The sequence below is a fragment of the Arthrobacter sp. TmtSoilC48 genome (assembly GCF_059739425.1).
Genome location: NZ_AP046049.1, coordinates 677,536 through 734,114, shown reverse-complemented (window position 1 = coordinate 734,114; position 56,579 = coordinate 677,536). Strand labels below are relative to the sequence as shown.

At 62.8% G+C, this 56,579-nt stretch carries 55 protein-coding genes and 1 riboswitch (2 of these 56 only partly in view); of the genes, 23 read left to right on the top strand and 32 right to left on the bottom strand.

Translation table 11 applies throughout. From position 1 onward, the window contains the following. Positions 1–275 carry the 3' portion of a hypothetical protein gene (locus AC6I97_RS03515; protein WP_309928243.1) on the top strand. 226 nt of this gene lie to the left of the window's left edge, so only the last 275 of its 501 coding nucleotides appear in the window; the start codon falls outside the window, past its left edge; its stop codon occupies positions 273–275. A gap of 318 nt (positions 276–593) precedes the next feature. Further along, positions 594–3,164 (top strand): HNH endonuclease signature motif containing protein, encoded by a 2,571-nt coding sequence (locus tag AC6I97_RS03510; protein ID WP_497944076.1) that lies wholly within the window; start codon positions 594–596, stop codon positions 3,162–3,164. Between the two features lie 184 nt (positions 3,165–3,348). Here AC6I97_RS03510 and AC6I97_RS03505 read toward each other — a convergent pair whose 3' ends face one another. After that, complete coding sequence (locus tag AC6I97_RS03505) at positions 3,349–4,536, bottom strand: 4-hydroxybenzoate 3-monooxygenase (RefSeq protein WP_497944075.1); 1,188 nt, start codon at positions 4,534–4,536, stop codon at positions 3,349–3,351. A 110-nt stretch (positions 4,537–4,646) separates the two neighbouring features. After that, the gene (locus AC6I97_RS03500) at positions 4,647–5,387 is read right to left on the bottom strand and encodes an IclR family transcriptional regulator (RefSeq protein ID WP_497944074.1); all 741 of its coding nucleotides are present in this window, start codon (positions 5,385–5,387) and stop codon (positions 4,647–4,649) included. Positions 5,388–5,551: 164 nt separating this feature from the next. Here AC6I97_RS03500 and AC6I97_RS03495 point away from each other — a divergent pair, with 164 nt between their 5' ends. Then, complete coding sequence (locus tag AC6I97_RS03495; RefSeq protein ID WP_497944073.1) at positions 5,552–6,820, top strand: MFS transporter; 1,269 nt, start codon at positions 5,552–5,554, stop codon at positions 6,818–6,820. Between the two features lie 13 nt (positions 6,821–6,833). On the opposite strand, the gene AC6I97_RS03490 is transcribed toward AC6I97_RS03495, so the two are convergent. The 3 genes from AC6I97_RS03490 to AC6I97_RS03480 all read right to left on the bottom strand — a co-directional run bounded on the left by AC6I97_RS03490 (position 6,834) and on the right by AC6I97_RS03480 (position 8,702). Beyond that, complete coding sequence (locus tag AC6I97_RS03490; RefSeq protein ID WP_497944072.1) at positions 6,834–7,256, bottom strand: Hpt domain-containing protein; 423 nt, start codon at positions 7,254–7,256, stop codon at positions 6,834–6,836. Continuing rightward, the gene (locus AC6I97_RS03485; protein WP_497944071.1) at positions 7,249–7,914 is read right to left on the bottom strand and encodes a signal peptidase I; all 666 of its coding nucleotides are present in this window, start codon (positions 7,912–7,914) and stop codon (positions 7,249–7,251) included. Before AC6I97_RS03485 ends, AC6I97_RS03490 begins: the two co-directional genes overlap by 8 nt. A gap of 182 nt (positions 7,915–8,096) precedes the next feature. Then, a complete protein-coding gene (locus tag AC6I97_RS03480; protein ID WP_497944070.1) occupies positions 8,097–8,702 on the bottom strand; it encodes a TasA family protein in 606 nt (201 codons plus the stop codon). A gap of 250 nt (positions 8,703–8,952) precedes the next feature. On the opposite strand from AC6I97_RS03480, the gene AC6I97_RS03475 reads away from it, so the two are divergent. Together AC6I97_RS03475 and AC6I97_RS03470 are read left to right on the top strand one after the other, a co-directional pair. Next, positions 8,953–11,358, top strand: a complete 2,406-nt coding sequence (locus tag AC6I97_RS03475; RefSeq protein ID WP_497944069.1) for a molybdopterin oxidoreductase family protein — start codon at positions 8,953–8,955, stop codon at positions 11,356–11,358. Continuing rightward, positions 11,355–11,816 (top strand): hypothetical protein, encoded by a 462-nt coding sequence (locus AC6I97_RS03470; protein WP_497944068.1) that lies wholly within the window; start codon positions 11,355–11,357, stop codon positions 11,814–11,816. The genes AC6I97_RS03475 and AC6I97_RS03470 overlap by 4 nt, the downstream gene beginning before the upstream one ends. Positions 11,817–11,845: 29 nt before the next feature. Here AC6I97_RS03470 and AC6I97_RS03465 read toward each other — a convergent pair whose 3' ends face one another. Further along, the gene (locus tag AC6I97_RS03465) at positions 11,846–13,078 is read right to left on the bottom strand and encodes a hypothetical protein (protein WP_497944067.1); all 1,233 of its coding nucleotides are present in this window, start codon (positions 13,076–13,078) and stop codon (positions 11,846–11,848) included. Positions 13,079–13,241: 163 nt separating this feature from the next. On the opposite strand from AC6I97_RS03465, the gene AC6I97_RS03460 reads away from it, so the two are divergent. Together AC6I97_RS03460 and AC6I97_RS03455 are read left to right on the top strand one after the other, a co-directional pair. Then, positions 13,242–13,925 carry a helix-turn-helix domain-containing protein gene (locus tag AC6I97_RS03460; RefSeq protein ID WP_497944066.1) on the top strand — a complete coding sequence of 228 codons (684 nt, stop codon included), beginning with the start codon at positions 13,242–13,244 and terminating at the stop codon, positions 13,923–13,925. Then, a complete protein-coding gene (locus AC6I97_RS03455; RefSeq protein ID WP_497944065.1) occupies positions 13,915–14,709 on the top strand; it encodes a hypothetical protein in 795 nt (264 codons plus the stop codon). Before AC6I97_RS03460 ends, AC6I97_RS03455 begins: the two co-directional genes overlap by 11 nt. Positions 14,710–14,767: 58 nt before the next feature. Here AC6I97_RS03455 and AC6I97_RS03450 read toward each other — a convergent pair whose 3' ends face one another. The 16 genes from AC6I97_RS03450 to AC6I97_RS03375 all read right to left on the bottom strand — a co-directional run bounded on the left by AC6I97_RS03450 (position 14,768) and on the right by AC6I97_RS03375 (position 33,436). After that, complete coding sequence (locus AC6I97_RS03450) at positions 14,768–15,028, bottom strand: GlsB/YeaQ/YmgE family stress response membrane protein (RefSeq protein ID WP_477516894.1); 261 nt, start codon at positions 15,026–15,028, stop codon at positions 14,768–14,770. A gap of 140 nt (positions 15,029–15,168) precedes the next feature. Next, a complete protein-coding gene (locus tag AC6I97_RS03445; RefSeq protein ID WP_224093024.1) occupies positions 15,169–15,570 on the bottom strand; it encodes a hypothetical protein in 402 nt (133 codons plus the stop codon). Between the two features lie 62 nt (positions 15,571–15,632). Beyond that, the gene (locus AC6I97_RS03440) at positions 15,633–16,703 is read right to left on the bottom strand and encodes an FUSC family protein (RefSeq protein ID WP_497946912.1); all 1,071 of its coding nucleotides are present in this window, start codon (positions 16,701–16,703) and stop codon (positions 15,633–15,635) included. Between the two features lie 160 nt (positions 16,704–16,863). Beyond that, on the bottom strand, positions 16,864–18,141 hold the full coding sequence (locus tag AC6I97_RS03435; RefSeq protein ID WP_497944064.1) for a hypothetical protein: 1,278 nt from the start codon (positions 18,139–18,141) through the stop codon (positions 16,864–16,866). Beyond that, positions 18,138–18,644: a hypothetical protein gene (locus AC6I97_RS03430; RefSeq protein ID WP_497944063.1), complete on the bottom strand. Its 507-nt coding sequence runs from the start codon at positions 18,642–18,644 to the stop codon at positions 18,138–18,140. The genes AC6I97_RS03435 and AC6I97_RS03430 overlap by 4 nt, the downstream gene beginning before the upstream one ends. A gap of 1 nt (position 18,645) precedes the next feature. After that, positions 18,646–19,512 carry a hypothetical protein gene (locus tag AC6I97_RS03425; protein ID WP_497944062.1) on the bottom strand — a complete coding sequence of 289 codons (867 nt, stop codon included), beginning with the start codon at positions 19,510–19,512 and terminating at the stop codon, positions 18,646–18,648. A gap of 89 nt (positions 19,513–19,601) precedes the next feature. Continuing rightward, a complete protein-coding gene (locus tag AC6I97_RS03420) occupies positions 19,602–20,054 on the bottom strand; it encodes a hypothetical protein (protein WP_497944061.1) in 453 nt (150 codons plus the stop codon). 496 nt (positions 20,055–20,550) lie between these two features. Beyond that, the gene (locus AC6I97_RS03415; protein ID WP_497944060.1) at positions 20,551–21,930 is read right to left on the bottom strand and encodes a serine/threonine-protein kinase; all 1,380 of its coding nucleotides are present in this window, start codon (positions 21,928–21,930) and stop codon (positions 20,551–20,553) included. Positions 21,931–22,113: 183 nt separating this feature from the next. After that, complete coding sequence (locus tag AC6I97_RS03410) at positions 22,114–22,899, bottom strand: methylenetetrahydrofolate reductase (protein ID WP_497944059.1); 786 nt, start codon at positions 22,897–22,899, stop codon at positions 22,114–22,116. Positions 22,900–22,920: 21 nt separating this feature from the next. After that, positions 22,921–23,928, bottom strand: coding sequence for a lipoyl synthase (gene lipA, locus AC6I97_RS03405; protein ID WP_223936751.1), 1,008 nt, complete (start codon positions 23,926–23,928; stop codon positions 22,921–22,923). Between the two features lie 57 nt (positions 23,929–23,985). Then, complete coding sequence (locus AC6I97_RS03400) at positions 23,986–25,404, bottom strand: L-serine ammonia-lyase (protein ID WP_497944058.1); 1,419 nt, start codon at positions 25,402–25,404, stop codon at positions 23,986–23,988. A gap of 459 nt (positions 25,405–25,863) precedes the next feature. Continuing rightward, on the bottom strand, positions 25,864–27,183 hold the full coding sequence (gene glyA, locus AC6I97_RS03395; protein ID WP_497944057.1) for a serine hydroxymethyltransferase: 1,320 nt from the start codon (positions 27,181–27,183) through the stop codon (positions 25,864–25,866). Beyond that, positions 27,180–27,563, bottom strand: a complete 384-nt coding sequence (gene gcvH, locus AC6I97_RS03390; protein WP_224165781.1) for a glycine cleavage system protein GcvH — start codon at positions 27,561–27,563, stop codon at positions 27,180–27,182. Before gcvH ends, glyA begins: the two co-directional genes overlap by 4 nt. A 20-nt stretch (positions 27,564–27,583) precedes the next feature. After that, positions 27,584–28,720 carry a glycine cleavage system aminomethyltransferase GcvT gene (gcvT, locus tag AC6I97_RS03385; protein WP_497944056.1) on the bottom strand — a complete coding sequence of 379 codons (1,137 nt, stop codon included), beginning with the start codon at positions 28,718–28,720 and terminating at the stop codon, positions 27,584–27,586. 12 nt (positions 28,721–28,732) lie between these two features. Then, complete coding sequence (gene gcvP, locus AC6I97_RS03380; RefSeq protein WP_497944055.1) at positions 28,733–31,600, bottom strand: aminomethyl-transferring glycine dehydrogenase; 2,868 nt, start codon at positions 31,598–31,600, stop codon at positions 28,733–28,735. 148 nt (positions 31,601–31,748) lie between these two features. Further along, a riboswitch (glycine riboswitch) is annotated at positions 31,749–31,847 on the bottom strand. Between the two features lie 74 nt (positions 31,848–31,921). Further along, entirely contained in the window at positions 31,922–33,436 is a 1,515-nt protein-coding gene (locus AC6I97_RS03375; protein WP_497944054.1) for a PucR family transcriptional regulator, read from the bottom strand. Between the two features lie 178 nt (positions 33,437–33,614). On the opposite strand from AC6I97_RS03375, the gene speB reads away from it, so the two are divergent. The 11 genes from speB to AC6I97_RS03320 all read left to right on the top strand — a co-directional run bounded on the left by speB (position 33,615) and on the right by AC6I97_RS03320 (position 46,180). Then, positions 33,615–34,613: an agmatinase gene (speB, locus tag AC6I97_RS03370; RefSeq protein WP_224092994.1), complete on the top strand. Its 999-nt coding sequence runs from the start codon at positions 33,615–33,617 to the stop codon at positions 34,611–34,613. After that, on the top strand, positions 34,610–36,043 hold the full coding sequence (locus AC6I97_RS03365) for a purine-cytosine permease family protein (protein WP_224165785.1): 1,434 nt from the start codon (positions 34,610–34,612) through the stop codon (positions 36,041–36,043). Before speB ends, AC6I97_RS03365 begins: the two co-directional genes overlap by 4 nt. Positions 36,044–36,064: 21 nt before the next feature. After that, the gene (locus AC6I97_RS03360; protein WP_497944053.1) at positions 36,065–37,594 is read left to right on the top strand and encodes an aminobutyraldehyde dehydrogenase; all 1,530 of its coding nucleotides are present in this window, start codon (positions 36,065–36,067) and stop codon (positions 37,592–37,594) included. A gap of 28 nt (positions 37,595–37,622) precedes the next feature. Further along, a complete protein-coding gene (locus AC6I97_RS03355; protein ID WP_497944052.1) occupies positions 37,623–38,900 on the top strand; it encodes a D-arabinono-1,4-lactone oxidase in 1,278 nt (425 codons plus the stop codon). 180 nt (positions 38,901–39,080) lie between these two features. Then, the gene (mscL, locus tag AC6I97_RS03350) at positions 39,081–39,533 is read left to right on the top strand and encodes a large conductance mechanosensitive channel protein MscL (RefSeq protein WP_400287386.1); all 453 of its coding nucleotides are present in this window, start codon (positions 39,081–39,083) and stop codon (positions 39,531–39,533) included. A gap of 207 nt (positions 39,534–39,740) precedes the next feature. Further along, entirely contained in the window at positions 39,741–40,640 is a 900-nt protein-coding gene (locus AC6I97_RS03345; RefSeq protein WP_497944051.1) for an amino acid-binding protein, read from the top strand. 387 nt (positions 40,641–41,027) lie between these two features. Further along, a complete protein-coding gene (locus AC6I97_RS03340; RefSeq protein ID WP_224165788.1) occupies positions 41,028–42,377 on the top strand; it encodes an MFS transporter in 1,350 nt (449 codons plus the stop codon). A gap of 103 nt (positions 42,378–42,480) precedes the next feature. Next, positions 42,481–43,164 carry a GntR family transcriptional regulator gene (locus AC6I97_RS03335; RefSeq protein ID WP_224092982.1) on the top strand — a complete coding sequence of 228 codons (684 nt, stop codon included), beginning with the start codon at positions 42,481–42,483 and terminating at the stop codon, positions 43,162–43,164. Beyond that, positions 43,161–43,976, top strand: coding sequence for an aspartate/glutamate racemase family protein (locus AC6I97_RS03330; protein WP_224165790.1), 816 nt, complete (start codon positions 43,161–43,163; stop codon positions 43,974–43,976). The genes AC6I97_RS03335 and AC6I97_RS03330 overlap by 4 nt, the downstream gene beginning before the upstream one ends. Before the next feature lie 27 nt (positions 43,977–44,003). Beyond that, positions 44,004–45,443, top strand: a complete 1,440-nt coding sequence (locus AC6I97_RS03325) for an amidohydrolase family protein (protein WP_497944050.1) — start codon at positions 44,004–44,006, stop codon at positions 45,441–45,443. 8 nt (positions 45,444–45,451) lie between these two features. Beyond that, on the top strand, positions 45,452–46,180 hold the full coding sequence (locus AC6I97_RS03320; RefSeq protein ID WP_497944049.1) for a maleate cis-trans isomerase family protein: 729 nt from the start codon (positions 45,452–45,454) through the stop codon (positions 46,178–46,180). A gap of 20 nt (positions 46,181–46,200) precedes the next feature. On the opposite strand, the gene AC6I97_RS03315 is transcribed toward AC6I97_RS03320, so the two are convergent. The 5 genes from AC6I97_RS03315 to AC6I97_RS03295 form a co-directional block, all read right to left on the bottom strand. Continuing rightward, positions 46,201–46,548 carry a hypothetical protein gene (locus AC6I97_RS03315; RefSeq protein ID WP_224092974.1) on the bottom strand — a complete coding sequence of 116 codons (348 nt, stop codon included), beginning with the start codon at positions 46,546–46,548 and terminating at the stop codon, positions 46,201–46,203. 119 nt (positions 46,549–46,667) lie between these two features. Continuing rightward, on the bottom strand, positions 46,668–46,910 hold the full coding sequence (locus AC6I97_RS03310; RefSeq protein WP_224165793.1) for a hypothetical protein: 243 nt from the start codon (positions 46,908–46,910) through the stop codon (positions 46,668–46,670). A 138-nt stretch (positions 46,911–47,048) separates the two neighbouring features. Then, positions 47,049–48,422, bottom strand: coding sequence for an NAD(P)(+) transhydrogenase (Re/Si-specific) subunit beta (locus tag AC6I97_RS03305; protein ID WP_224092968.1), 1,374 nt, complete (start codon positions 48,420–48,422; stop codon positions 47,049–47,051). Further along, a complete protein-coding gene (locus AC6I97_RS03300) occupies positions 48,419–48,754 on the bottom strand; it encodes an NAD(P) transhydrogenase subunit alpha part 2 (protein ID WP_497944048.1) in 336 nt (111 codons plus the stop codon). Before AC6I97_RS03300 ends, AC6I97_RS03305 begins: the two co-directional genes overlap by 4 nt. After that, positions 48,754–49,962 carry a Re/Si-specific NAD(P)(+) transhydrogenase subunit alpha gene (locus AC6I97_RS03295; protein WP_497944047.1) on the bottom strand — a complete coding sequence of 403 codons (1,209 nt, stop codon included), beginning with the start codon at positions 49,960–49,962 and terminating at the stop codon, positions 48,754–48,756. The genes AC6I97_RS03300 and AC6I97_RS03295 overlap by 1 nt, the downstream gene beginning before the upstream one ends. Positions 49,963–50,147: 185 nt before the next feature. Here AC6I97_RS03295 and AC6I97_RS03290 point away from each other — a divergent pair, with 185 nt between their 5' ends. The 3 genes from AC6I97_RS03290 to AC6I97_RS03280 all read left to right on the top strand — a co-directional run bounded on the left by AC6I97_RS03290 (position 50,148) and on the right by AC6I97_RS03280 (position 51,864). Beyond that, positions 50,148–50,759 (top strand): NADPH-dependent FMN reductase, encoded by a 612-nt coding sequence (locus tag AC6I97_RS03290; RefSeq protein ID WP_216927281.1) that lies wholly within the window; start codon positions 50,148–50,150, stop codon positions 50,757–50,759. A 68-nt stretch (positions 50,760–50,827) separates the two neighbouring features. Beyond that, positions 50,828–51,229 (top strand): hypothetical protein, encoded by a 402-nt coding sequence (locus tag AC6I97_RS03285; protein ID WP_497944046.1) that lies wholly within the window; start codon positions 50,828–50,830, stop codon positions 51,227–51,229. A gap of 110 nt (positions 51,230–51,339) precedes the next feature. Beyond that, positions 51,340–51,864 (top strand): SRPBCC domain-containing protein, encoded by a 525-nt coding sequence (locus tag AC6I97_RS03280; RefSeq protein ID WP_497944045.1) that lies wholly within the window; start codon positions 51,340–51,342, stop codon positions 51,862–51,864. A 17-nt stretch (positions 51,865–51,881) separates the two neighbouring features. Here AC6I97_RS03280 and AC6I97_RS03275 read toward each other — a convergent pair whose 3' ends face one another. Further along, the gene (locus tag AC6I97_RS03275; protein WP_224092958.1) at positions 51,882–52,094 is read right to left on the bottom strand and encodes a DUF4177 domain-containing protein; all 213 of its coding nucleotides are present in this window, start codon (positions 52,092–52,094) and stop codon (positions 51,882–51,884) included. Between the two features lie 71 nt (positions 52,095–52,165). Continuing rightward, on the bottom strand, positions 52,166–52,873 hold the full coding sequence (locus AC6I97_RS03270) for an HAD family hydrolase (RefSeq protein ID WP_309928284.1): 708 nt from the start codon (positions 52,871–52,873) through the stop codon (positions 52,166–52,168). A 104-nt stretch (positions 52,874–52,977) separates the two neighbouring features. On the opposite strand from AC6I97_RS03270, the gene AC6I97_RS03265 reads away from it, so the two are divergent. Further along, complete coding sequence (locus tag AC6I97_RS03265) at positions 52,978–53,619, top strand: NADPH-dependent F420 reductase (RefSeq protein ID WP_224165799.1); 642 nt, start codon at positions 52,978–52,980, stop codon at positions 53,617–53,619. A gap of 259 nt (positions 53,620–53,878) precedes the next feature. Beyond that, entirely contained in the window at positions 53,879–54,661 is a 783-nt protein-coding gene (locus AC6I97_RS03260) for a VOC family protein (protein ID WP_309928286.1), read from the top strand. Between the two features lie 33 nt (positions 54,662–54,694). On the opposite strand, the gene AC6I97_RS03255 is transcribed toward AC6I97_RS03260, so the two are convergent. From AC6I97_RS03255 to AC6I97_RS03245, 3 genes are all read right to left on the bottom strand, one after another. Continuing rightward, the gene (locus AC6I97_RS03255; RefSeq protein WP_497944044.1) at positions 54,695–55,630 is read right to left on the bottom strand and encodes a PaaX family transcriptional regulator; all 936 of its coding nucleotides are present in this window, start codon (positions 55,628–55,630) and stop codon (positions 54,695–54,697) included. Between the two features lie 80 nt (positions 55,631–55,710). Next, the gene (locus AC6I97_RS03250) at positions 55,711–56,217 is read right to left on the bottom strand and encodes an acyl-CoA thioesterase (protein WP_497944043.1); all 507 of its coding nucleotides are present in this window, start codon (positions 56,215–56,217) and stop codon (positions 55,711–55,713) included. A gap of 7 nt (positions 56,218–56,224) precedes the next feature. Then, positions 56,225–56,579: the 3' end of an MFS transporter gene (locus AC6I97_RS03245; RefSeq protein WP_497944042.1), read on the bottom strand. 1,025 nt of this gene lie beyond the right edge of the window; only the last 355 of its 1,380 coding nucleotides appear in the window; its start codon lies off the right edge, out of view; the stop codon is at positions 56,225–56,227.

Sequence of the window (56,579 nt, the reverse complement as noted above, 5' to 3'; positions counted from 1 at the left end):
GTGGCTTGGCAAAACGGATCAACGACACCCTCACGGAGCTGACAGGCAGCCCCGACGACAAGATCTCCACAAAGCAGCTACGGAAATTGATCAAGAGCGGTGAGCAACTTCCACTGCTGATCAATGGGGTTCCCGGTTTGCGGCTGCACGTGAAAAGGGTTGCAAGTGCCAAGGAAGATGGCTCCGAGAAACTCCTCGCGGTCATCACCGTTGCCCCGGTGAGCAGTGGAACTGCAAGCTTTGACCGGCTGCTTGAGGCGGCGTTGTACGGATGACGGTTGGGCTGGCCTTCGCCGGCTCTTGGGGACTGAAACGAGGCTAGTAGGACAACGGTGTTTTGACGCTGTAGTGGTCTGGATTTGGGGTCCCCAATTCGGCTTCAGAAGAAGACCGGTTCAGTGCTGAACGGCACATGTCCGAGCGGGTCAGTCTGTTCTCCTGGCAATCCACGCCCCGGCGCACCAATCTGTGGGCCCTAAATCCCTGATTCTGAACACATGGTTGATGCCTGGAAACGGTTGGGAAGCTTGTGGCACCCAAGGGCAGCGGCACTGCTTCCTAAAAATGTCAGACCCTGGTGAGAGGGTTTATTCATGGGAAGCATTGGGGAAATCATGGCGCGACGGGCAGCGATGCCTGGCGTCGTGGTGCGCCCCCGGGGCCTTCCCCGAGGAAGCCACACCGGTCCTGCCAGCGGCCATGCCGGCTGTGAAAGCCCGACGGTGGCGGCTGCGGCAGGCAGCGATTCGGAGAAGCTCAGGGCCATGGCGCTGCTTCGCGGCATTGAACCGAAATCCTTCACTGCACTTAGTGAAATGGACCGTGAAGTCGAGCGTGTTCACGGCCTGGAACCACTGCCCTTCGCTGGCCTTGGGGTCGATCCTGAAGTTGAAGTCGATCCAGGAATTAGGGTCGATTCTGAAGTCAGCTCTGTTTCCCGGGGACTGGGCGGTTCCCTGGGACTTGGGAGTCCGCTAAGACATCAGGGCGCGCCGGGGCTTGGGGATGCGCTGGCTGAGAGCGTTGGGGCCTTGGAAAGTCTGCGTTCCGTGACCGTGGCCGGTGCCCCGGGGTTCGGGTTTGCCGAAGCCGCGGGGTTCGCCGGGCGGGTGGAGGAGATCGCCCGCACCGTGGAGTACCTGCAGGTCATCGCGGCGCACGCCGTGGAACGGACCCGCACCCAAGCCCAGCAGGCACGGCCCTCCTCCGCGGCGGGCACGGGATGGCAGACAGGCTGGACCAACCCCGCACGCACAAACCCCGCCACCGCCACAGCCACAGCCACAGCCACCGGTGCAGGATCCGATACTGCCGCTGGATCCGCCGCTGTTGCTGGCTTCAATACTGCTGCTGGAACCGCCACCGCTGCTGGCTTCAATACTGCTGCTGGATCCGCCACCGCTGCTGGCTTCAATACTGCTGCTGGATCCGCCACCGCTGCTGGCTTCAATACTGCTGCTGGATCCGCCACCGCTGCTGGCTTCAATACTGCTGCTGGATCCGCCACCGCTGCTGGCTTCAATACTGCTGCTGGATCCGCCACCGCTGCTGGCTTCAATACTGCTGCTGGATCCGCCACCGCTGCTGGCTTCAATACTGCTGCTGGATCCGCTGTTGCTGCTGGCTTCAATACTGCTGCTGGATCCGCTGCTGCGGTGGCGGACGCTGCTGCGGTGGCCGATGATGGCTACCGCAACGCCGCGGAATTCCTGCGGGCCCGTTTGCGGATCGGCATCAGCGAAGCCCGGCGCCGGCTCGCCCTGGCCTCCCAGGTCCTCCCCGGGACCGGAATCGCCGGGCAACACATCCCGGCCCGCCGCGAAATCCTGGCCCAAGCCCTCGAATCCACGCAAATACCCACCCGGTCTGCGAGCATCATCAGCGCCGCCCTGGACAAAGTACGGCTCCTCACCGACGAGGAGACCATCACCCGGATGGAACACGCCCTCACCCGCACCGCCGCCGGGTCCGACCCCGACTTCGTCCTGAAAATGACCAAACGCTGGAACGACCTGATCGACCAGGACGGCCCGGAACCCAGCGAAGAAATCCTCCGCCAGCTCCAAGGCACCTTCATCCGCAAACCCCGCCACGGACTGCACCACCTGGAAATCTTCGCCACCACCGAACAATACGAAACACTCACCACCGCCATGAACACCGCCACCAACCCCCGACTCACCACCGCAACCAACGCAGCCAACGGACACAGCGGAACCACCACAGCCACCGGCGAAGGCAACGTCACCGGGGAAACCAACGAGAGCGTCGACGGGAACGTCGAGGGTCAGGCACCCGGAATCGTCCACGGAACCGTTCATGGCAGTGACCGCGGGAGCGAACCAGCCGGGCCGGACCTGGACCGGCGTTCCCGGGCCCAGAAACTCCTCGACGGCCTCGTCGGAGCCTGCGGTGTGGCACTGACCACCGGGAAACTGCCAGCCAACGGCGGACTCCGCCCCCAGGTCATGGTCACCATCAACCACCACGACCTCTTCCAACAACTCACCCGCACCGCCCCAAGCGCAACCACGCCACACGGCACAGCCCCAACACCCCACGGCGCAGCCGCCACCCAGACCACACGACCTGGGTCTGGAACGGAAGACCCCCGTCCCGGCGCAGCCACACCGCCCGGCAGAACCGCCACACCACACGGCACAGCCGCCACACCGCCCGGCGAAACTGCCTCCCAGACCACACGGCCTGGGCCTGGACCCGAACACCTCCGGCTCAGCTCCGGCTCCGCCACCTTCGCCGGCCCCATCCACCCCAACACCATCCGCAAAATCGCCTGCGACGCCGACATCCTCCCCGTCCTGCTCGGAACCGACTCCCGCATCCTGGACATCGGCCGCACCACCCGGATCTTCCCACCCCATATCCGCAAAGCCATCACCGCCCGGGACCAAGGCTGCGCGTTCCCCGACTGCACCATGCCCGCCCCCTGGTGCGAAGCCCACCACATCACCTACTGGTCACACGGCGGCGCCACCTCCACCGAGAACGCGACCCTGCTCTGCAGCCACCACCACCACCTCATCCACAAAGAAGACTGGCGCATCGACATCACAACAGGGGTTCCGTGGTTCATCCCGCCACCACACATCGACCCCCACCAAACACCACGACGCAACCACCACCACACACCCCTCAGAACATGAGAGCGCGCCGCGTCCAATTGCGCTCTGCTGCCTTGCCACAAGGGTGACCGCCTCGCCACAAGGGTGACTGTCTCGCCACAGGGTGACCGCCCGCCGTCGAGCGCTCCTAAACTACGCCTCGACCCTAAGCTGAGCCTGCGACATAAGCCGGGCCCGCGACCCTAAACCCAGTCGCGACGAAGCCTTACCGCGACGTCGGCCAGCCCGTGTACGACTCAGCCAGGTACGCCTTGGCGTGCTCGGACGAGACCACGGAGTGCAGCTCGCCCAGCTGGCGGGCGCGGTCAAAGTCGTCGGCGCCGGGAACGGTATGCAGCATGGAGGTCATCCAGTATGAGAAATGCTGTGCCTTCCAAACTCGGTCCAGGGCGCGGTCGCTGTAGGAATTCAGCAGTGTGATGGAACCGTTGGAATAGAAGGAGTCGAAGCCTTCGAACAAGACCTTCACGTCGTGTATCGCGAGGTTTAGGCCCTTGGCGCCGGTGGGCGGGACGGTGTGTGCTGCATCGCCGGCAAGGAAAAGATTGCCGTGGCGCATAGGAGTGTGGACGAAGCTCCGGAACGGTAGGACCATCTTTTCCAGGACAGGGCCTTCGTTGAGCTCAAAGCCATTACCGTTTACGCGTTTGCGGAACTCGGACCAGATGCGTTCGTCGTCCCAGTCGGCGACGTTTTCCTTGGGATCGCACTGGAAGTACATGCGCTGCACTGTCTCGGTCCTCTGGCTGATCAAGGCGAAACCATGCTCGGAGTTGGCATAGATGAGCTCGTCGGAGCTGCGTGGAGCTTGGGCCAGGATGCCGAACCACGCGAACGGGTATTCATGGAAGAACCACTTTCGGTTTGCTTCGGGGATCTGGAAGCGGCAGTGGCTGCGGGACCCGTCAGCGCCAACGAGGAAGTCGGCCTGGATCTCGAACTCCTGACCGTCGGAATCGGTGAACCAGACTTTCGGTTTGCCCTCGAGATCGTGGACAGTGGTGTCCGTGACGCTGTATCGAACGTCGCCGTCGTCCGCCTCGCGTCGCGCAGCGAGGTCGGCGAAAACGTCTGTTTGTGGGTACAGCCACACGGATTCACCCACCAGCTCCTTGAAGTTGATGCGGTGGCTTTCGCCGTTGAACCGCAACTCGATGCCATCGTGCCGGTCACCTTCGCGCAGCACCCGGTCTGAGACGCCGGAGTCCACGAGCAGGTTGACGGTGCCGTGTTCCAGGATGCCTGCGCGAACTGTTTGGTGGATTTGTTCCCGGCTGCGGACCTCCACCACTACGGATTCGATGCCTTGCTTGGCCAGCAAGTGGGAGAGCATGAGCCCTGCGGGTCCTGCACCCATAATGGCGACTTGAGTGGTGACGGTTGTACGTGCCATGGTGTTCCTCGCTTCGTTGCGGTCCCGCCGGGACGGGATGAGTCTGGAATCAGTGTGGCGGGTACTGCGTGACGGGTGTTACATGAATTCCGTTGAACGGAAGGTCTACATTAGTCCCTGAGCTGCCGCCCTATTCCTCTAGCAGCGGTTTGCAACGCCGGAACAAGCGCCTGCAGGCGCATCTCAGCCAAGGGCACCACCACGCCAAGGGCCGCGACCGCTCGCCTCTTGCCGTTCATCACGGGCACGGCGATGCCCCACGTGTCCGGATCAACGACTCCCGCCAGCTGCGCATAGCCCAGTTGCGCGGCCTCAGCCAACAGGTGGCGCACGACGTCGGAAGTCACCTTTCCTTCCGGGTCGTGGAACTGTTCGAGGTACTGGGCCCGCAATTCCCGGGACTGGTGTGCCATCAGCGCCAGGCCGGCGGAGGAAATGTGGACCGGCATGCGTCCGGCGACGCGTGCTCGGTTGGCGACCGATCCTCGGCGCGAAAGCCGCTCCACAAACAGCGCCTCCCAGCCCTCAAGGACTGCCAGGTTCACGTTCTGGTTCAAGACTTGCTGAATATCCTCCATGAAGGGCATGGCCGCTTGACGGAGTGCGAGGGTGGGCGAATTTCTGTTGACGAGTTCCCACAATCGGAGGCCCAGCCCAACGTTCCCGCCAGCACCCAGTTCCAGCAGGCCATGCTCGGAGAGTTGCCGGACCAGCCGGTGGGCGGACGACAACGGGAGGCCGGACCTGTCGGCGAGTTCGGTCAGTTGCAGGGAGGTGGCACCTTCAGGAAAGGCTTCAATGACCCGGACTACGCGATCCACCACGGAGTCACCTGATGCTGAGTTGGCCACGATGCGCTCCTTTGCTGCCGCTCCCCTACCCGACCCCGCGGGGGCCCCTTCCATTCAATGGTAGAACGTGCTTCAGATTACTCCCGCCGGTGATACAACTCTCATAACCGACCGGCCGTTCTGCTGGCCACATCCCATTCCCAAAGAGAACTCCCGAGGACACTATGCCAACGATGCCATCTGCCCGCCGCTCACAATGGCCAGTCTGGCTGTGTTGGTTAGCCATGGTCTTGGACGGCTTCGACCTGGTGGTCCTGGGGTCTGTCATCCCCACGCTCATCAAGACCGGCGACATAGGCTTCGATGCCGTTGGAGCCACCTTCGCTGCAACTATTTCCCTGGTAGGCGTGGGGCTCGGCGCACTCTTTATCGCCCCGCTATCCGATAAGTTCGGCCGGCGGAAGCTCTTGATCGCCTGCGTGGCCGGCTTCTCGCTCTTCACGATCGGAGTCGCGTTCGCTCCCAACGTGGCGGTCTTCTCCATACTGCGCCTGCTGGCAGGCCTCGGGCTGGGCGCCTGCCTCCCCGCCGCCCTTGCGTACATGAACGATTACGCACCTGCGGGCTCAGCCGGAAAGTCGACCACGCGGACTATGACCGGCTACCACGTAGGCGCTGTGGCCACCGCGTTCCTGGCCATCCTTGTTGTCCCTGACTGGCGCCTCATGTTTGTCATTGGCGGCGTTGCCGGGCTGGCACTCCTGCCATTCCTGTGGGCGAAATTGCCAGAGTCACTTCCTGAAGCAGCACCCGCGAAGGTGGACGAATCAACAAAGGCGGCTACCGGCGTCGCGCATTCCACGAACGGCAAGCAAAAGACCGGGTTCCGCGACCTGCTGCAGAAGCCCTATCCGCTGGTGGCCGTGGGCATTGGCATCGCGTCGTTCATGGGATTGTTGCTGGTTTACGGCTTGAACACGTGGTTGCCGCAGTTGATGGCAGCCGCCGGATACACCGTGAGCACGGGCCTGACGCTGCTGCTGGTCCTCAACCTCGGCGCCGTGGCCGGCCTGGTTTTGGCCGGAATTCTTGCCGACCGGCACGGAACCAAGAAGATAGTGCTGCTGTGGTTCGGGCTTTCCGCAGTGTTCCTGGCCATCCTCAGCGTGAAGATCCAAAGTGAGTTCCTGCTCAACGCCGCGGTGTTTGTCACTGGCGTCTTCGTCTTCAGCTCGCAGGTTCTGGTTTACGCATGGGTCAGTCAGCTGTTTCCGGCGCGGCTCCGGGGAACGGCACTCGGGTTCGCTGCCGGCGTCGGACGCCTTGGTGCGATCGTTGGTCCTGCCGTGACTGGAACCCTGGTGGCCGCAAACATTGCCTACCCGGCCGGCTTCTACGTATTCGCCGCAGCGGGACTTTTGGCGGTCGCAGCGCTGTTCCTGGTGCCCCATCAAATCAAAAGTCCTGCGCCCGTGCCAGCGGGAGAACGGTAACCGCGGCACGACGCTAGGTGCTCCGCTGCCCGTCCAACTTTCCGGACTGTGGGTGAAGCGACTCGCGGGCCTTGCCCAAAAGTTGCGGTCCGGCCGCGTAGCAGCGATCGGTGTATTGCCGGAGCGCCGGGAGTGCCTGGACGGCGTAGTCGAAGTGTTCCTCACGGATCATCGACTCGATGGCCTTGCACTGGTCCTCTGTCTCAAGCGCACCCACCATTGCCGAGGAGATCTTGAGGCTCAGCACGGCGTCCATGCTGGCATCGGCGTCGTGTTGGCAGAGGCCGTTTGAGATTCTCAATAGTCTGCCCGGCAACATCGAAAGGTAAGTGGAGAGGAAGCGCAAGGCCGGGGTGGGGTCTCCCATCTCATCGGCCAAGGCCTGCAACCTGCACGGTTCCAGAGCCGGAACCTGACCGTCTGCTTCGTCAGTCATGGTTGGCCGCTTGTGGCTGCGCGGCGCCTTCCGGCGTCGATTTGTTGGGGTCCCTGCTCCAGATGGAGGCGAGCATCCTGATGACCAGGATGCCGGGCGCACCGTACATCAGGATGTTCAGGACGAGTGGTTCGCGGAGGGCGCGGATGGCGTTCCCGACGTAAGGGATGGTCGCGATCTGCTTATCCACGGTTTTGCCCTGCAGGGTGGCGATCCACGGATCGATGCCATTATTCGCGTCGCCCTTGGTCTGGACAGCCACACCACCATCGGCCGTAGTAGTGATCTCAGTGATGCGGTGCGTCTCCACCCGCTGGTCTTCCACGGGTATGTGGTAGGTGATGATGTCGCCCACCTTGACGTCGGTGATTGGCGTTGGAACGGTGACGACGACGTCACCCGGGTTGATCAGCGGTGCCATCGATCCTGTCAGCATCGTGGAGGTTTGGTAGCCCAGGATGCGTGGCCCGATTGCCAGAAAGAGGAAAACCAAGGCCGCCATAGCCAGAATCGCGAAACCGAGGAATTTCATCGTTTTAGCAGCGATACGTCGGAACGCAGCGGCTTTCGCGGGGGTCTCGACGGCGGTCGCCGTCAGTGCCGCGGCTGAACGCCGGCCCTTGAGTGCTGTTCCGCTGATGCTGGTCAGTGCGCTCATGGTCCTGGCGTTCCTTCCGGTGTTGGTTATCTTCTGATTGAAAGTCTGGGCTATCCGGCTCAGGCTTCCTGCGGGAAATCCTCAAGTCTGGCTCAGGAAATACCGGCGGACCTGATCGGGCAGGGGGGCGCCCGACCAGGCCCGGCGGGGCTCTGTGGTGAAACTGGGTGGTTCTGCTGGTGTTACTTGGTGGTTTCGGTGCGTTGGGTGCCGGTGAAGGCGAAGGCGATGGTGCTGGTGGCGCCTTGGAAGGTGTCGTTCGCGGTGGTGGGGAACGCGGTGGTGACTTTGAGGTAGTCGGTTTTGGCCGGGGCCAGGGCGGTGAGGTTGTTCAGGACCTTGTTCGCGGTGATCACCGGGGCGGCGGCCATGACGGTGGTTTTGGTGCCGGTGCAGGTGTACGGAGCTGCGGCGCCGGTCCAGGCGACCGAGCAGTTCTCGATGGTCAGCTGCAGGCCGTTGGTGACGTCGGTGGTGAGCAGTGAGGCGGTGGCGCCGGCGGAGGTGGTGAGGGTGACGTTGTTCAAGTCCGAGTTGCCGGTGTTGGCCAGGGTGACGAGCTTTTCGACTTTGTCTCCGGGCAGCAGGCCCGCGACGGGGACGTTGAGGGTGTTGTTCGCTCCGGTGCCCAGGGCGATGGTGACGGTGCCGGCGGTGACTTGCTGGCTGGCCGAGGTGGAGGACGTGAACGCGCCGTAGGTTCCCATGCCGGCGACGGCGGCTGCGGTGCCGAGCAGTGCGACGGAAGCGAGGACCTTACCGGAGGTGGTCTTGAAGCTGATGGCCATGGGAATCAGTGTCCTTTCGGGAGGCCACCGCTGCCGGCCGGCCGTTTCCTGTGCCGGCCCTGATTGGCTGACAAGAACCACTGTGCCGGGCCCGGATCAAGAACCACTCCTGCAATCCATCAACACTTGCTCAGGAAAAGATCAAGGGTCTTTGTTCCGTTTCCCACCCCTTGGCAGGCACTCTGGACTGATAATAAGCAACCTGATAATCCTGTAACGAAGGGTCAACGCTGAACACAGAGGTGGGATCATGGTGGATCGCATTACTGATATATGGGGCACAAGGACTCCGTTTGAGCGAGAAGCTGCGTGGCCTTCCCGCGTGGATTACGCCCTCCAGGAAGGCCTCACTGAGGGCGATGTTGACCATTGGGTCCAATCCGCTTGCGTGCTGTGCAGCAACGGCTGCGGCTGCGATATTGCCGTCAAGGACGGGGTCATGGTGGGCATTCGTGGCCGTGCGGAAGACCGCATCAACAAGGGACGCCTTGGGCCGAAAGGACTCTTCGCAAGCTGGCAAGGCGTCTCGAACATGGACCGCCTCACGCATCCATTGATCCGCGAAGGCGGCGAATTGGTCCCAACTGATTGGGACACGGCCATGAAGCGGATCGTGGCACGCAGCAAGCAACTCTTGAAGGAGAAGGGTCCCCTCAGCCATGGCTTCTACACCAGCGGCCAACTGTTCCTTGAGGAGTACTACGCCCTGGGCGTGATTGGGAAGGCTGGTATCGGGACACCCCACATGGATGGAAACACCCGCCTGTGCACCGCGACAGCGGCGTCCGCGCTCAAGGAAACCTTCGGAGCAGACGGACAACCAGGCGCCTACGAGGACATCGACAATTGCGATGCAATTTTCCTTTATGGGCACAACATGCCCGAAACCCAGACCGTCCTCTGGGCTCGCATCCTGGACCGCCTTTCAGGACCCACACCGCCCAAACTGGTGTGCGTCGACCCCAGAAATACGGAGGCCGCGCGCTTTGCCGACGTGCACCTTGCGGTGCGGCCCGGCACCAATCTTGCGCTCATGCACGCTCTGGTCCGGGAGGTCCTGCACAACGGCTGGGAGGACCCCACCTACATCCAGGAACACACACTCGGCTACGACGAGCTGAAATCCACTGTGGAGGAATGGACGCCCGAGGCTGCTGCCGAGGTGTGCGGCGTCAGCGCCCACGACATCAGGAAGGCCGCCCGCATCTTCGGCACGTCGGATCGGGTACTGTCCACCGTTTTACAGGGGTTCTACCAATCGTCACAGGCCACAGCTTCCTCCTGCCAGGTCAATAACCTCCATCTGCTGCGCGGCATGCTCGGCCGCCCCGGAGCCGGCCTACTACAGATGAACGGGCAGCCGACGGCGCAAAACAACCGCGAATGCGGGGCCGACGGCGACCTCCCGGGCTTCCGTAATTGGCACAACCCGAAACACGTTGAAGAACTGGCCTCCCTGTGGAACGTGGATCCCGCGATCATCCCCCACTGGGCACCGCCAACCCATGCCATGCAAATCTTCCGCTACGCCGAGCAAGGATCCATCAATTTCCTCTGGGTCTCGGCTACGAACCCTGCGGTCTCCCTGCCGGAGCTGCCCCGGATACGGGCAATCCTGGCCAAGCCGGAACTGTTCCTGGTGGTGCAGGATCTGTACCTCACCGAAACCGCCGGCATGGCCGACGTCGTCCTCCCCGCCGCCGCGTGGGGCGAAAAGACAGGAACATTCACCAACGCTTCGCGCGTCGTCCATATCTCTGACAAAGCCGTAGACCCGCCCGGGGACGCCCGCAGCGATCTGGATATTTTCCTGGACTACTCCAACCGAATGGGCTTCACCACCTTGGACGGCACGCCCTTGTTGACGTGGGAGGGTCCGGAGGACGCCTTCGAAGCTTGGAAAGAATGCTCGCGCGGGCGTCCTTGCGACTACACCGGACTGAGTTACTCGAAACTCCGTGGTGGCAGCGGGATCCCTTGGCCCTGCAATGCGCAAAACCCGGATGGCACCACACGCCTCTATACGGACGGGGTTCTTCCCAGCGATCCTGACTACTGCGAGAACTACGGTCACGACCTCTTGACGGGGGCCGAAGTGGAGCCGGAACCGTACCGCGCCAAAATGCCCAAGGGCCGCGCCTGGCTCAAAACAACCAAGTACCATCCACCGCACGAAGAACCGGACGACGACTACCCGCTCCGGTACACAACCGGTCGGACGGCGTATCACTTCCACACACGGACCAAGACGGGACGTGCCAGGACGCTGAACGCGGCGGCGCCACGGATGTGGGTGGAGCTCTCGGTCGAAGACGCTTCAGCGCTGGGGATCAAGGAGGGCGACATCGTCCGCGTATCGTCGCGGCGAGGTCTGATTGAGGCGCCGGCTCGAGTCAGTGGCGTCCGGCCGGGCACAGTTTTCGCACCTTTCCACTATGGATACTGGGACTCGACCGCACCCTCCAGCCCGGATGATTCTCCCAAGGATTCGCAGAAGACTGCAGCCAACGAGCTCACCATTACCGAGTGGGATCCGGTGTCAAAGCAACCGCTTTTCAAGAATGCCGCGGTGAAAGTAGAGAAAATCCGTGACGGTGATGGACCGGCTCCGGCGCCCAACACCACCGCTTCAAGGCAGGCAGGACAACAACAATGAACCTCAACATCTACCTGGGTTTACTGCATCAGGGTGAAGCGACCCTGGCTACGTCTTTCCGGCAAGTCTCTGATGGCCACGGCTCGGAGCCTGACATACATTTCCTCTGCCAGACTTTGGCCAGGCAATGCGACAAGCACGGGGAACTCCTCCTCCCCCTCGTGCAGCGATACGGCAAGGACACATCCGACCACGAGCCCGAGCGGCTCCACGCCGACGGCTTGTCAGAAACCCGGAGCGGCCCTGTCGGCCTCCTTCGCGACCTGCAGGACCTGTATCTGCTGGCGAGCTTGGTTGACGTCACGTGGACTGTGGTGAATCAAGCCGGATCCGCACTTCGCGACGCCGAGCTGCTCGCCGTCGTCGATCAATGCCACAAAGAGACGGAAGTCCAGCTCAGTTGGCTGCAAACCCGGATGAAGCAGGCAGCGCCGCAGGCGCTGCTGGTCGCAGACTAAGTCAGTAGAGGACTCACCAGCAGGCTAAGTTAGTGGGGCAGCAGCCCCAGGATCGGGAGGGTGACCGCCGTCGAAATGGCCATGGCCGCGGTGTTGCCGATGACCGGATGGAGGCCCTCCGGCAGCTGGGCCGAAATCGCCCTGGCAATAGGAGGGGCCAGCACCGCTCCAAGCAATGCGCCGCCGATGATGCTCCACCACGAGCCGTCGTAGGCGAGCACGGCGGCAGGCGCCACTGAGACGAGCGACGCGTAGGTGGCCGACCACCCACCGTTGCGGTACCAACTCCGCCAAAGAACCACGCCGATGGCCGAGGTGAGGGCCTGCGCAAACAGGATGTGCGGAACCAGGTTGGAACCGTACCCGGGCAGCACAGGATTCAGCACGAATGCCACCCCGACGCCAAAGATCATGCCTGCACTGGCGAGCGCGTTGGCGAAGAAATGGGTCTCGGTGAAGTCGGCGAGGACCCGGCGCGCCGCCCACACTGCGTCCGTAAGAACACGGTTAACGCCCGACGGCGGCTGGATGGGTTGCGTCTGCGGAGCCGGTTTCCGTAGGACAAGCCAAGGCAATTTCCGGGCAGTGAGGAAAGCCAGCACTGATCCCAAGGACATCGCAAGGACGTTCGCCACCACGGGCGGCAGTTCGAGCGGCGCGGTGAGCGTTGGGATCAGCAACAACGCCAACGGCGTGACGGTGAATGCCCCGAGTACAGCTCCGGTCGTGCAGGTCCGCCAACCGGGTCCATACATCAGGACCATTGCCGGGGCCACGCAAACGAAAGGCACGAACGTGGGCTGCCATCCGTCGTCGAGCAACCGGCCGAAAACTACGTTGGACAACAGCAGGCTAAGCGACGCCGAGGCCAGCACCCAGGGCCACAGTCCGGTGTCATATGCCAGCTGACCCGGCCAGGTCTTGCCCCGCCGGCCAGCCCACCAGGCCAACAAAGCCCCGGCAAGCAACCCGCATGCCGCCAGCTCTGATTTGTAGAACAGGGGCTCAGTCATGTCGCCAAGGAACCACCTGACCGCTGCAAAAGGGGAGTTGGAGACCGATGCAGCCCAGCCCTCGAACGCAGGGCCGAGCCGTGTCGATTGCTGCGCGAGCGTGTGGAGGACAAGTGCGAGCACTCCCGCGAGGACGACCGAAGCCAACGCGCCCAATCCTGTCCCGAGGGCGCCAAGTTCAGTTGCAGTCTTCTTCGGGGCAGGATCCGGCCGACGGCGGGGCGCGCCATCGACAGCTGAGGTGAGCATCGTTGATAACCCTTAGCGTGCGATGTGGTGTAACTCGAAAGCAGCGTATCCGAGCTTTCCAGAGCGGCCCCATTCGTGTTGTTGCGGGGGATTTGTGACCGGGAGTATTCCGATAGAAGAGCTTCCCGTTGACACTAACGTTTCTTCGAGAGAACGTTAGTGTATGAGCCACGTAACTACTGCCCAGGCCGCGGCGCGATTGGGCATTACGCAGGTAGCTGTCCGTAAGTTGATCGGCACTGGTCAACTGATCAGCTCAGGTGTCGTTGGCCGGGCCATCCTGCTGGACGCCGCCTCTGTGGAGCGATTGGCCCGCGAAGGCACACGCCATGGCCGGCCGTGGACTGAGGCGAATGCCTGGACCGCGCTCCTCCTGCTTTCCGGGGAAAACGAGGTGGAGTGGGTTGACTCCACCCAACTGTCTCGGCTGCGACTCAAACTGAGCCGTATGGAACCTGCCGAATTGCCCATTCTGGCGCGCAGGCGCGCGGGCGTGCATCGATATAGAGCCACGGCCGATGTGGTCCAACGGCTAAGGGACCATGTCCTTCCCACTGGTGCCGCGGCCATCGCGGACCAGAACGTTGGCCAACGCTTTGGTCTCACTGGTGGCGGGGGAATTGTGGATGGTTACGTCATGTCCGGCGATGCAGGTGCACTTAAGGAAGCGTACGGACTAATCGATGATCGGGAGGGCAACGTAGTGCTGCGGGAAGTCACCACCAGCCAGGCGTTTACAGGGGGAGTCCCGCTGGCGGCCATTGCCTTGGACCTGTTGGAGTCCTCGGTCACCCGTGAGCGCAGCGCTGGACTCCGTGTTCTGGAGGAGCTGTTTAGTGGACGATGACCATCGCGCGACGGAACGAGTGCAGTGGGAGGCTTCGCCGCCCGCGGGTGGCTGGGGCCGGCCATGGCCCCAATGCGCTGAACTGGCCCGCGCCTTGCCTTCTGATCAGTGGACGCTGGTTGGGGGACTTATGGTCCAACTGCACTCCGCCGTAGCGGGTCTAACCGTTTCGCGGCCGACCACTGACGTCGACATCATCCTTCACATGGAAACCGGCGCGGCAACCATGCCCGGCGTCGCGTCAGTGCTCCGTTCACTCGGCTACTCGCCCAGGCAATCCATCAATGGCGATAGCCCCGCACATCGTTTCCTTCGCGGTAATGAGCAGATCGACCTCATGGTTGCCGACCATCTTGTACCCGGATTGGTTCCCCGTATAGGAGGCCGCAAAGTCTTTCAGGTGACGGGTGGGACCCAAGCCCTCCGGCGAACAGTAGACTGCCGGGTCTTCGTGGACCATCGGGGTCCGGTGTCCATAAGCATCCCGAACGCACTGGGCGCGCTGGTCCTCAAAGGCGCTGCGTATCAGGAGGATTCGCGGGAAAGGGGCCGCCACCTCGATGACGCAGCAACACTCCTGGCAACAATTAACGGGCCCTTGGAACTTGTGGCCGACATGGGAGGCAGTGATCGCTCGCGGATTCTTGGGCTCAACCGGGTCCTCGGCGATCCAGACCATGAATCCTGGAAGGTCCTTGACCCTGGCGATAGGGCACGGGCAATCAGCAACCTTGCGGTGCTCTGCGCCAATCCCGACCGCCTCCCTGTTAGGCGCCTTGGGTAGATAGCGCCGACGACGGAGGCCCCAACGCATTCGCGTCAGGGCCTCCGGGAGCGGTGAATCAAGCCTTCCGGCGGGTCACCAGTCCCCAGATGACCAGTACGATCAGCGCACCTCCGATTGCGAGCAACCACGTGTAGATCGACCAGAATTCGTTGATGCCAACCTTGAAGATGGCGCTACCGATCCAGCCACCCAGCACGGCACCCACGATTCCCAGCAGGAGCGTAGCGATCCAGCCGCCTCCCTGCCTGCCCGGCATGATGGCCTTGGCGATGGCTCCTGCGATCAAACCCAAAACAATCCAACCAATGATTCCCATTTGTTTCCCTTTTCTCGTACGTAAGCCTCGGTCAAGCACCAATACTTGGTGCCGCGGTCGGCCTGATTGCTAGCTGCCCGCTTGTGCGGCGACGTATCCCGACAACAGCTGGGCGGGCAGACGTTTTTATGGCTCCCCTGTTACTGAAGGAAGGATTCAATCTCCCCAACCGGCAGTCCGGCTACTTCAGCAAGAGCCCGGGGCTCGACACCGGCGTCGACGGCCTTCTTGAAGGCCAGGGCGAGTGTGTTCTGGGAAATCGCCAACTCATGTTGAAGGCTTTGGCGGCGAAGTGCTGCGACCCACACACCGCTGACCGGGTCCAAGGCGTCGATGTCCATTCTGAAACCGCAACCGCAAGCCCACTCCGGCCATATTGGCTCCACTGTGATCCACTGCATGGAGTCATGGCCCGGTCCTGCGGAGATAGCCATGTGCGAACCGCAGTGGACGGGCCCCATCGGCAGCACCCCTTCCGCAGCATGGTCCACGGTATTCCCAGCGACTGGTGTGGAGCTTGGTTCACGCAGTGCGACTGTCATCGTCTTCTCCCACACATCCCTAGTAACTATCTTGGCTATCTAGTTATATGTGTACTTACGATTTAAGTCCAACCAGCCGGCACGGTTGCACGCACCCGCCGCCAAAGGGCGGGCGCCACCACCACGGCAACGCCGACGGCGGCACCGATCACCGTTTCGATGATGCGGTCCCGCAACAGGAGGCCGGGATCAACCGGGGCTGCCAGCAACGTAGCTATCAGGGCAAGCGGAGTTACGAAGATCTGCGCCACAAGGTACTGCCGGGCGATAAACATCTCAGCACCGAACTGGCAAGCTGCTATCACCAGGACCATGGCCCAGGGCGCGGGATTGAGCCACAGGATGCCGGCAAGCAGCACCAATCCGATCACCGTTCCGGCGATTCTTTGGATGCCACGGCTCACTCGGTGGCGCGTCGAATGACCCACCAATGGAACCACCGCCGCAACCATGGCCCAATAAGTGTGGCCGAAGCCGAGCCGTTCCCCCACCAGAGTCGCGATGGTCCCCGCAAGGCCTGCGGCAATCAGATATCCGCCGCCTTCCAACCAGATCGCACGACGTTCCAACGTGGTGTGGCGGATGCGGGGCGGCCGTTTCCACGGGGTTCTGTGAGTTTTGAGCACCCGTGACGACATGCCGATCAGCAGGCAGAAGAGCGTGGTACCTACCGCGACCAGCATGGCCTCCCACAAGGGCGGCTGAGCAGGGATGGATGCGATCGCAGCGAAGGCGAAGATGTGAAAGAGGGAGCCGCCTGGCCGCAACCTCCAGGCCGCGACCACCACCGAGCACGCGCCCGCCACGACAGTGGTTGCAGCAGTCAAGAGCCACGAATACGCGGCGCCCTCGATGCCAATGGCTTGCGCTGCACGAGCCATGAGGGTGGCCAACAAAATGATAAGCAGCATGAAACCACCGGCACGCACTTGGCTTCGGAAGCGCACGCTATGCGGTTCATTGCGGCCATAAATGCCGGTAAACGCACCGAACGAGGCAAACACGGCCAGGTCCAACCGCCCCATCAGGGTCAGCGTAATCAGCGGCACAAAGACACCAACAGCGCAGCGGAGAGCCGGGTGATGGTCCTTGTTTCCCGGACCCATCGTGAACATTTCCGCTACAGCCTTCAAGGGGCGGCTCGCCTTTCGTCGCAGGATCAAACGTACGACGGCGGCGCTGGCGTCCGCTTCAAGGCTACGCTCCGGGCGCTGGGCTACTCCGGGTTTGGGCACAGATAGTGCCCCTTATCACGAGGAATAAGGGGCACTATCAGTTGCGCACTACTTGTCGCTAGAAGCGGGAGGGTGCTCCCTGGAAGGGCCCTGTTCCGAGTGGGTTGCCTGCTACGTCCGTCAGGCCAGTGACGGGGGTGTAAGTCGGGAAGATCGTGGTCGACGTAAGCGTCGAGCCTCCGCTGGTCCCTGCTCCAAGGGTGATGGTGAGTGTTCGCGCCGTCGGATTCCAGCTCAGGCTGGAGGCGTTGTTAGTGCCATTACCGCTAAAGCTGAGTGCGGAGGTTGTGTAGTTGCCGCCCAGTGCAACACTGCCGACCCTGAGGGTTGTACACCCAGCCCCGGTTACAGTCAGTATGTTGCTGGAGCTTACGTTGACTATCACGTTATCCGCGTTGTTGCCGGCCTGGGTCTGCACGTTGGTGGTGTCGTTCTCCCAGACGCTGCAGATCGTGTTCGGGTTGATGGGTTCAGAGAACGTTATCGTCACCGAATCGCCCTTCTCCACCTTGCCGAGGGTGCCGCCCGAACGGTTGTTCAGCTGGACCCCCGCCACCGCTGGCGAGCTCACGTCCTTGGTGGATGTAGCCACTCCCGCAGGACCAGTGTTACCTGCGGCGTCCGTTGCCTGTGCTGAGTAGTTAATGGTCCCTGGGCTGAAAGCGCTCAGGTTCAAGGGGGTCGCTGCCCAGTTCCCGGAGCTGTTGACGCTAATGGTCTGGGTCACGGGCAGGGCTCCTGTTCCCGTTACGGTCAAAGTGACCGAGGACAAGGCCTCTGCCGTCCCGCTGACTGGAACAGCGGTCACGTTTCCGCTGTAGACATATGGTGGCGCCGTCACAGACGGGGCGAGGGGTGCGGTGGCATCCACGGCGGCAACTGCGCTCCGTGTGCTTTCAGCGCCCTGCCACTGGGAGAGTTTGGGCGTAACCGTGTAGTACCAGTTCCCCGTGGTGACACCGGTGTCCACGCAGCTCAGCCCGGCTACTGTTCCTGCGCAGGTTCCGGCTGCCGCAACCGCAGTGCCGCCAGTGGCTGAGGCGTAGCGGGCGATGCTGTACCCGGTTACGGACCGGCCAGCCGCCGTCGTGCTTGCTGTCCACGTGACCGTCACACTACTTCCGGAAACGGCGGTAGTGGGCTTTGCGCCCTGGGCGACGGCGTCGGCCTTGGCGCCACCGAAGTTGCTGCTGACGGAACTCCAGAAAGCACTGGCTGCGGGACCGCCCCATGAGACGAGGAGAATGCCGAGAATGATCACGAGGGCGCGGTTCCAAGCGCCCATCGTCACCCGCGTTGAGGACGATGAAGCAGCGGACTGGCGAAGCGGGCTCACTTCCGTACCTCCAGCGTGACGGGAACGTTGAATTGGGCGCCCTGGCAGGCGGAAAGTGAGGCCGCGCTCATGCTGGCCGCACCCTCAAGAGTCAGCAGGATGGATGTATTTGCCTGGATGGTCACCGTTGGCGCCAATGGTGCAGCCGGGGGCGTGAACGTCACGCCGGTGGTGGTGCAGCCGGAATGCGCGGCGTCTGCAGTCACGGCGCCGTTAGCCGCGATTCCATAGACGGTAACCGCATGGCTATTGGGGTTGGTTGCCCGGAGAACCACGTCGGCTGATCCACCTGGAACGAGGCTGGTCTGCAGGGTGTCGCCCGGGATGAGCGCATCCACGGTCACGGTTTGCATTGTCCCGTTGGTCGCCGAACCGCTGCCGATTCCGGTGGTAGCCCAGTAGGCGTAGGCAGTCCCTGCACCGCCCAGGATACAAAGGGCCACGGTGGCGGCAGTGGTGCGGGCGATCCGTCCGCTACGGGGCTTCCGGTTGAGCGTCTTCATGTCAGTTCGCCTGTCCCGTCCCGGAGTACGTGAGTTGGAGGGTCGCACCCTTGCAACCGTCCTGGAGCTGCAAGGTGTCCAGCATCCTCACTTGGGGCCATTTGCTGCTGTCATTCACGCCCAGCGAGGTCAGCGAGCTGGGCCCGGGAGGAGCTGCCAACGGGTAGCTCCCGGAGTATTGGGTGACCTGGTAGTCGGCACTGCTGCAGGGGAGGTTGGCCGCCACCGCTGCCGGCGTGCGCACCACTTGCGCAATCGAAACCGTCAGGTTGGTGATGGCGATGCTCTTGTTCTCGGGGTTGGAAATCTGCAGCTCCACTGCTCGGGACACCCCTGGCGCCAGGAGCCCACTCAATGAGCCGGTGACACCGAAGGTCCGTTTGACTTCCTGGACCTGCAACTGCCCGGGCGCCGCGTTCGACTGGACCGCGTTTTGGACCGTGCCGCTGGCTCCCTTCACAGTGAAGTCGGACTTGCCGACCGGCGTTGTGGGAGACGTGGCGACGGTCAAAGCCACCTGCGCTGTGCTGCCGGATCCCAGAACCACCGACGACGGCGACCATGCGGCTGTCGCGCCAGCCGGAAGACCCGTAACGGTAAACGCTACTGGTCCGGTGAAACCGCCCGTGGAGGTGGCTGACACTGTGAAGGTGGTGGACTGCCCCTGATCCAGGCTGCGGTTCGAGGGCGACAACGCCACCGTAATCCCCTTGGCTACCTTGACCGGGCTGCCTTGCGTAGCGCTCTGCCCACTGCTTGCAGCGACAACCGCCACCGGAACAAGGGCCACCACGAGCGCAAGTATCAGCGTCCGGAGTGGTACGGCAGCTCGAGGGTTAGGCGCGGGGCGCTCTGGCCGGTGGTCCATGGAAGCTCTTTTCGGACGGAAGCGTTCAGTCGGGAGGAATGCGGAAGCCGGGGACCACCACTCGCAAGGTGGTCCCCGGCATTCACGCGCTACTGGCTGGAGACGTTGACCGTGACGGTCGCGGACTTGCAGGCGTCCTGGCTGTCAGAGCTGTCGTTGAACTTCAAGACACCGCTGCCAACGGAAATTCCCGTGGCCCCTGCGGCGACGGTCGAGTTGCTTGTCACGGCGGTGACTTCGAACCATGCCGGGAGGCATTCGGGGACGCTGGTGGTGACATTTGCCGTCAGGGCTCCAACTACCGTGCTGGACGTCGTCGCGTTGTCCGCGGTGTAGGCTACGTTGGTTTGGTTGCCCGGCGCCAGGCCGGCATTGAAGGTGGCGTGCAGTGTGACATGTCCGCCTCCGGCGGAGTTGGCGGCCGAGCCGCTGCCGGAACCGGTGGTGGTCCAGTAGGCGTAGGCAGCTCCGCCACCTACGGCTACCAATGCCACGCCTGCGACGGTGGCGGTGATCCGGCTCTTTTTGGAAAGCTTGCGCATGGTATGACTCCTTGGTTGATCTTTTTCCGGGGAGCCGCATCGCAACCCCCAGCACCCGACCGTTTCCGGCGGATGAAGCGATGCCCCCAATAGTTCAGCCAGCAGTGGCACCGTGGCTACTCTTGGGTGTACGCCTCTTTTCCGCCCGACCAAGGGGTCAGGAATACGCTGAACCGGCAAGCGAGTACTCAGTTTTCGTATTGGGGACTACTTGGTAGCACTTTGCGTCATGCCAGCGCGGGATAGGCTTCTATGCCCATCTGATAGCCCGCTTTAGTACACCAACGCTGGCCTGCGCCGTTCATGAGCACGCCGGCAGCCGTCGGATCAGGAGTACTCAGTTTTTTAATGGCCCGGTACCTGCCCCCGGGAGTCGCTGCGGGCCGGGCATTTCGGAAATTCAGCTGCCACTGAGCCAACATTGTGCCCATCTTGAGCAAAAACTGCGCTGGCGTTCGAAGATGTTCGGGGCTGACTGCATGCATTGCGGGTCGTTTTAGTTGGTGCCCCTGCCCTTGCTTTTTTCGTTTCCCTGGCCTCTTTGGTCGGATTGGCCGCCGCCTTGGGCCCCACGCGCCGGTGATTCGGTTTCCTGCGCATCCTCTGTCGGCCCGCTTTGCTCGCTGGCCGCTGGCGATGGAACGTCTCCCTGCCCGTTGCCTGAGTCGGACGGCGGCAGCTGAACGGTTTGCACCGGCCCAGGAATGAGAACCGTTTCCACCGGCCCAGGGGTGGTAATTGTTACCACTGGCGCGGGCGTTCCAGCCGGGGAAGGAAGGCCCGATTCCTGCATAACCGGCGAAGGCGAGGTAACGTCTGCCGGCAAGGGCTCCTGACCGGATAATGCCACCGCGAGGGGGACTGCTATCGCTGCCGCGAGAAGGACCATCAACAGCGCCCCGAGCCTGCCGCCTCCCCTACTCCTGTGAAGCTTGGGGGAAACTTCGGTTGTTGCCCCGATGGCGGGCGCCCGGGCAGGCAGAGGCGGCAAAAGCGCCGTAGCTGCTGGGTGTGCATACGCCTCCTGCCACGGGCGAGCCAGGAATTCTTCGATCTCCGCGGCAGTCGGCCTATTGTCTGGTTCGAGGTCCGTCATGGACTTCAGCAGTTCGGCTATGGGGTGATGGATCTGCTCAGGGATGACGGGGGCACGGTGAAGGCGCGCTGCAGCCGACTCAATGGGCGTCCCCGGATATTCGGTCCTGCCCGTAAGGCATTCCAAGAGCACCAGGCCGAGGGAGTAGATATCGCTGGCAGGAGTCAAAGGACGGCCCAGAGCCTGTTCCGGGCTGAGGTACTGGGCGGTTCCCACCGTCATTCCGGTGGCAGTCAGGCGGCTGCCTTCCAAGATTCGGGCCACGCCAAAGTCAGCGAGTTTGACGATGCGATCAGGGCCCGGAGTTTCCGAAACCAGGATATTGGCAGGCTTGATGTCCCGGTGAATAACTCCGCTCCCGTGAACTTGCACGAGGGCACCTGCAAGGGCGTGGCCGATGTGCGTTGTTTCCGCGAGGCTGAGCGGACCCTGAGCAAGCACCGAACGCAGATTATTTCCGGAAACCAGCTCCATGACCAGGAAAGCCTGCGGCGGGCCCGAAGTTCCGGCGTCCACACCGGCGTCGTAAATATGCACCAGGCCTGGGTGATCAAATCCTGCAAGCAACCGCATCTCTGCCTGCTGGCGCTCCTCGAAACCCTCGTCGCCTGAGCCTGGGGAAAAGATCTTAAGTGCAACATCGCGCTGCAGGACTTCATCCCGGGCCTTGCAGACAGTGGACATCGCCCCGTGCCCGAGTAGCTCCAGAATCCGGTAGCGGCCGTTGAGAATGTCCCCGCCGCCTGCTGGATCAACGAAAGCTTCTCCGCCTGCCCTCACGGCCCTACACCTCTTGCGTCCAAGCGCGCTGCGCCGATTTACCCCCATTTATCCTGCGCTGCTATGCAGTTGCTAAGTAACCTTCTTACGGCAAACGTACAGCCTCCGGCCCACCTTGCCAACCATGAAGTGTGCTACTACTTTTCGGGGAAAAATCGGGGGAATTCGCACCTAAAACTGCGGTTATCGAACCCCTTCGACGGCGGGTTGTGGCGTTGGAAGTGCGTCCAAGGAATTGAAGCTGTAGAGCTGGATTCCCTCTATCCCTGGTCGGACAGAGAGCTCGTCAATGAGCGCGTCCGGCGTGTACCGTTCCCCGATCAGAAGCCTCCGTGCCAGCGGGCCTTTGCGGCTGAGGAATTTCAAGGAGGACCCCACTCCGATGCTGGTGGCAAGCGAGACCAGCTTTACCTTGGGCACGGCCCCTGCCACACCTGCCCACACTGGAAGGAGTACGCCCTCACGGCGGAGCATAGCCACGTAGTCCTGGATCCTGTCCGCCGAGAAACACATCTGCGTGACTATTTTCGTGGCGAACTCCTGCTTCTCCAGCAAGGCATCAACCAAGCGCAGGCTGGTGATGTCCGGATGCCCTTCCGGGTAGCCGGCCACTCCAACGGCCATTTCGCCGGACGTGATCTGGGCGATGTCGCGCAGCAATTCCCCGCCAGTGGAATACGAACCCGATGGCTGCCCGTCGCCCCCGATGGCGAAGACTTCCGTGATGCCCGACGCCGAGCAGTCACCCAGTATGGCTGACAACTCGGCGCGGCTTTCAAGAGCCTTGGCAGCAAGGTGGGGAACCACGGTATAGCCGAGCTCCCTCAGCTGGACAGCAGCACGGAGTGTGGCACCGACACCATGCTTCGGCAGGCAGGTAATGCTGATTGCGGTGGACGTAGGCAGGGCCTTGCTGACGACGTCCACGATTCCCTCGGACGGGATGATCTCAACACGAACGGGAAGCATGAGGTGTCCTTTTGCTGTGGCTTAGGCGTGGGCGGCGAGGATGGTGGAGGCTTCCTGGCGGGTGGTGCCGGAGGACTCGATGTGGGCCAGGGCGGCGGGGATTTCCCAGCCCTTCTTGCGCATCGCGGTGGCCCACAAACGCCCGGCCCGGTAGGAGGAGCGGACCAGGGGCCCGGACATGACACCGAGGAAGCCGATTTCCTCGGCCTCGTGCTGGAGGTCCACGAACTCCTGCGGTTTGACCCAGCGGTCCACGGGCAGGTGCCGTTCGGACGGGCGCAGGTACTGGGTGATCGTGATCAGGTCACACCCGGCCGCGTGCAAGTCCCGGAGCGCTTCGGAGATTTCCTCGCGGGTTTCGCCCATGCCCAGGATCAGGTTGGACTTGGTCACCATGCCAAGGTCCCTGCCCTGGGTGATGACATCCAGGGAGCGTTCGTACCGGAACGCCGGGCGGATCCGCTTGAAGATCCTGGGCACGGTTTCGACGTTGTGCGCGAACACCTCGGGCTTGGAATCGCAGATTGCCTTGATGTGTTCGGGTTTGCCGGAGAAGTCCGGGATCAGCAGCTCCACCCCGGTGCCCGGGTTCAGTTCGTGGATCTTGCGGACCGTTTCGGCGTACAGCCACACGCCCTCATCGGCGAGGTCGTCACGGGCCACCCCGGTGACGGTGGCATAGCGCAGCTGCATGGCCTGCACGGACCGGGCCACCTTGGTGGGTTCGAACATGTCCACCGGGGAGGGTTTGCCGGTATCGATCTGGCAGAAATCACAGCGGCGCGTGCATTCGGACCCGCCGATCAGGAACGTCGCTTCCTTGTCTTCCCAGCACTCGAAAATGTTCGGGCAACCGGCCTCCTCACACACCGTGTGCAGGCCTTCCTTCTTCACCAGGTTCTTCAGCCCGACGAACTCGGGCCCCATCTGGACCTTGGCCTTGATCCACTCGGGCTTGCGTTCAACCGGGACAGCCGAATTGCGCTGCTCAACGCGCAGCAACTTACGGCCTTCAGGTGCCAGGGTCATGGGTTTACTTCCTTGTTGGTTGTCTCGTTTTGTCCGTTGCCACAACGCAGGTACGTGTCAGCATTCGACGACGTTGACGGCCAGGCCGCCCATCGCGGTTTCCTTGTACTTGGAGGACATGTCCTTGCCGGTCTCGCGCATTGTCACGATCACCTCATCCAGGGACACCCGGTGCGTCCCATCCCCCCACAACGCCATCTTCGCCGCGTTGATCGCCTTCGCCGCCGCGATCGCGTTCCGCTCAATACAGGGAATCTGCACCAACCCCCCGATCGGATCACACGTCAACCCCAGGTTGTGTTCCATCGCGATCTCCGCCGCGTTCTCCACCTGACCCGGCGTACCACCCATCACCTCGGCCAACCCCGCAGCAGCCATCGACGACGCCGACCCGACCTCGCCCTGGCAGCCCACCTCGGCCCCCGAAATGGACGCCTGCTCCTTGTACAACACACCCACCGCCCCCGCAGCCAGCAGGAACTTCACCACCACATCGTCCTTATCCTTTTGGGTGGCCTTGTCCATGCCCGGCGCATAATGCAACGCGTAATACAACACCGCCGGGATAATCCCCGCCGCACCATTCGTCGGCGCCGTGACCACCCGCCCACCGGAAGCGTTCTCCTCAATGACCGCCAACGCGATCAGGTTCACCCACTCCTGCCAATACTTCGGATCGTTACGGTCCTTGTCCTCCTTCAACAACCGCTCCAGCCAGTCCGGAGCACGACGACGGACCCTCAACCCCCCGGGCAACACACCCTCACGCTTCAAGGACGTCTCAACACACGCCTCCATCACATGCCAGATATGCAACAAACCCTCCCGGATCTCCTCCTCAGACCTGCTGGCACGCTCATTGATGAACATGATGTCGCTGATCCCCAACCCCTTCGAGGAACACCGGCCCAGCAACTCAGCAGCCGTCCGGAACGGCAACGGCAACTCCGCCTTCGTCTCCTCCAACTCCGCCCGCGCCGCGTCCTCCTCACCCTCCCGGACAATGAACCCGCCACCAACCGAGAAAAACGTCGCCTCCCGCAACGTGGCGCCCTCAGCATCAACCACAGCAAACTTCATCCCGTTCGTATGCCGCGGCAACACCGTCAACGGATGCAACACCATATCCTCCACCGCATACCGCAACTGCACCCCCGCACCAGCAACGCCAGCACCAGCAAGATTCAGCACACCCGTCTCCGCGATCGCAGCCAACCGCTCCTCCACCTCATCAGGCAGGATCAACTCCGGGTGGTAACCCTCCAAACCCAACAGCGTCGCAGTCATCGTCCCGTGGCCACGGCCAGTCGCAGCCAACGACCCATACAAATCAACCCGCAACCCCGCCACCGAACCCAGCACCCCGGACTCACGCAACTCGCCAGCGAACACCGCAGCAGCACGCATCGGCCCCACAGTATGAGAACTCGACGGGCCAATACCCACAGAGAACAGATCGAAAACACCAACAGCCATGGCTGGATCCCTTTCAGGGAGGAGTCAAACACAACAAAAATGTGGGGGCCGGGCCAAATCCCGAGCCAAGGCGGCCCGGCCCCCTGGAGGTCCCAGTGCGAACCTCCAAACCCGGTTTTGTGTGCGGCATTCGTTCCCAGCAAATGCCACACCCGGGAGATCAAAATCGAGTCCCGCCGATTCGTGGACTCCCTGCCAAACATGCCGTGCGCACGGCACACCCCGCAGCAACCCCCCCCGAAACGGAAGACCAAAGCATCCTCGCGGCCCACCCTCGGAAGCTGCCCGTCCCAAGAAGGCGACCCGCCCCGCCGGCCCCTTCGGGGCCGGCATCCGGAAGCGGGCGTCCAAGGGAGCATCGCATCCGCTCAGCGGGTGCCTATGCGACCGAGCCCGCGGAGGATGTCGGCCCCGACGGGCCCCACGCACCGGCCTCGGTCGACGGCCAACCCGCAAGGCTCAGCCGAGGTTCGCAACTCCCGGGTACAGCGGATGCGCCTTCGCAAGCACATCAACCCGGTGCCGCAACCCGGAAAGGTCCGCATCGGCGTCGGCAATCAACACTTCGGCGATGATGTCCGCAACTTCGCGGAAGGCCGCTTCCCCGAATCCGCGCGTGGCGAGGGCCGGGGTGCCGATGCGCAGGCCGGAGGTGACCATGGGCGGTCGTGGGTCGAAGGGGACGGCGTTGCGGTTGACGGTGATGTCGATCGCCGCGAGCCGGTCCTCGGCTTGCTGGCCGTCGAGTTCGCAGTTGCGCAGGTCGACGAGGACCAGGTGCACGTCGGTCCCGCCAGAGACGACGGAGATACCCTTTTCGGCAACGTCGGGCTGGACCAGGCGTTCGGCCAGGATCCGGGCCCCTGCAAGAACGCGTTCCTGACGCTCACGGAACTCTGCCGAGGCCGCGATCTTGAAAGCAACGGCCTTGCCCGCGATCACGTGCTCCAGCGGTCCACCTTGCTGGCCCGGGAACACGGCCGAGTTGATCTTCTTGGCGATGTCGGCGTCGTTGGAGAGGATGATGCCGCCGCGCGGACCGGCGAGGGTCTTGTGCGTCGTCGACGTCGTGACGTGGGCGTGCGGCACCGGCGACGGGTGCAGGCCAGCGGCAACCAGGCCGGCGAAGTGCGCCATGTCCACCATGAGGTAGGCACCCACGGAGTCGGCAATCCGACGGAACTCAGCGAAATCCAGCTGCCGCGCGTAAGCGGACCAGCCGGCAACGATCAGTGCCGGCTTGTGCTCCTGCGCCAGGCGTTCGACTTCGGCCATGTCCACCGTGTGGGTGTCCTCGCGGACGCCGTAGGGGACCACGTTGTAGAGCTTGCCGGAGAAGTTGATCCTCATGCCGTGCGTGAGGTGGCCGCCGTGGGCAAGGTTGAGGCCCATAATGGTGTCGCCCGGCTTGATCAGCGCGTGCATCACTGAGGCGTTCGCCTGCGCACCGGAGTGTGGCTGGACGTTCGCGAACTCCGCACCGAAGAGGGACTTGATGCGGTCGATCGCGAGCTGCTCGATCACGTCGACGTGCTCGCAACCGCCGTAGTACCGCTTGCCCGGGTAGCCTTCGGCGTACTTGTTGGTCAGCACGGAGCCTTGAGCCTGCATCACGGCAACGGCCGTGTGGTTCTCTGAGGCGATCATTTCCAGGCCGTCGCGCTGGCGGCCCAGTTCGTCGTCGATCTTCGCGGCGATCTCCGGGTCCAGCTCGGACAGCTTGGCGTCCAACGACGCCGATACAACCTGCGCGAACTCAGTCACGGCTGCGGCGCTCACAGTTCGCCACCGTTTGTTGCAGCGTATTCCTCAGCCGACATGAGCGGGCCTTCTTCCGTGGCCGCCACTTTGAACAGCCAACCAGCGCCGTAAGGGTCGGTGTTGATCAGGGCCGGATCGCTGACAACGGCGTCATTGATCTCGGTCACCTCACCTGTCACCGGCGAGTACAGGTCCGAGACCGACTTGGTGGACTCGACCTCACCGCAGGTCTCGCCTGCAGTCACAGTGGAACCGACCTCAGGGAGGTCAACGTACACAATGTCGCCCAGGGCATCCGCAGCGACCGCAGAGATCCCAATCCCCACAGGCCCGGCTCCATCCGAAGCAACCCATTCATGCTCAGCCGAGTACTTCAGCTCGGCAACTACTTTGCTCATTCCAGTTCCTTCTCTCGTGGCTATTTTTGGCGCTTGTAGAACGGCAGCTGAACGATCTCGAACTGCTCAGCTTTTCCGCGGAGGTCCACCTCGACTACCGTGCCCGGTGTGGAATGCTCGACGTCGACATACGCCAGGGCGATCGGGTAACCGAGCGTTGGGCTCGGCTGGCCGGAGGTGACTTCGCCGATGAGTGAGCCGTCCTTGAGGACCGAGTAGTGGGCGCGGGCTGCACGTCGGCCGGTTCCCTTGAGGCCGACCAGTTTCTGTCCGATGGTCGATCCGACGCCGGCTGCCTTGATCGCAGCCAGGGCTTCCTTGCCGATGAAGTCGCTTTCCTTGGCCAGGGAAACCACCGGGCCAAGTCCTGCGGCGTAGGCGTTGACGTAGCGGGAGAGCTCGTTGCCGTAGAGCGGCATGCCGGCTTCGAGGCGAAGGGAGTCGCGTGCTGCAAGGCCCGCGGGGATGAGGCCGTGGCCTTCGCCGACCTCGAGGAGTGCTTCCCAAAGGCCGGCTGCGTCAACGTTCGGGATGTAGATCTCGAAGCCGTCTTCGCCGGTGTAACCGGTGCGGGCAAGCAACAAGTCCTGCCCGTTGATCTCAACCTCAACAGCCGCGTAGTACTTCAGCTCGGTCACGAGGGCGTGCTGCTCTGCCGGAACCAAGGTCAGCAGAATGGCTTCCGCGTTCGGACCCTGGACTGCGATCAGCGACGTCCCAGCCGAGGCGTCCTCAACCACGACGTCGAAGCCGGCGGCCCGCTCCAGCAGAGCTGCCGCAACTACCTTGGCGTTGCCCGCGTTGGGGACCACGAGGTACTGATCCACGCCTTCTTCGGGAGAAGGGCGGCGGTAGGTGATGAGGTCGTCGATGATGCCACCGTCGGCGTTGCAGATCAGCGAGTACTTGGCCTTGCCCACGGCGATCGCGGACAACTTGCCCACGAGCGCGAAGTCCAGGAAGGCCGCGGCGCCCGGACCACTGACCCAGACTTCGCCCATGTGCGAGAGGTCGAAGAGGCCAGCTGCGTTACGGACTGCGTGGTGTTCGGCGAGTTCGGACTCGTACTTGAGCGGCATCTGCCAGCCGCCGAAGTCCGTGAACGAGGCCCCGGCTTTTTTGTGCTGCTCGTAGAGAGCGGTGTAGTTCTCAGTCATTGAGTCAGTCCTTTAGTTCTCGAAGTCTGCGGTGTTGTCCTCGAACGCTTCAAGGGGTGGGCAGGAGCACACCAGGTTGCGGTCGCCAGCAGCGCCGTCAATGCGTCCGACCGGCGGGAAGTACTTGTCCTGCTTCAGGTGGTGGACTGGGAACGCGGCCTGCTCACGCGGGTATGCGCGGTCCCATGCAGAACTCACGACGGCGGCAGCCGTGTGCGGCGCGTTGCGCAGCGGCGAGTTCTCAACAGTGAAATCGCCGGTGGCAACCTGCTCGATTTCGGCACGGATGGTGATCATGGCTTCAATGAAGCGGTCGATCTCGGCAAGGTCCTCGGACTCGGTCGGCTCCACCATCAAAGTGCCCGCAACCGGGAACGCCAAGGTGGGAGCGTGGAAACCGAAGTCGATGAGGCGCTTGGCCACGTCCTCAGCCGTGACGCCGGTGCGGGCAGTCAGTTCGCGGAGATCCAGGATGCACTCGTGGGCAACAAGACCGCCTTCGCCGGTGTAAAGAACCGGGAAGTGCTCATCCAAGCGGGAGGCAACGTAGTTCGCAGCAAGCAGCGCGGACTTGGTGGCTTCGGTGAGCCCCTGGCCACCCATGAGCTTCACGTAAGCCCAGGAAATCGGGAGCACACCGGCGGAGCCGTAGCGGGATGCAGAGATGGCCACGCCACCTTCAGACGAAACATTGTTCGCATCTCCGGGCATGAACGGTGCCAGGTGGGCCTTGGCTGCAACCGGTCCAACACCGGGTCCGCCGCCCCCGTGCGGGATGCAGAAGGTCTTGTGCAGGTTCAGGTGGGAGACATCGCCGCCGAACTTGCCCGGCTGGGCGAGCCCAACGAGTGCGTTGAGGTTTGCGCCGTCAACGTACACCTGGCCTCCGGCAGCATGGATCGAGTCGCAGACCTCCCGGACGTCAGCGTCGTAAACACCGTGCGTGGACGGGTACGTGATCATGATGCAGGACAGGACGTCCTTGTTGGCCTCGATCTTGGCTGCCAGGTCCGCGTGGTCGATCGTGCCGTCAGCGGCCGTGGCCACCACAACAACCTTCATGCCGGCGAGCACAGCCGAAGCAGCATTGGTGCCGTGCGCAGAAGCAGGGATCAGGCACACGTTGCGCTGCTCGTCGCCGCGGGAAAGGTGGTAGCCGCGGATCGCAAGGAGGCCCGCGAGCTCACCCTGGGAACCGGCGTTCGGCTGGATGGAGACCTGATCGTAGCCGGTGATCTCAGTGAGGTCGGCTTCCAGCCCTTCAATGAGCTCGCGCCATCCAGCGGTCTGGTGATCCGGAGCGAACGGGTGGATGGAGGCGAACTCCGGCCAGGAGATTGCTTCCATCTCAGCTGTAGCGTTGAGCTTCATGGTGCAGGAACCCAGCGGGATCATGGTGCGGTCCAGTGCGAGGTCCCGGTCGGACAGCTTGCGGATATAGCGCAACAGCTGTGTCTCGGAACGGTGCGTGTTGAACACGGGGTGCTGCAGGAAATCACTGGTTCGGACCACGTCTGAGGGCAGCTCAAACCCGGAAGCGTCCTTCACCGGACCGGCACCAAAGGCGACGGCTACCGCGGAGAGAACCTCCGGCGTCGTGGTTTCATCGAGGGAAACGCCGACCGTGCCAGCATCGATGCGACGCAGGTTGATACCGCGGGCTTCGGCGGCGGCGATGACTTTGTCAGCCTTGCCGGGTACGCGGACCGTGAGGGTGTCGAAGAAGGATTCAGACACGAGTTCACGGCCAGCCGTCTTGAGGGCAGTGGCCAGCGTGCGGGCGTGGCCGTGCACGGTTTCCGCGATCGCCTTCAGGCCTTCGGGGCCGTGGTAAACCGCGTACATCGAAGCCACGATCGCGAGTAGTGCCTGCGCGGTGCAGATGTTGGACGTCGCCTTTTCGCGGCGGATGTGCTGCTCGCGGGTCTGAAGGGCCAGACGGTAAGCCGGGACTCCGGCGTTGTCCTTGGAGACGCCGACGATGCGGCCCGGGAGCGTGCGCTCCATGCCTTCGCGGACTGCCATGTACGCAGCGTGGGGGCCGCCGAAGAACAGCGGAACACCAAAGCGCTGCGCAGTTCCGACGGCGATATCGGCACCCTGCTCGCCCGGGGGCGTGATGAGGGTGAGCGCCAAAAGGTCGGCAGCGACAGTGACCAGCGCCCCGCGCTCCTTGGCGTCAGCGATGACGCCGGTGTGGTCGAAAACGCGGCCCGAAACGCCGGGCTGCTGCAGGACGATGCCGTTGATCTCGCCGTCGGGAAGCCCTGCGGAGAGGTCGGCAATCTCCACCTCGAAGCCGAGTGCCTCGGCACGGCCCTTCACGATGGCGATGGTCTGCGGGAGGAGGTCGGCGTCCAGGACGGTCTTGCCGTCCTTCGCGGTCTTGGACTTGCTGGCACGACGCATCAGCAGCACAGCCTCGGCCACAGCGGTGGCTTCATCCAGCAGCGAAGCGTTGGCCACGGGAAGTCCGGTGAGGTCCTGGACCATTGTCTGGAAGTTCAGCAGAGCTTCGAGGCGGCCCTGGGAGATTTCCGGCTGGTAGGGCGTGTACGCGGTGTACCAGGCCGGGGATTCCAGGATGTTGCGTCGGATAACCGGCGGCGTGACGGTGTCGTAGTAGCCCTGGCCGATCAGCTGGATGGCGGTCTTGTTCTTGGACGCAAGCTTGCGGAGCTCGGCGAGGACCTGGGTCTCGCTAAGGGCGGCCTGAAGCGTCAGCGGCGTGGCTTGCCGGATGGAATCGGGGACCGCAACATCTACCAGGCCGTCTACGGAGTCGTAGCCGATTGCCTTGAGCATGGTGTCAACGTCGGCCTGACGGCGGGCGCCGATGTGCCGGTCCGCGAAAGCGGTGGGGGTTGATTGAACAGTCAAGAGGAACTCCATGATTCAGGCGCCCTATGTGCGCCACGATGATGTGGGTTCCTCCCCGCTCTGTATTGGACCTGAGAGATTCCGCAGGAATGGTTGCCTGCTTGCACCGTCGGTGAGCCCAGTTACCTGGACTGCTTTCCAGAGTTGCCTCGCCGTGGCGGTACGTGGGCCTGAGAGATTCCTGGGGAGGATTTGCTCCTACGGCGCCTGACTGGATGTACCGGCAGGACTCTCCCGCCACAGATCAAAAGCATTGCGTCACGTCAGTGACACGGTTCACACCATAGCGGGTTATCTGGAAAAAGCGCAAGCAAGGGATACCTACCGGTGCATTGCCTCGTGGATCTGGAGAGCGAACCACAACTGGGCAACAGTGGAGGTTTCACCCATGTCCAGCCCCGTCAATTCGCCGATTTTTCGTATCCGATAGATGATGGTTTGCCGGTGCGCGAACAGGGCAGCGGCGGTCTTTTGCCAGGAACGCTGCGAGTCCAAATAGGTCCTCAGCGTGACAATGAGATCGCCTTCCTGGCTCTGCTCGTAATCGAAAATCGGGCCGAGGAGACGCCGGACCAGGGCAGTTCCTTCCTCGAAACCCGTCAGCCCCAGCCACGATGGTCCCTGCGCGTAACGGGCCAGGCCAAGCTTGTTCGCCCGGGCCGATCCGAGCGCCCACAAGGACTCCTGCAGCGCGCGCTGAATGCCCGCCACACCCGCCGGAGCGCTGATCCCGATCGCGGCATCCGCCCCGGCGCAATGCACCAAAATATCGTCCGGCACATCAGCAGGGACAACGACGTGCAGCCGGTTATTCCGCTTCAGGGAAGCCGACGCAACCCCGTGCCGCCACAGTTCGATGTGCACGTTAGCCAGCCTGTCGCCGTCGTCCGCTGCTTTATCGCCGGCGTCCGCGTAGAGCGAGGCGAGCAGGAAATCCTGGGGCGGAACATCAAAACCGGCCAGCCGGCTCTCCATCTCGGCCGCGCCCAAGCGTCCATCCATGGCCTGCAGCAGGAACTCACCCGCCAGCCGATGGCGGCCTTCCAGCGACAGGACGATGCGCGAAAGCTGCAGTCCCAGCACCGTTGCGGCGTGCAGAAGTACGACGGCGTCCGGGTGCGGTTCGCTGTTGGGCAGCACCACGAGGAGCGCGTTGGCGTGGGTCGGGATGTCCATGGTCAGCACGTGCCGGCCCCGGATCCGGTGCCACTGGAAGTTCTTACCCGCCAAGGACACCTGCCCGGAAAGCGGAGCCCATTCATCGGCAAGGAACCGTGGGACCGGCTGTCCCTCCGGGTGCCAGGGATGCAGGCAGCGGCGGTCCACCACGAACAGCTCCGCATCCAGTTCGGTGGCGAGCCGTTGGACCAGGCTCTGCCAATGGTCCTCCGAGGCGCCGGCCGTTCGGAGGAGGTCGTAAACCCTGGCCGTCTGCCGCAGGCGCCGGGACTCTTCGAGCAGGGAGGACTCGGCAACCGAGCGGGCGATCGCGATGAACGGCAGGGGGTAGGGGATGTTGATCAGCGGCAGCGGCAGCCGGTCGCAGGCCGCCAGGAACTCCTGGGTCAGCGGAGGCGCGTGCATCTTCTCGCCGATGGCCAAGGCGCTTGCCCCGCTGTCCATAAGGGCCTCGGCGAGCGCCACTTGTCCCGCGGCATCGGCGGGTATCGAGAGCCCATTGGTCATCATGAGCTCGCCGCCTGTGACCCATTCCCAGAGCCTGGGCAGATCGGAGGTGTGGGCCCAGGTGATCCGGTTGTCGCGGCCTGCGTCACCGGCCAGAAGGCTGAGCCCGAGTTGGGGTTCAGCCACGAGTTCGGCGACCGTGATTGCCATCGGATGGGGTCCTGACTCTATGATTCCCGGGGCCCGTTCCGGACCTTTTAGACATTCGTCTAAGCGTCTGGGCCATTTGTAGTCAATGTACCGCTATTCGCCGTGACCCGCGTCACCAAGAATGGAATTACTTACTTCCCGCTCAATGGCGAGCACCCCTCACACCAAGGAACCGGCAATGACAATCCACAAGCCCATCGGCCCTGTCGACGCAACCAAAGTCCCCCGGTATGCCGGACTCGGCACCTTCGCCCGCCTCCCCCAAATTGACCGCGTCCCGGACTATGACATTGCGATTGTCGGCGTACCGTTCGACGGCGGAACTTCCTTCCGGCCCGGCGCCCGTTTCGGTCCTGCCGCGGTTCGCGAGGCCTCGCGTCTCCTGCGCCCGGGCTACCACCCGGAGCTCGACGTCGAACCCGTTTACGAAGCCCAGGTTGTGGACGCCGGCGACATCGCCTGCACGCCCTACGACATCACCCGCGCTGTTCGTGAGATCGAGGAGCAGGCGTTGCCCCTTATCAGCGAAGACAAGCGGCTGATCTCGATTGGCGGCGACCACACGATTGCCCTGCCGATGCTCAGGGCCCTGAACAAGGTCCATGGTCCGGTGGCTTTGCTGCATTTCGATGCCCACCTGGATACGTGGGACACGTACTTTGACCAGCCCATTACGCACGGAACCATCTTCCGGCGGGCGTTCGAGGAAGGCCTCCTTGTGGAGGACAAGTCGATGCACGTCGGCATCCGTGGCCCTGTGTATGACCGCAATGACTTCCTCAGGGACCACGAGTTCGGGTTCCAGATCATCCGCTGCTCGGACCTGGATGTCATCGGTGTGCCGGCGGCCATCCAGCAGGTGAAGGACAGGCTCGGCGACACCCCGGTGTACGTCTCCATCGACATCGACGTCCTGGACCCCGCATTCGCTCCCGGTACGGGCACCCCGGAGATGGGTGGACTCCACTCCCGCGAACTCCTGGCCCTGCTCCGTGGCCTCAACGGCATCAACATCGTGGGCGCCGACGTCGTGGAAGTCGCTCCGGCGTACGACCATGCGGACATCACAACCGTCGCTGCGGCCACCCTTGTTTTCGACCTTCTCGGCTTGATGGTGAACCGCAGCAAAGCCACTACAGTCCGTGAACTGGCTTCGACGTCCCGGAGCGCATCATGAACGCGCCCTTGGCCACCCACGAAGTTCCCCGCCTCGAGGACAAAACCATCCAGCCGATCCCGCTGAATGAGCGTCACGGCAAGGCGCGCGATCTCTTCACCATCTGGTTCGGTTCCAACATCATGATCATGACCATCGTGACCGGCGGACTTGCCACCACGGTATTCGGCCTCGGTTTCGTGCCGGCGCTGGTGGGCATCATCATCGGCAACGTCGTGGGCGGCATCTTCATGGCGCTGCACTCGGCCCAAGGCCCCCAGCTGGGTGTGGCGCAAATGATCCAGACCCGCGGCCAGTTCGGCTCCTTCGGCGCCCTGTTGATCGTGGTCATCGTAGTGATCATGTACGTCGGGTTCTTCGCCGCAAACCTCGTCTTCGGCGGAGAAGCAATGGCCGCGGTCAGCCCCGGCATCAGCGTGGATGCCGGCATCATCATCATCGGCGTGGTCAGCGTCATCGCCACGATTTTCGGCTACCGGCTCATCCACGCCTATGCCAGGATCCTCAGCGTTGCAGCGGGCCTGGCTCTGTTGCTCGCCTTCGTGTGGATCCTCGTTGTCCACGGCCTTCCCGCCAGCTTCCTTGCGGAGGGCAATTTCAACTGGGTTGGCTTCATGGGGACCATCTCCGTCTCGGCCCTGTGGCAGCTGGCCTACGCACCCTACGTCTCCGATTACTCCCGCTACATGCCGCAGGGCACGGGGTCGGCACCGGCATTCTGGGCCTCCTACTCGGGCTGCGTCCTGGGAACGTTGTTCCCCATGATCCTGGGCGCCTTGGTGGGCACGCTCGCCATGACGATGAGCGCCGACAACGTCGAAATCGTTGGCAGCCTGGGTGCGTTGCTGCAGCCGTGGACCCTGATCATCGTGGGCATCTTCTGCCTGGGTGTCGCGGCGTCCAACGCCATGAACCTCTACTGCGGCGTCCTGTGCACTCTGACCATCGGCCAAACCTTCAAGCCGTCCTGGTTGCCACGCGCCAAGACCCGCAGCATCGCGGCCCTCATCCTCTTCGTCGTCGCAGTCTCCATCGCCTTGTTCGCCCGCGACAACTTCATCCTCTTCTACACCAACTTCCTCTCCTTCCTGATGTACGTCCTGGTCCCGTGGACTGCCATCAACCTGGTGGACTACTACCTTCTGCGGCACGGCGACTACCGGGTTGAGGACTTCTTCAAGCGCGACGGCGGTGTGTACGGGCGGTTCAATTGGGTCGCCATCGGCTCCTACCTGGCAGGCGCCCTGATCCAGGTTCCCTTCTCGGCAACCGCAATCTACACCGGCCCCCTCGCGGCCGCGTTGGGAGGGGTGGACATCTCCTGGCTCGTCGGCCTCGTAGTGGTTGCTCCCCTCTACTACTTCGCGGCACGCGTGTTCCGGAAAAAGACAGAAGCCGCCCCCTTTCCATCCCCTGCACTCGCAAACTGACCTATCTGAAAGCGAATTGTCATGACCCTCACAGACACTGCCCACCCCGAAACCGTCCAGTTCACCGTTCGACGCACCTCCTCTGACCATGGCAGCAGCCTGCCTGCGCAGCTGCCCTTGCCTCCCGCCGGGCACTTCATCAACGGATCGTTCGTGCCCGGCTCCACCGGTCAGCTGATCGACGTCGTGGATCCCACCACCGAGCAGGTCATCGCCTCAGTGCAGGCGGGCACGGCGGACGATGTCGACGCCGCTGTAGAGGCCGCCGTCGTCGCCCAAAAGACCTGGGGGGCTACTACCCCCAAGGAGCGGGCGGACGTCCTGAACCTGATCGCCAACATCATTGAGGAGAACCGGCAAGCGTTCGAGCTCATCGAGTCCGCCAATACCGGCAAGCCGCAGGCAGTGGCCGAGGACGACGTCACCAGCACCATCGATACGTTCCGTTTCATGGCCGGCGCCTCCCGCACGCTGACTTCCATGGCCGGCGGCGACTACGCCACTGACCACACCTCCGTGATCCTCCGCGAACCCGTGGGCGTCGTAGGCGTCATTACCCCGTGGAACTACCCGCTGCTGATGGCCGCCTGGAAGATCGCACCGATTCTGGCTGCCGGCAACAGCATCGTCCTCAAGCCGTCCGAGCAGACCCCGTTGTCCACGCTGAAGCTGGCGGAACTGCTCGCCGGACGGATCCCGGACGGGATCCTCAACGTGGTCACTGGCCAGGGGCGCACTGTTGGACAGCGGCTTTCGGAGCACCCATCGATCGCTTTGGTCGCCCTGACGGGCAGCGTCGTTAGTGGCCAGGCCGTTGCGGAAACTGCAGCAAAATCCGTGAAGCGCGTCCACTTGGAACTTGGCGGCAAAGCGCCGGTTGTTGTCTTCCCCGACGCCGATCTCCGCGCCGCCGCCGCTGGAGTCCGCAATGCAGGATTCTGGAATGCCGGCCAGGACTGCGGTGCTGCCTGCCGCGTGCTGGTCCACGAGTCCGTGGCCGAGGAATTCACCGAGCACTTGGTACGCGAAGTCAGCACGCTGGTGGTCGGCGCACCCGAGGCTGGGGACGACGTCGAAATCGGTCCCATGATCTCCCGGCCCCACTTTGAACGCGTCAAGGAATCCTTGGCCGAAGCCCGCGAGGCGGGACTGAATATCGCGATTGGCGGCTCGGCACTGGAAGGCCCCGGATACTTCATCGAGCCAACGGTCATCAGCAACGTCCCCGCCGGCGCGCACATTGCAACCCATGAAATCTTCGGCCCCGTGGTCACTGTGGAGACCTTCTCTTCCACTGAAGAGGCCGTCACCCGTGCAAACGAAAGCCCCTACGGACTGTCCGCCTCCGTGTGGACCAAGGACTCCAGCCTCTCCCTGCGGATTCCCAAGCAGTTGGACTTCGGCACCGTCTGGGTGAATGCGCACCTGGTCCTTGCGTGTGAGGTACCGTGGGGCGGATTCAAGGGCTCAGGCTATGGGCGTGACCTCTCGCTCTACGCCCTGGATGATTACTCGCGCACCAAGCACGTCATGATCAACCACGGCGCGTAAGCCTTCAAACAAGCAACGGAGCTTAGCAATGACCACCAAAGACCTTTCCCGCGCCGCCACTCCCACGGCACCTTTTGGAACAGACATCACCTGGACCAACTGGGGCGGGAACCAGAGCGCGACGCCGGCATTCACCGTCCGGCCAAGGAACGAACAAGAAGCGCTCGACGCCGTCCGTTTCGCCATTCGGGAAGGCCTGCCTGTGCGGGCGGTCGGCTCAGGGCACTCGTCCTCACCTATTGTTCAGACTGGCGGCGTCCTGATGGACATGTCCGGGCTCTCGGCGATCACAGGAACTGACAAAGCCGGGCGTCGCGCGCGGGCCCTTGCCGGAACCACGATCAACGCCTTTGGAGATCCGCTGTGGGAGCAGGGTCTGGCCCTGGGCAACCAAGGCGACATCGACAAGCAGCAAATCGCCGGCGCACTGGCTACCAGCACCCACGGGTCCGGGAAGCACCTGGGCAGCTTCTCGTCCAACCTCCGCTGGGTGAAGCTCATCAACGGCTATGGCGACATCGTGGAAATCGGCGAAGGTCAATTACGGGAGCTCAGGGCCGCCCAGGTGGCTCTAGGTACGCTCGGTGTTTTCCTGGAGGTGGAGCTGGCTGTTGAGGACAGCTACTACCTGCAGGAACAGATCACCTATCCCACCTGGGCTGAAACTGCTTCGACGTGGCAGGACGATCTTGACAACAACAGGCACTACTCGTTCCTTTGGTGCCCGGAGAACGATTCCTGCGAGCTCCTGGATCTTCCTGGCGCACCCGGCCTAAGCATGGCCAACCGGAGCTACACCAAGCGGTATAACGTTGCTTCCATTGAGGACGAGCGCGGGATTTCGACCGTGGAAGGTGCCCGGCTTGACCGCTCGTACCGGATCTATCCTGGTGGCTTCACCACCCAGTTCCACGAACTTGAGTACTTCGTCCGCAGCGAGGACGGCTTTGCCGCCGTCGAGGCCATCCAGGAGCTGATCCGCAGCAAGTATCCCGAGCAGAAGTACCCCGTCGAGGTCCGCTGGGTGAAGGCCGACGACGCCTACATGTCCCAGTTCCAAGGGCGAGACAGCACCGTCATTACCCTGACCACCGAGCCCGGAACCGACTACTGGCAGTTCTTCCGGGACGCCGACGCCGTACTGCAGGAATTCGAGCCGCGGGCCCACTGGGGAAAGATCCACTTCATGACCCGGGGCCGCCTTGAGCGTCTCTACCCCGAGCTGGACACCTTCATCCAGGTCCGCCGCGAATTCGATCCCCGCGGAATCTTCCTCAACGACCACACCCGGTCCCTCGTAGGCTGATCCCAACGAACAAACCCGATGCTCTCTCACATCCACACCCCCAGGGGGCATCCCTCTCTCACATCCACACCCCCAGGCGGCATCCCTCTCTCACATCCCCTTGACACCCGTTTGAAACCTGCAAGTGGTAGTTTGTTCTCTGCCTAAGCCACACACCCGTACCCATCCGGAGGACATTCCATGCTTAAGGGTTTCAAGGACTTCATACTTCGCGGCAACGTGATTGAACTGGCCATTGCCGTCGTCATCGGCAGTGCCTTCACCGCTCTCGTAGCAGCCTTCACCAACCACATCATCAACCCCGTGATTGCTGCGGCCGGCGGCATGAATGCCGAAGGGCTTGGCTTCAAGATCTGGGAGAACAACCCGGCCACGTTCGTCGATTTCGGCGCGGTGCTTACTGCGCTGGTGACCTTCGTGATCACTGCGGCAGTGGTCTACTTCATCTTCGTGGCGCCCATGAACAAGATCAACTCCATGGTTAAGGACCGCCTCTCCACCGAAGAACCCGAGGAAGAACCGCTGCCTGCGGATACCGCACTGCTGGCCGAGATCCGGGATCTCCTGAAGGAGGCAGCGGCCCACCGTGGCACGGACCGCGATTCGGACCTCGACCCCGACAGCGTCCGCTAGGCCGGAGCAGTAACGACCAAGCCCGAGCGTTCCTTCCCGGTTGCTTTGCAAAGCCCGGCGTTCCCACCGCGGGAACGCCGGGTTTTTGCGTTGCTGGCGTTCGGCACAAAGCCACTAAGTGGGCAGGAGCGGAGCACCGACCAGCGTGTCCCGAGAACGTGACGCGGAGGCAACCGTCCCGAAACAGGCGCGGGGCAGCATGAAACCATGAAGCCCAAAATGAGCTCTCCCGTTACTGCGGATCTTCGGTGCGATGTCTGCGGACAGTTGCCCGAACCGCCCAAGGCGCGGCTCACCTTGGCCAACATCGCGGTGATGCTTCCCATTGAACTGCTGGTTCACGCGGCGGTTGTGGAAACCCATCTCCCCTATGTGGCCAAAGTGCTGCTGCTGACCGTGACTGCCACAGTGCTGGTTATCTGGGTGGCCGAACCGTCGGCTGCCAAGGTCCTCCGGCGATGGTTGCATGCTCCAGCCCTCCGCCAGCGGCACAAGCTACACGCCGCACCTGCTTTGTGGCGGGCCCGGACCCTGCTGCGGGACCAGCCCGGCTCCCTGCAAAAAATCACCCATTCCTTGGCCAAGCTGGACACGAACATCCTCAGCATCCACGTTCACCCGATGGATGCCCCGGGCCGCCAGGGTACACAGGGCGCCCAAATAGTGCTGGACGAGTTCGTCCTCTCCGCCCCAGGTGAGGTCACCGAACATGAACTGCTGAAAGCACTCGACGACGGCGGCGGGCGTGAGTCACACGTGTGGCCAACCACAGCGCTTGCCATGGCTGATGGCCAAACCAAGGCCCTGAGCCTGGCCACCCGCATTGCCGGAAACCCAAAAGAGCTTCCGCACGCGGTAGCCGAACTGCTTTCCGCCAAAGTGGTCCCCAACGACCCCGAGAACCCGGCACCCGAGGCGAGTGCCGGCGTCGAACGTTCAACGGACATCCTGAAGATTCCTACCGCATGGCATGGACCGCTGGTCTTTTCCCGACCAGGCGAGCCGTTCACGCCAGCCGAGTCCGCACGCGCGCACCGGCTTGCTGAGCTCGCCGAGATTCTGGCATACAGTCCGGAAGCCTCCCCAAGCTCGGCATACCAGGACTAGCCAGCCCTTCTTCCCACTTACTACCCCGAAAGCCCGGCATTTCCCAGAAAACGCCGGGTTTCGTGCGCCAAGGCAGGAGTAACCGGGAAGTAAGGCGCGCACGCATCCCACTCGGTCACATTTCGCCAACAGACTTTGTATACCAAAACCCTTGACAGTGCGGCCCGTCACATCTAACTTGGATTTTGGGATCCCAAAACGGGATCCCAAACAGACCCGCTACCGGCTGCGGCCCCCGCCACCAAAAGGGCAGGGACCGCAACAGTTGCCGCCGGCACGGGTCCGGCTGCAGCGATATCCACGCCCGGCTCATCCCCCCAAAGACATACCCCCAAAGACATACCCCAAAGACATTCCACCCCTGTTGACTCCTCTGAAGGAGAAGCTGTGTCTCCCCAAAACACCCAACTGGCAACCCAGGAAAACCAGGAAAACGAGCCCAAAACCGCAAAGGACGGTGTGCAGCGACGCACAAACGTCCGCTGGAAACTGTTCATCCTGCTCCTGGTCCTGGTCGCCGTCAATTACATCGACCGCGGTTCAATATCCGTTGCGCTCCCCATCATCCAGAAGGAATTCAACCTCCCGCCCGAGCTTGTGGGGCTTCTGTTGTCGGCGTTCTTCTGGACCTACGCGCTCATGCAAATCCCTGTCGGCTGGCTGATCGACAAGTTCGGCCCCCGCAAGATGGTCACTGCTTCCTGCATTGGCTGGGGCGCAGCAACTGCTGCTTCCGGCTTCGCAGGCGGCTTCCTGAGCATGTTCATCGCACGCCTTGGCATCGGTGTCACTGAGGCCGGCGTCATGCCTGCCGGTGGCAAGCTCAATGCCATCTGGATGCACAAGAAGGAACGTGGCCGCGGTGCCACCATCCTCGACGCCGGAGCTCCCCTGGGCGCTGGCCTGGGCGGCATCCTCATCACCTGGCTGATCGCCTCCACGGGCAGCTGGCGCATGTCGTTCATCATCGCCGGTGCCGCCACGATTCTCATGGGCTTGGCGGTCTGGTGGTACATCCGCGACAACCCCCGCCAGCACAAGGGCGTCAACGATGCCGAAGCTGAGTACATCGAAGCCTCGCATGCCGAGGACGACGCCGAGGCAGCCAAGGAAGGCGCACAGGGCAAGCGAGCCCTTCTCCCCTATCTGAAGTTCCGTTCCTTCTGGGCAATGTGCTTCGGCTGGCTTGGCTTCAACGGCGTCTTCTACGGTCTGCTGACCTGGGGCCCGCTGTACCTGGCCCAAGCGAAGGGCTTCGACCTGAAGACCATCGGCTGGTCCACGTTCGTGATCTTCGGTGCCGGCTTCGTCGGTGAAATCCTCGGCGGAATCATCGCCGACAAGTGGCGCGCATCCGGCGCCTCCGCCAACCGCGTCATGCGTACCCTGCTGGGATTCTCCAGCGTCGTAGTGGTGGGCGGCCTGGTAGGTGTCACCGTGGTCGCAGACCCGATCACCGCCGTCGTGCTTCTCTCGGTAGTCCTGTTCTTCCTGCGCTGGGTTGGCCTGTTCTGGTCCATCCCGTCCATCCTGGGCGGCCGCACCAACGCCGGTGTGCTCGGCGGGGCAATGAACTTCAGCGGCAACATCGCCGGGTTCGTCACGCCGATTGTTGTAGGCCTGATTGTCGGGGCCACCGGCTCCTACACCTGGGCGCTGCTGTACTTTGTTGGATCCGCGGTGATCATGGGCATCTCCGTCCTGGTCCTGGATTACAACAAGCGACTCCCGGTCTAACTCGCCTGACCGGGCCGGCCGGACGGTACTGAACCGCCGGACGGCCGGAAGCCCGCCTGGTCGCCGGGTGCACCGCCTCACACATCACGAAATGGAGCTGGAAATGCTAGCCGCAGAAGACACGAACATCACTGACCGCCCCCTCCGGGAGTCAGTGCGTGACACGCTCCGTTCCAGGATTTTTGAGGGGCACTATGCGCCCGGCACCAGGCTGGTGGAGCGCGACCTCGCCGCCGAATTCAACGTCTCCCGACTGCCCATCCGCGAAGCACTCCGCATGCTGAGGCAAGAAGGACTGATCCGGGACCGCGCCGGCCGCGGTTCCGAGGTCAGCGGCTTGAGCGCCAAGGACGTGGAGGACCTCTTCGACGTCCGTCAATCCTTGGAAGTCCTTGCCTGCCGACTGGCAGCCAAGCGCGCAACCGCCGCGAATCTTGAACACCTCGCCGGACTGCTGGATGAGGCCGATCGCTGCCTGGCCAAGGGCTCCATCCTGGAAGCCCACCGCGCCAACAGCGATTTCCACGATGCCATCACGGCCATCGCCAACAACGACTTTCTCCGCTCCGCGCTGGAACCACTCCAGGGACGCATGCACTGGCTGTTCCGCCACGTCAGCGATCTCCCGGAACTCATCCAGGAACACCGCGACCTTTACGCTGCAATCGCCAGTGGCGATCCTGACCGTGCCGCTACCCAGTCGGCGTCGCACATCGGCAAGTACCGCGAGCAGTTCCCGGAGGATTCCAGCCACACTGAGCCCAAGCTGCAACGGAAAAAATCATGAAACTCCTGGTCATCAACCCCAACATCAGTGACGACGTCACGGCACTGATCGAGGCCGAGGCCCTGCGTTCGGCAGGACCGGATACCGAATTGATCGTGCGGACCGCCGGGCACGGCGTCGAATATATCGAAACCCGCTTCGAGTCGCTGATCGCTGCTGGCGCTGTTGCCGAGCTGATCGCCGAATACGCGCACGACGGCGGAGCCAGCCTTGGGCGTGAACGCGGCGGTGCCGCTGTGGACGGCGTCGTTGTGGCTGCCTTCGGGGATCCCGGCATGCCGGCCCTGAAGGAACTGGTGGACGTGCCAGTCATCGGAATCACCGAAGCCGCTCTCTGCGCGGCAGCACTCCAAGGCCAGCGTTTCTCCATCATCGCCATCTCGGACCGCATCCAGGCCTGGTACCTCGACTGCGTAGAGCGGTTCGGTTTTGGCGGCCGTCTCGCCTCCATCCGCTCCATCAACCAGAGCCTCAATTCGATCGGATCCGTACAGGCCGACTTCAAGGAAACGCTCCTGGCACTTAGCCGGCAGGCGGTCGCAGAGGACGGTGCCGACGTCGTGATCCTTGCAGGTGCGCCGCTAGCAGGACTTGCGCGCGAGCTCGAAGGCCAGATTCCAGTGCCCGTGGTGGACGGCATCTCGGCCGGCATCCGCATGACGGAGGCCGTGGTCGCGTTGAAGTCGGGGGCACATCGCGGCGGCTCGTTCGCCGCGCCACCGGTCAAGCGCCGTCAGGGTCTCTCCGAAAACCTCGACGCCGCCCTGACCGTCGCACAGTCGGCGCACCTTTCCTCGTCCCCCACTCTCTAACGCTTCCCAAGAACAAGGAGGACAACGATGTCCCAATTCCCCGATCTCGTCATTGCCAACGGCACCGTGGTCAACAGCTTCGGCCGGCAGGCGGCCCACGTCGTAGTGGACAGCGGACGCATCGTCCAGCTCATTGACGCCACCGAACCCATTCCCGCGGCTGCCCGCACCATTGAAGCGTACGGCCAGCTGGTCATTCCCGGTGGCATCGATGGCCACTGCCATGTTGCCCAAGTGACGGGCCGATTCCGCACCCTGGATGACTACCGGACCACATCAACGGCTGCGCTGTGGGGTGGCACCACCACGATCATCGACTTCGGCATCCCCCGCGATGCCCAGGAGACACCGCTGGAAGCTGTGCTGAACAAGAAGCGCCTCGCCGCCGAGTCGCGCTGCGATGTTGCCTTGCACGGCTCGGTTGTCGCATGGGATGAGACGGTCCCGTGGCAGCTTGAGCAGCTTGCCGCCGAGGGTGTGCGGTCCGTGAAGATGTACACCACCAACCGCGGTTCAACCATGGCCGACGGCGACACCATCCTGAAGGTCCTGCGCGAAATGGTGCGCTTGGATGGCCTCACGTACATCCATGCAGAGCACGATCCCATCATCACCGATTGCACTGACCAGCACGTCGCGGATGGCCGCATCGGCATCGAACACCTGCACCGTACCCGGCCTGAGCTTGCCGAGGAGATCTCGGTCAAGGAAACCCTGGCGATGGCTGAGTACACCGGAGCGCCCGTCTACTTCGTCCATCAGTCCACACCGGGCGCCGTGGATCTGGTCACCGAAGCCCGCGAGCGCGGCCAGGAAGCGTACTCCGAGACGTGCCCGCACTACCTGACCCTGGACGACGCGGTCTACGGTTCCGCGTTCCCGGAATGGTATGCCTGCTGTCCGCCGATGCGGAGCGCCGAAACGGTGGCCGCGCTCAAGGAACGCCTCGCAGCCGGGGCCATCCACACTGTTTCCTCGGACCACTCCTGCTACGACCTCTCGCAAAAACGCGAGCGCACGGACGACGTCCGCTACATGCCGCACGGCCTCCCAGGCGTCGAGACGCGCATGCCCGTGACGTTCACCGCATTGGTCACTGAGTCGGGCGGCTCTGTGGAGGAGTTCGTTGAGGTCTTCTCCGCAGGCCCCGCACGGATCAACGCCGTGCCGCGGAAGGGCGCCATCGTGGAAGGCTTCGACGCCGACCTCGTAATCTTCGATCCCGCCTTCCAGCAAACCGTCGACGGCGGTGCGCTGCACATGGGGACTGATTTCTCGCCTTTTGAAGGGAAGACGCTGAACGGTTGGCCCGCCGTCGTGGTCTCTGCCGGGCGAGTGGTCCTCGACGAGGACGGTTTCCACGATCCTGGCGCCGTCGGTCGTTTCGTCGCCCGGAACGGGTTCACTGAACACCGCGACGCCCTCTCTGTTCCCGTCCTTCCCTCTGCCGAATCCCTCAGCGCCTAGGAGCAAGCATGCCTTCACACAACCGCCCCATCCGCATCGGCATGATCGTGCCGTCCTCCAACACCTGCCTTGAGCCGCAGACCTACCGGATCCTGGGCGATCGCCAGGATGTAACCATCCATTCAACCCGCATACCGGTCACGCGGATCGCCCTGGACGACTCCTCGGACAAGCAATTCGATTCCTCTGTGATGCGTGCCGCCGCCGAGTTGCTGGCCACGGCGAATGTGGACGTCATTGCTTGGAACGGCACCTCCGGATCCTGGCTTGGAGCTTCCCACGACCATGCCTTGGCCAGTGAGATCACGGACGCCACAGGCATACCGGCCACCACGTCCACGCTCGCCTACTTGAACGCGTTTTCTACTTTTGGCACCGAGCGAATCGGATTGTTCACCCCCTATACGGCAGACGTGAATGAGGCCGTGATCGCGTCCTATGCCAAGGAAGGCATCAAGACGATCGATCACCGGCACCTCGACCTGACTGATAACGAATCCTTTGGCCGGGTCACCGATGAGGAGATGCTGCCGGGTTCCCTTGAGCTGGCAGCCGCCCACCCGGACGCCTTGGTATACCTGTGCACGAATCTTTACGGAGCCAACATCACGGCCGAGGTGGAGGCCCGGACCGGCGTTCCGGTGCTCGATTCTGTGGCAGTGACCCTCTGGCATGCACTCAAGCTTGCCGGAGCTCCGTTGCTGGACCCGAAATGGGGGCGCTTGCTGGCTGAGTAGATGAGCTTGCCCGTCACGGCTCATTCCTCATCGATGCGTTCGAGCAGCTTGCCGAGCGCATCCCGGATATCGTCATAGTCGTTCTGCGCCGCACGGCTCTCGGCAGAGATGACCGCACATCTGTGGATCTTCTTGAAGTCGCCGAAGGGAAATTTGTAGTGGCCCTTTTGGTCAGCAGGATGATCGTCGTCCACGCCGAGGTACCACTTGGAATACTCGGCTTGGCCGTTCTTCTCCAGGAACTCATTCTCGTCCTTGGTGGACGGGGCGTGCTCGCTCCAGTCATCCCGGACGTCCTTGACGATCTTGCCGTCACGGATCAGGTGCTTCGCGTTGTCGAAGGCTTTCTTGTTGAGTTTCACGGTCATGGCGCAACCTCGCTTCGATGTGGCGGTTCGGCATGGGTTGGGTAACTCGTACGGTTCAGCTTAGGACGACGGCGGATGGCCGGGAAGAGCCGGGGTCGCGCGCGCTCCAAGGATTGCGTTCAAGGGATGAGCCGTACCCGGAGCCCTGTTCCGGGTTCCTTCATGACCAACCGACGTTCGATTGCTCCAAGTTGTTTGAGCCATAGAACCTTGCCGTCGGCAGTCACGGCCTCCACCCGGCCTTGGTCCACGATCTTGTTGCCACGCCAGATCTGCACATCCTGGCCAACGAGTGGCCTCCAATCCGTCACCCTCTTGCTTTGTGGTTTGTCGAAGCGCGAATCGGGCGTCGAATCCTTCATGTCGTCTTGCAAATCGCTGACTCCTAGCCATTCATCTTTCCGCAGTCGCCTTCTGGGCAGACTTCTGTACAAAAGATGTGGCTCTGCAAACCCGTATATGACGCGAATATCGGCGCCGAATTTAGGGGGCCAACCCTGCTAGAGCGCCTTCACAGCGCCCAACACCTTGGTCAACGAATCCTTCGCGTCGCCGAACAGCAAAGTGGTCTGAGGTTCGTAGAGAAGTTCGTTTTCGATGCCGGCGAATCCTGGACGCATGGAACGTTTGAGGAATACCACCTGCCGGGCCTCAGCTACTTCCAGGATGGGCATTCCGTAGATCGGCGAACCTGAGGTGGTCTTGGCTGCGGGGTTCACGACGTCATTGGCACCCACCACAAGGGCAACGTCCGCGGTCTTGAACTCCGGATTGATGTCGCTCATTTCCTTCAGCGATTCATAGGGCACGTTGGCCTCGGCCAGAAGGACGTTCATGTGCCCGGGCATACGTCCGGCCACCGGATGGATGGCGAAGTCAACCTCTGTCCCGCGTGCTTCCAAAGCCAAGGCCAATTCAGCGGCTGTGTGCTGGCCTTGCGCCACAGCCAAGCCGTACCCCGGAACGATGATCACCCGTTGGGCGTAACCGAGCAGCACCGCAACATCTTCCGGGCTGGAGGACCTGACCGGGCGCTCACTCACGGCAGTGGACCCAGCCGTGGAGCCACCCTTGAAGGCACCGAACATGATTCCCGCAACGCTTCGGCCCATTGCGGCAGCCATGGCCCGGGTGAGGATGGTGCCTGACGCTCCAACCAGGGTTCCGGCAACCACCAGGAGTACGTTACCCAGCACCAATCCCGACGCGGCAACGGCCAATCCGGTGAAAGCATTGAGCAGCGAGATGACAATCGGTACATCGGCGCCGCCCACCGGGAGCACCAGCAGGACACCGGCCACAAGACCAAGGATCAGCAGCACCAACGCCAGCAGCAATGAACCATCCAGTATCACCACCACCCCTGCGCCCACTGCGGCCAGCAGCACCACAGCCATCAGCACTGGCAGGCCCGGGAACGTCACCGGCCGTGTGGTCATGAGCCCTTGCAGTTTGGCAAAGGTGACGCCAGAACCCGCAAAGGAAACGGCCCCGACCAGCAGCGTGAACACAATGGCCAAGCGAACCCACGCATCACCTGTATGCGAGAGCTCCAGCAATGCCACGAGCGCAGCCGCACCGCCACCCACACCGTTGAACAGGGCCACGAGTTGCGGCATCTGTGTCATCTGAACGCGGCGCGCCACAGGTGCGGCCACCACCGATCCCACGGCTATTGCCCCAACGATCCACGGAACGTTGTCCAGCTTCACCGAGACGAACACAGTAACCACGGCCAACAAAGCACCGAACGCCCCGATGAGGTTTCCGCGCCGTGCAGTCCGAGGGGAATTGAGTCCCTTCAAAGCAAGGATGAAACAAGCAGCCGCTGCGAGGTAAAGGAGAGCCGTCCACGTGGGATCCAGAAGAGTCACCGGCCGCGCTCCTTGCCCGCATGTTCCCCGGACGAGACAACTGACGACGACGGCCGTTGCCTCCCACGGAACATCTCCAGCATGCGGTCCGTCACCACGAATCCGCCCACAAGGTTGGCCGTGGCCAGGACGACAGCCAGCAGGGCGACTGCCAGTACCCACGGATCAGAGGCCTGGCCCGCGACGATGATGGCACCCACCAGAATGATTCCGTGGATCGCATTTGCCCCGGACATCAGGGGTGTATGGAGGGTACTGGAGACTTTGGAGACGACCTCGAAGCCCACGAAAACTGCCAGTACGGTGATCGTGAGCAGACTCATGCCATCCATCAATGCACTCCTTCACTGCCAGGGTTGGCCGCTGTGTGGGCACTTCCAAAGGGGCCGGTCTCACCCGCGAGCGCCGCGAGTGCTTCAGCTGTTGGCCCGTGCCGCACCTCGCCGTCGTGGGTGAGGCAGGTTCCCGCCACAACCTCGTCCTCAAAGTCGGGGGCCACCACTCCCTCCCTGGTCATCAATGCGATCAGGTTGGCCACGTTCTTGGCGAACAAACGGGAGGCATCTGCGGGCATTGCGGATGCTGGGTCCTTGAGCCCCACCAAGGTCACTTCACCTTGCCCATCAGCGGTGGGGATGTGGATGTCCTGCCCGGGGATGCTGCCTTCCACGTTGCCGCCTGACTCAGCCGCCAGATCTACTACGACAGATCCAGGGCGCATCCCTTGGACCATTTCACGGCTCACCAGCAGCGGTGCGCGCCGTCCGGGTACGGCGGCGGTTGTGATGAGGACATCGGCCTGCGCCACATGCGGGGTCAAGAGCGCACGCTGCAAAGCACCCCTGTCTGCGCTGAGTTCACGCGCATACCCTCCTGAAGCCTCAGCGGTTTCAAGGTCCAGCTTGATGAATGTCCCGCCCATGGAAGCCACTTCGTCCGCCGACGCCGGACGGATGTCATTGGCCGAAACCCGCGCGCCCAGCCTCTTGGCGGTGCCGATCGCTTGGAGCCCGGCCACACCGGCACCCAGCACCAGGACACGGGCCGGCGGAATGGTCCCGGCCGCGGTCATGTACAAGGGGAAGAACCGTGGCAGACGCGTCGCGGCCTCGAGGACGCAGCGGTATCCGGCCACCAATGCCTGTGAGGTGAGGGCGTCCATGGACTGTGCCCGCGAGATCCGGGGAACCAGTTCCAGCGCAAAGGATGTGATGCCACCTGCGGCGAGCGCCCGCACCGTTGGTAACTCCGACGACGGCGACCCCAACCCGACGGTGACCGAACCAGGGCGGAGGGCTCCCGCCGTCGACGGTTCCATGGGACGCACGTGGCAGTAAACGTCCAGGGATCCGAGGTCCAATGACTGCACAACGGAAGCGCCGGCCTGCCGGTATTCGTCGTCGCTATGTCCGGAGGCGATCCCCGCCCCGGACTCGATCTCAACATCAAGGCCCAACCCGGTCAATTGCTTGACCGTTTCGGGCGTGGCTGCCACTCTGCGCTCACCATCGAGTGCCTCGCGCGCTATGCCTGCTTTCACCCGCCACCCCTCTTCGGGAACTCTCCAGAACCAGTTGGCACGAGTCTATGGCCGCAAGGGTCCGGACGGGAGTAGGGGGGTGCGCTATGTGGACAAGTCCATTAGGGTCGGTGGAAGCTGGGGCACCCAGCCTCCACACCGTCGACGAGCCGGTTCCGGCCGTGCCGTCGGGAAGGAACGCCGCCATGGACACATTCAAAATCGGCTATTTCGTCGGAAGCCTCTCCAGTACATCTATCAACCGCGTCCTCTCCAAAGCCCTCATCAGCGTGGCGCCTCCGGAACTGGAGTTCCATGAGATCGCCATCCGGGACCTCCCGTTGTACAGCTCCGACTACGACTCCGACTTTCCGCCTGCCGGCAGGGAATTGAAGGATGCGATCGCCGCGTCGGACGGCATCCTGTTCGTCTCACCCGAGTACAACCGTTCCATTCCAGGCGCTTTGAAGAACGCCATCGACTGGGGATCCCGGCCGTGGGGCACCAACTCCTTCGCCCGGAAGCCCACCGGCATCATCGGAGCGTCGCCGGGCGGCATCGGAACCGCGGTGATGCAGTCCTCCATGCGCAGCGTGCTCAGCTTCCTCGACGCACCCCAGCTGAATGCGCCGGAGGCTTACATCCGCTTCGTCGCGGACGCGTACGACGACGACGGCTCGGTTAAGGACGAGGGCACGGCAGGGTTGCTGCGCCACTATATGGCGGAATACAGCGCGTTCGTCCAGCGTGTCCTGGCAGCCAACGCTCCGGGCCATATCGGCGATCAGGAACCGGATTCGGCCAAGCTCACGCGCTAGTCCCTTATTGGTCAGTATGCTTACTAGTACGAGGATTCGCGAACACGCCCTTTCCCATAGGAGAAACGATGCTTCGTAGATTAGCCCTGGCAACCCTGGCACTGACCCTCTTCACGGGGTCCCTGTTGTCCGTCGCGGCAGCAGCAAACGCAGCAAACGCAGCCGCTCTGCAAGGCCACGTGGCTGCCACCACCCCCACACCGTCGGCCTCGCCGAGCAACCCGTCCGGCCCGTCAACGGCAACACCCACAAACCCGGCTCCTTCGTCGGGTGGGCAAACCACGTCCAACCCGGCAACCAGCGGACCTGCCAACCCAGGGACTGGCGAGTCGGACCCGCAGGAACAAACCCGCACAGACGTGACACCGTGGATCCTGGCCGCCGTTGCTGCGATCATCGTCATTGCGCTGATCATCTGGGCGGTTCGAGGACGCGGCCGGAATGAGGAAGTGAGGGACGAGCCGCTCTAGGCGAAGCCTAGACGGGACCGGGCGTCCGGCGCGCTGTGGGGCGCGGGAAGCAACTGCGGCCTGCCTCTGTTCCTACAGATACGTGATGAGAGAACAGAGAGTTGGCTGACATGACTGAGTTGCACGATGGGCACCCTTCCGACCTAACGGGTGGTGGGCAGGCTTCGGATGTCAGGCACGAGACCTTCAGCATCACACGGGATTTCGAGGCGGACCGGGGGGACGTCTTCGCCCTGTTCGCGGACGATCGGTTGCGCCGGCGCTGGTTTCGGATGCCGGGAACGGGAGCCAATTACGATCACGACTTCCGCATTGGCGGCGGTGAGGAGGCGAGCAGCACCTTCGAAATGCCAGACAGCCAGGACCAGGAACTGCGCAATCGATCGCGCTACCTCGACATCACGCCCGATCGCCGAATTGTTTTCGTCTACGAAGCCATCGTGGACGATGTAACCCGGTGGGCATCACTGGTAACGGTGACCCTGGCCGATGCGGAAATCGGCACAACCAGGCTGACCTGGACGGAGCAGGTCACGTTCCTCACGCGAACCGGAGACGGCAGCGCTGACTTACCTCATCTGCGCACAGGGACGACCCTTCGCCTCAACGGGATACCGGGCGCGCTCAAAGCATAGGCTGGTGATACCGTCGGCTAGCCCACGCGCTCAAACACCATCGTTGCCTGGATGCGGTCCCCGCCGCCGATCATCCCCTTGCTCCCGCTGCTCGCCGTGGTAATCGTGTGCAGCCGGTAGCCCTTCGCGGCCTGATCGTTGATGGCCTTCTCCAAGGAGGTCAGATTGCCCGAACCGGTTCCCCACAGTTTCTCCTTGAGGATCACTTGCAGGACGACATACTGCTGCATGACACCGCTCCCTTCCGTTGCTGGTCAATTGGAGGCAATGCTACTCAACGCGGCGGCGGCCGTGGTGCCGTCTAACCGCGGACTGTCTCCGTCGTTAGCCTGCCAATGGCGCTGCTTTCCAGATTCTCCAGCAGGTGCCGCGGATTGTCGTAGACCTCCGCGGCGCCTGCGTCGCGGAGTTCTGCCTCGCTGATACCACCACAAGTCAGGGCAATAGCGGGAACGCCGATTGCCGCCGCAGCCTTCACATCCCAGACTGCATCGCCAACAAATACGACGTCGGCTGGCTCGAGTTCCAGCTTCTTCAAACACGCCAGGAGGATATCCGGGGCCGGCTTGCTTTCGTCCGCGTCATTGGAGCTGGTCCACGCGTCGATGGATCCGCCGGCGTCGAGGAGCCGCCTGCTGACATCAAGGTCGCGCTCTTGGGCTGACGATGCCAGCCCAACCGCCAGCCCGGAGTCGGAGCAAGCGGCAAGAAGGTCCCGTGCAGAATCGAAGGCGCGCAGTGACGGCCAGAACGTCGAAAAGACAGCCCCGTGCGCGGATTTGAGTTCCTTTTGTAGATCTTCCGGACAGTCCGGAACCAGGTGCTGGACCAGCTTGTCGCCACCCATTCCGACGCAGCGATGAATGCTGGAGATCTGGATGTCCATTCCTTCCCGCCTGAACGCCTGCCACCAGGCGAACGCGTGGAAGTAGCTGGAGTCGATCAACGTCCCATCGACGTCAAAGAGGACACCGCGTTTCTTGGAACTGGAGTTGGCTCGAGTAGACATTTAGTAAGTCTACTTATGACTACCATCCACGGAAACTCACCTCTGACTTCGACATAATGCGTAACGCCGGAAATACGCGTCTGCAACATCTTGTTGGCCTGATTATGACAACAATCGGAATCATCGGTGCAGGACACATTGGCAGCCAGGTGGCACGCAAGGCAGTGGAACTTGGCTACGACGTCGTGATCAGCAATTCACGGGGGCCGGAAACCCTTGCGGAACTGGTCACAGAACTCGGGCCGCGTGCCCGGGCCGCGACGGCAGCTGAGGCAGCAGCGGCGGGTGATTTCGCCGTCGTAACCGTTCCCCTGAAGAACTATCAGGACATCCCCGCAGAACCGCTCGAAGGCAAAATCGTCATCGACACCAACAACTATTACTGGGAGCGCGATGGCCGCATTCCCGCGCTCGACAACGGCGAGGCCACAACGTCAGGCCTGCTCCAGAAGCACCTGCCCACATCCAAGGTGGCCAAGGGTTTCAACCACATCTTCGCCAAAGACATCACCACCGACGGCACCCCTGCCGGCACGCCCAACCGCCGGGCATTGGCCACGGCCAGTGACTTCCCGGAAGCCGCCGAACTCGTGACCAGGCTGTACGACGAGTTCGGTTTCGACACCGTCAACATCGGGCCACTCGAAGACAGCTGGCGCGTCGAGCGCGACCGCCCCGCCTACGTCATCCGTCAGAACGCGGACGAACTTCGCGACAACCTCGCCAAGGCAACGCGCACCCTCTGATAAGCGCGGACCATCTGATAACAGAACACGCACGACGGCGGCAGGCGGCTTACGCCTGCCGCTTCCTTTGTACTGGGGTGCCTGGGTGCTGCCACTCCATGAGGGCGGCCACGATTTGAGGCCGGGATTTGGGCCGGGATTCGCATCACGAATTGGCTGCTGGACGCACATGATGAGTGGCTGCCTCCCAGGAAACCCCGCGCATAGGGCATTCCGGGAGGCAGTCGCGCCTATTAAGCCCCGAACCCGAGGAGTTGCTATGTCTACCCGAACTGAGAAATGGCCTGCAGGAACACCCGCATGGGTGGATCTGGGCGTCGACGATCTCCCTGCCGCGACGTCCTTCTACACCGAACTGTTCGGCTGGAATTACCTCTCCGGCGACGAGGAAGCAGGGGGCTACCTGCTGGCCCAACTCGACGGAAAGGCAGTTGCGGGACTTGGCCCTAAACAGGATTCCAACATGCCAACCGTCTGGACCACCTATCTTGCTTCGGACAATGTAGACACCACGGCTAAAGAGGTAGGAGCGGCTGGCGGCCAACTCATTGCTCCGCCCTTCGATGTGATGGATTCCGGCCGCATGGCAATTGCTGCGGACAGTGTCGGCGCGGCCTTTGGCATCTGGCAGGCAGGCAGCCATATCGGGGCAGAGCGGGTCAACGAGCACGGCACATTGTGCTGGAACGAACTCCACACCCGCGACTACGCGCTGGCCCGGTCCTTCTATGCAGATGTCTTCGGCTACACCTACCAGGACATCGACCAGGACGGATTCATTTACGCAACCATCAAGCGCCCATCCGATGGCCGCGAAGTGGGCGGCATTCATCACGACACCGAAATTGCCGAGGGCGTCCCGAACCACTGGTTGGCGTGGTTTGCCAGCGACCACGTCGATCGAACTGCCGCAACAGCCTTGGAACTCGGCGCTTCGGCGTTGATGCCCCTCACGAACAGCCCCATGGGGCGGATGGCTATCCTGCAGGCACCGCAGGGAGAAATCTTTGGCATCATCGACGCACCCCGGACCAAGGACTAGGCCCGGGATTAAGGACTAGGCCCGTACCAACGGCTACGTCAGGACAGCGTCCAAAGCTTCGCTGATGACCTCTTGGGCGTGTGCCGCTGCGAGCGGCGCCGCGAGACGGTGCACAGCCTGGAAGGTCCGGCGGACTTCCGGCCCATGCCATTCGGGCGGGAGGTAGTCCGCCGGGAGGTTGGGATCCCGGTAAGGGAACTTGCGCCACAAGGTAAGCATCGGGATGTAGTAACGGAAAGCGTCGCGTCGCATTTCCGCCGTGGAATCAGCCAGGGCCGCCGCAGGGTCGGTGCCCACCAAGTCAACCCACTGCTGCTCTGCGCCCCGGTAGATCTCAAGGAACTCCGTGAATTGTTCATCGAGTTCCTTGAGATCCCACCATTCGGAGATCTTGGGCCGCATGGGGCCATCGAAAACGTAGTCGCTGCGGAAGAGGTCTACGAATTCGATCAGCCCGCCGGCGGTCAGGCGTTCGCGGGCCTGCTCCAGCTTGTGTGCCGGAGCGATCCATACCCCGGACGCCACGGACCCAAATCCCAGGCTGGACAAAGCGGACCTCAGCTGGTGCCGGCGGTTCCGCATCGACTCGGGCACGGAGAACACGGCGAGCACCCACGTATCCACGGGAGCCGGCTGTTCCGGGGCGAAGATCCGCCGATCACCTTCACGGAAAACGTCGCTCACCGATTCGGCGATCTTGTACTTGGCAATGCCGCCTTCCCGGACGCTCTTCAGGACACCTTTTGCCTTAAGCCTGGAAACGGACGATCTCACACCCGGCGCGTCATAGCCGAGCGTACCGAGCATCGAAACCAGCGCGGAGACCGGCAACGCATCACCAGCGTTCCGGCCATAAAGACCGAAGATGGTGACCAGGAGTTGCTGATGGCGCACCGGGGGTGCCGGGACGGCGAACATTGAAGGACCCTCATTTCCGCGCCCTGGTAAGGCGCCAGTCATGTTCATCATAGGTGCGCCATAGATAACACAGATGACTTTAAGGTCCATGTTGGGCTTCAACATGGACCTCAAAGTCATCCGGCGGGATGCTATCCGGCAGACCGCACAGCCCGCACGAAATGTTCCGGCCAAGGCTGGGACGCCGTTGTGCCGTTGGGGACGTGGACCGTGGTCACTGTCCCGAAGGCGGCCACCTCGCTGCCCTCCGACGATGCACCTTGAGGCGACGCATCCTGAGGCGACGCATCCTGAGACGATGCACCTTGGTGGGTGCCGCCGTCGGGCGTTCCGCTGGCCGTATCTTCAAGGGGGTGGCCACGGACCTCGAAGGCCATGGTGAGCGAGGTCCGGCCGAGCGCGTGGATTTTCACCGTGGCGGTGACGCGCTGGCCGAACCAGAGCTTGGCCTTGTAGTTGATCACCTGCTGGACGCGAGGAGCGTTGGGGAAGTAGTCGGGCAGCTCCAAGGAGCGGAACAGCTCTGCCTCGGCAGCTTCCACCCATCGGAGGATGGCCGAATTGTGTTGGTGGCCGGAGGCATCGGTGTCCACCCACTCGACCGTCCGCTCAACGCTCGCTTCAGGAAACGCGTCCATGGTTCTCCTAGCGGGGGCTGACTGCTGCGGTCTGGTCGTCCGGATCCGCGACGCCGGCTCCCGCCTTGGACGTAACAACGGTCACCTCGGGTTGCGGCTTCGGAATCATTGCGACGGCGGCCGCGGCCACCACTGCGATACCGGCGAAGATGGCGAAGTTGGCTTCGAAAGGAAGCTTGGAACCTGCGATCCAGCCGCCGATCAAGGGTCCGGAGATTGCGCCGAGACGGGCAAAGCTGAGGGCCCAACCCGTAGCCGTACCGCGAACTTTGGCCGGGTAGTAGTCGGCGATGTAACCGGTCAGGACCAGGGACGTGGAGATCGAGCCAACGCCGGCAAATGCTACGAACAGCAGGTTTACC

Excerpts from the sequence above, each read along its gene's own strand:
- AC6I97_RS03510 (WP_497944076.1), top strand. The coding sequence starts at position 594 with ATGGGAAGCATTGGGGAAATCATGGCGCGACGGGCAGCGATGCCTGGC.
- AC6I97_RS03505 (WP_497944075.1), bottom strand. The coding sequence starts at position 4,536 with ATGGCACGTACAACCGTCACCACTCAAGTCGCCATTATGGGTGCAGGA.
- AC6I97_RS03495 (WP_497944073.1), top strand. The coding sequence starts at position 5,552 with ATGCCAACGATGCCATCTGCCCGCCGCTCACAATGGCCAGTCTGGCTG.
- AC6I97_RS03490 (WP_497944072.1), bottom strand. The coding sequence starts at position 7,256 with ATGACTGACGAAGCAGACGGTCAGGTTCCGGCTCTGGAACCGTGCAGG.
- AC6I97_RS03485 (WP_497944071.1), bottom strand. The coding sequence starts at position 7,914 with ATGAGCGCACTGACCAGCATCAGCGGAACAGCACTCAAGGGCCGGCGT.
- AC6I97_RS03480 (WP_497944070.1), bottom strand. The coding sequence starts at position 8,702 with ATGGCCATCAGCTTCAAGACCACCTCCGGTAAGGTCCTCGCTTCCGTC.
- AC6I97_RS03475 (WP_497944069.1), top strand. The coding sequence starts at position 8,953 with ATGGTGGATCGCATTACTGATATATGGGGCACAAGGACTCCGTTTGAG.
- AC6I97_RS03470 (WP_497944068.1), top strand. The coding sequence starts at position 11,355 with ATGAACCTCAACATCTACCTGGGTTTACTGCATCAGGGTGAAGCGACC.
- AC6I97_RS03465 (WP_497944067.1), bottom strand. The coding sequence starts at position 13,078 with ATGCTCACCTCAGCTGTCGATGGCGCGCCCCGCCGTCGGCCGGATCCT.
- AC6I97_RS03460 (WP_497944066.1), top strand. The coding sequence starts at position 13,242 with ATGAGCCACGTAACTACTGCCCAGGCCGCGGCGCGATTGGGCATTACG.
- AC6I97_RS03450 (WP_477516894.1), bottom strand. The coding sequence starts at position 15,028 with ATGGGAATCATTGGTTGGATTGTTTTGGGTTTGATCGCAGGAGCCATC.
- AC6I97_RS03445 (WP_224093024.1), bottom strand. The coding sequence starts at position 15,570 with ATGACAGTCGCACTGCGTGAACCAAGCTCCACACCAGTCGCTGGGAAT.
- AC6I97_RS03430 (WP_497944063.1), bottom strand. The coding sequence starts at position 18,644 with ATGAAGACGCTCAACCGGAAGCCCCGTAGCGGACGGATCGCCCGCACC.
- AC6I97_RS03425 (WP_497944062.1), bottom strand. The coding sequence starts at position 19,512 with ATGGACCACCGGCCAGAGCGCCCCGCGCCTAACCCTCGAGCTGCCGTA.
- AC6I97_RS03420 (WP_497944061.1), bottom strand. The coding sequence starts at position 20,054 with ATGCGCAAGCTTTCCAAAAAGAGCCGGATCACCGCCACCGTCGCAGGC.
- AC6I97_RS03410 (WP_497944059.1), bottom strand. The coding sequence starts at position 22,899 with ATGCTTCCCGTTCGTGTTGAGATCATCCCGTCCGAGGGAATCGTGGAC.
- lipA (WP_223936751.1), bottom strand. The coding sequence starts at position 23,928 with ATGACCCTGGCACCTGAAGGCCGTAAGTTGCTGCGCGTTGAGCAGCGC.
- AC6I97_RS03400 (WP_497944058.1), bottom strand. The coding sequence starts at position 25,404 with ATGGCTGTTGGTGTTTTCGATCTGTTCTCTGTGGGTATTGGCCCGTCG.
- gcvH (WP_224165781.1), bottom strand. The coding sequence starts at position 27,563 with ATGAGCAAAGTAGTTGCCGAGCTGAAGTACTCGGCTGAGCATGAATGG.
- gcvT (WP_497944056.1), bottom strand. The coding sequence starts at position 28,720 with ATGACTGAGAACTACACCGCTCTCTACGAGCAGCACAAAAAAGCCGGG.
- AC6I97_RS03375 (WP_497944054.1), bottom strand. The coding sequence starts at position 33,436 with ATGGCAATCACGGTCGCCGAACTCGTGGCTGAACCCCAACTCGGGCTC.
- speB (WP_224092994.1), top strand. The coding sequence starts at position 33,615 with ATGACAATCCACAAGCCCATCGGCCCTGTCGACGCAACCAAAGTCCCC.
- AC6I97_RS03365 (WP_224165785.1), top strand. The coding sequence starts at position 34,610 with ATGAACGCGCCCTTGGCCACCCACGAAGTTCCCCGCCTCGAGGACAAA.
- AC6I97_RS03360 (WP_497944053.1), top strand. The coding sequence starts at position 36,065 with ATGACCCTCACAGACACTGCCCACCCCGAAACCGTCCAGTTCACCGTT.
- AC6I97_RS03355 (WP_497944052.1), top strand. The coding sequence starts at position 37,623 with ATGACCACCAAAGACCTTTCCCGCGCCGCCACTCCCACGGCACCTTTT.
- mscL (WP_400287386.1), top strand. The coding sequence starts at position 39,081 with ATGCTTAAGGGTTTCAAGGACTTCATACTTCGCGGCAACGTGATTGAA.
- AC6I97_RS03345 (WP_497944051.1), top strand. The coding sequence starts at position 39,741 with ATGAAGCCCAAAATGAGCTCTCCCGTTACTGCGGATCTTCGGTGCGAT.
- AC6I97_RS03335 (WP_224092982.1), top strand. The coding sequence starts at position 42,481 with ATGCTAGCCGCAGAAGACACGAACATCACTGACCGCCCCCTCCGGGAG.
- AC6I97_RS03330 (WP_224165790.1), top strand. The coding sequence starts at position 43,161 with ATGAAACTCCTGGTCATCAACCCCAACATCAGTGACGACGTCACGGCA.
- AC6I97_RS03325 (WP_497944050.1), top strand. The coding sequence starts at position 44,004 with ATGTCCCAATTCCCCGATCTCGTCATTGCCAACGGCACCGTGGTCAAC.
- AC6I97_RS03320 (WP_497944049.1), top strand. The coding sequence starts at position 45,452 with ATGCCTTCACACAACCGCCCCATCCGCATCGGCATGATCGTGCCGTCC.
- AC6I97_RS03315 (WP_224092974.1), bottom strand. The coding sequence starts at position 46,548 with ATGACCGTGAAACTCAACAAGAAAGCCTTCGACAACGCGAAGCACCTG.
- AC6I97_RS03310 (WP_224165793.1), bottom strand. The coding sequence starts at position 46,910 with ATGAAGGATTCGACGCCCGATTCGCGCTTCGACAAACCACAAAGCAAG.
- AC6I97_RS03300 (WP_497944048.1), bottom strand. The coding sequence starts at position 48,754 with ATGGATGGCATGAGTCTGCTCACGATCACCGTACTGGCAGTTTTCGTG.
- AC6I97_RS03290 (WP_216927281.1), top strand. The coding sequence starts at position 50,148 with ATGGACACATTCAAAATCGGCTATTTCGTCGGAAGCCTCTCCAGTACA.
- AC6I97_RS03285 (WP_497944046.1), top strand. The coding sequence starts at position 50,828 with ATGCTTCGTAGATTAGCCCTGGCAACCCTGGCACTGACCCTCTTCACG.
- AC6I97_RS03280 (WP_497944045.1), top strand. The coding sequence starts at position 51,340 with ATGACTGAGTTGCACGATGGGCACCCTTCCGACCTAACGGGTGGTGGG.
- AC6I97_RS03275 (WP_224092958.1), bottom strand. The coding sequence starts at position 52,094 with ATGCAGCAGTATGTCGTCCTGCAAGTGATCCTCAAGGAGAAACTGTGG.
- AC6I97_RS03270 (WP_309928284.1), bottom strand. The coding sequence starts at position 52,873 with ATGTCTACTCGAGCCAACTCCAGTTCCAAGAAACGCGGTGTCCTCTTT.
- AC6I97_RS03265 (WP_224165799.1), top strand. The coding sequence starts at position 52,978 with ATGACAACAATCGGAATCATCGGTGCAGGACACATTGGCAGCCAGGTG.
- AC6I97_RS03260 (WP_309928286.1), top strand. The coding sequence starts at position 53,879 with ATGTCTACCCGAACTGAGAAATGGCCTGCAGGAACACCCGCATGGGTG.
- AC6I97_RS03255 (WP_497944044.1), bottom strand. The coding sequence starts at position 55,630 with ATGATGAACATGACTGGCGCCTTACCAGGGCGCGGAAATGAGGGTCCT.
- AC6I97_RS03250 (WP_497944043.1), bottom strand. The coding sequence starts at position 56,217 with ATGGACGCGTTTCCTGAAGCGAGCGTTGAGCGGACGGTCGAGTGGGTG.